Consider the following 56,471-nt stretch of genomic DNA (forward strand, 5'->3'; position numbering starts at 1 on the left):
TGCCGTAGTGGGTGACCAGCTCCAGTCGGCGACGCAGATCGCCCGCCACCGGGTCGCCGGGGTCGGCAATGCGCAGCACCTCGGCCAGTTTCTCGCCGGCCGGCTTGAGTCCACGCGGGGAGATCAGGTCGTGCAGACCGGCATCGTGCAAAGCAGCGATCTGCGCACGGCGCATGCGTTCCACCCGGGCGCGCGCATCGGCAATGGTGGGCGCACGGTCGCGCACTTGCCCTGCCATCTGCAGCCAGTAGCGCGCACCGATGAAATCGTGCGCCTCGGCCGCCTGTTCGGCGCGCGCCAGCAAACCGCTTTCCACCGCCGCCAAGCCCTGGCGCGTGCGCAGGTTGTCGGGATCGAGTTGCGCGGCATCGCGAAAATTCACCAGTGCGCCATTGCCATCTTCGCCTAGCCGTCCGCTGCGCAGATCGTCCTCACCGGCACGGTTGAAGCTGAGCACGCGCTGCGCAGTTTCAACCTTGTGTTGCAGTGCACGCACCTTCGGGTCTTGCGGGGCGAGCGCCAACGCAACGATGGCAAGTTCACGCGCCTGCTCAAGCACATCGTCCTGGCTCTCGGTCTGTTCGATCAAGGCCTCGCCGCGTTCGATCAACCGGCCGCGCGCCTGCTCCAGTCCGCGGCGACTGCCCGCATCCTTGCCATCGGCACGCTGTTCGATCGCCAGATATAAGGGAATCGCATCGTCGGCATCGCGATACAGCCGGTCTTCCTGCAACGCCTGGTCCGCGCGCTTGCGCGCCTGCGCCAAGGGTTCATCGCCCAGGTCCACTGCCGGCGGTTGCCATTGCGCCACGCTCTCGGCGAATTCTTCGCCGCCGATCGACACATTCGGCTTGCTCGGCGCCGCCGCGACCGCCGGTTGCGGCGTGGCAGAAGGCGCTGGCGCCGGTGCACGCGAACAGGCGCACATGCTTAGCGCGACCAATGCCCACGCTGCCATCCGGTTACCGCAATCGCCCACCACCTGCTCCTCTCCAGATGCTCTGCCGCACGACAGGCGATCGCGACGTTAGGCTATTCTGCGCGTTCTGCGCAAACTCTCGCTGTTGACGGAAATCACGTGCCCCATTGGACCACTCACCCCTCCGAGCTGACCGAACGCATAAAAGCATCGCGTCCGTCCCGCATTGGCCTGGATACCGAGTTCATTCGCGAACGCACCTACTGGCCGAAGTTGGCGCTGGTGCAGATGGCCATCGGCGAGGAGATCCTGCTGATCGACCCGCTGATTCCAGGCATGAACGAGGCGCTCAAGGAGTGGTTGACCGCCACGGATATCGTCAAGGTAATGCACAGCGCCAGCGAGGATCTGGTCACCTTCAAATGTGCATGCGAGGTGTTGCCGCGGCCGTTGTTCGATACCCAGATCGCTGCGGCGCTGGCCGGTATCGGCGGTGGCATGGGCTATCAAAAGCTGGTGCAGGAAGTCACCGGCACCTTGCTGACCAAGGGTGAGACGCGCTCTGACTGGATGCGCCGCCCATTGTCGCCTGCGCAGTTGGAATACGCGGCCGACGACGTGCGCTATCTGTTTGCCATCCACGACGAACTCACCCGCCGCCTGACCGAGCAGAACCGCTTGAGCTGGTTGGCCGAAGATGCCGAGCGCCTGCTCGCCACGGTCGAGCACGACGATGGCGAGCGCTGGCCGCATGTGAGCCTGCGCACCGCGCAATTTTTGGAGCCGGCCGCGCAACGCCGGCTGCTGCGCTTGCTGCGTTGGCGCGATCTGCAGGCGCGGCAAAGCGACCGCCCGCGCAGCTGGATCCTGGACAACGAATTGGCCAGCCAGTTGGCACGCTTCCCACCCGCCGATCTGGACGCCCTGTTGCGACAGTTCGACAAGTTTCCCAAGGCACCGCGCAAGCTCGCTTCCGCGGTGTGGGAGGTGCTCAATACGCCGCTGCCCGACGAAGACGGCGCACCGTTGGCGCAGGCTGCCACTGACGGCACCAAGGCAGTGCTCAAGCGTCTGCAGGATACGGTCGCGCAACGCAGCCGCGAGCTCGGTTTGCCGGACGGTCTGCTGGCCTCGCGCCGGCATCTGGAAACCTTGATCGAACAACGCAGCTGGCCGGCCGCGCTCGGCCAATGGCGTCGCGAGGTGCTGGAAGCGCAGGTGATGCCGTTGCTGGATGACGCTGCGGCGTACTGATTGCACTGGCTACGATGCCAAAGCCCGCGGCGATGCGGGCTTTTCGCTTGTTGGCCTGCCGCCTATAGACCGCCGCACTTCAGGCATGACCTTGCCCAGCTCCGATTCGCGGATCTTGTCCAAGCTGGGCTTGCGGCGGTATCCGCTCGGGCTCATCGCAGATGGCGACTCTACTTGCCTAGGCGCTCGCGCACGGTCGGGATGACCGGCACCGCCTTCTGCACAGCAGCGCTGAGTGCAGCGACACTGATGCCAAGGGTTTTGGTCCAGTCCTGCAGCTTGTTAGTTTGGTTGACGTCGATACGGCCGCGGTCGGGCGAGCCGACGTTGTTTTTGTGATCGCGCATTACATGCTCCCGTATCGTAAAGGTTGAGTTTGCTGACTCGACCGCTAAGCTGGGCAACGCCCGCAACGACAATGCACAAGCAACCGAGCAGGTCCCGTGAAAGGCATGTTCACGCCCTGTGCTGGCATCCGTCCGCAACAGCCGCCCCTCGGGCCGCATGCCATAATGACGAGCGCCCCTAGGGCAGCGTCTCCACTTCCTTTATTCCGAGGCCATACCTTTGTGAGCAATACCTCTTCGAAACTGGATTCCATCGCACAAGCCAAAGCCAAGCTGCTGGAAGAACTGCACAAGCTGGAGGAACAGGAGAAAAACGAGCGAGCTAGCGAGGCATCCTCTGCGCATGCCACCATCGTCTCGCTGCTCGAGCAATTCGCTGGCCACTTCAATACCAAGCAGCGCAACGACATTGCCGCCTACCTGGGCACCGCCAATGTACGTAAAGAAGCTGCCAAGAGCGGCCGTAGCGAAGTGAAGCCGAAGTATGAATTGCCGCATACCGGCGAAACCTGGTCCGGTCGTGGCCGCACCCCGAAGGCCTTCGCTGCCTGGGAAGGCACTGTATCGTACAGGGAATGGAAGGCCAAGAACCCGGATCTGAAGTTCCCGCTGATCCGCGAGTGATTGCATACAGATCGCGCCAGTGCGGCGCGATCTGCCGCCGCCGGCCCGCCTTGGCGAACTGCGCGGCATGTGTTTAGAATCCAAGCACGTGGGGCGGTAGCTCAGCTGGGAGAGCGTCGCGTTCGCATCGCGAAGGTCGAGGGTTCGATCCCCTTCCGCTCCACCATCTTTCCGTCCTAGACGGTGCAAACGAGGCCAGAAAGTCCTGCGACATAAGGCTTTCCGGCCTTTTTTGTTTCCGAGGCAGTCTAGCCGAGACCGCGCAAATCCGGCGGTAGCTGACGGTAATTTTGGCGGTAGCGAGGGCATCCCCTACTGATACGCCCAGGGTTCCGTAGACATCTCAAGGCCATGGAAAATGGCAGATTCGGAGGTGTCCATGAGCAGCAAGCGGTATACGGATGAGTTCAAGTTCGAAGCGGTCCGACAAGTGACCGATCGTGGGTTCAAGGTGGCAGAAGTCGCCGAGCGACTGGGTGTGACCACGCACAGCCTCTACGCCCGGCTGCGCAAGTTCGGCAAGCCTTGCGTGGTGCAGCGCGCCGAGGTGGACCAGAGCGCCGAGGTTCGGCGGCTGAAGACCGAATTGCGCCGAGTCACCGAGGAGCGCGACATCCTAAAAAAGGCCGCCGCGTACTTTGCCAAGGGGTGAAGGCAAAGTACGCGTTCATGCAAGACCATCGCAGGGAGTTCAGGCTGTGCGCGATGTGCCGGGTGTTGCGGGTGAACCGGGCGGGTTATTACGCGTGGTTACGCTCGCCCGACAGTGAGCGCGCAAAGGAAGACCAACGCCTGCTGGGAGTGATCAAGCACCACTGGCTGGCCAGCGGCAGTGTGTATGGGCATCGCAAGATTGCCAAGGATCTGCGCGATCTGGGGGAGCGTTGCAGTCGCCATCGGGTGCATCGGCTGATGCGCGCCGAGGGGCTGCGTGCTCAGGTGGGCTATGGCCGCAAACCGCGCTTCCATGGAGGAATGCAGTGCAAGGCGGCGGCCAACCTGCTTGATCGGCAGTTCGAGGTGACTGAGCCGGACACGGCCTGGGCGAGCGATTTCACCTTCATCCGCACGCAGGAAGGCTGGATGTATCTGGCTGTGGTGATCGATCTGTTTTCCAGGCAAGTCGTCGGCTGGGCAATGCGCGATCGGGCCGATACCGAGTTGGTCGTGCAGGCCTTGTTGTCTGCGGTCTGGCGGCGCAAACCCAGCGCTGGTTGCCTGGTTCACTCGGACCAAGGGTCGGTCTATACCAGCGATGACTGGCAGAGTTTCCTGGCGTCCCATGGCTTGGTGTGCAGCATGAGTCGGCGTGGCAACTGCCACGACAACGCACCCGTGGAGAGCTTCTTCGGCCTGCTCAAACGCGAGCGGATCAGGCGGCGGATCTATTCCACCAAAGATGCCGCACGCACCGAGGTGTTCGACTACATCGAAATGTTCTACAACCCAAAACGCCGTCATGGTTCAACTGGCGACCTGTCGCCTGTAGAGTTCGAGCGGCGCTACGCGCAACGAGGGTCCTGAGTGTCTACGGAACCTTGAGCGTATCATGGTAACAGCACTCCCTACGCCGAAAATACCTATTGCATTACAGTCACTTGCAGGTATTAATCGGGAGCCTTACGCCCATCGAATCGATCATGCGAGCCTCGGAAACGTCATGTTCCCGGGGCTCGTCGGTTTTGGGGCTGCGCACCGGCCCTTCGCGTCGCGCCTGCAAGGCAATACGACCATGGCGTCGGTATCACACTGCGCACACTAACGTCTGCCCAACCACACACCGGATGCAAGCCATGAACAACAAAGAGAGCCAACCCGACCCCGTCGCCGACGACGCGCATGGCGTGACCGAGAGTCAGCAGGGCCGCAAGCAGGACGATGCCGCCAAACAGCGCCCGGGTCAGGAAGACTTGAAGGTGCATGACGAGCACAGCCGTCGCCCCGAGGGGAATGCTGTTCAGGGGAAATGACCTGCCGCAGACCTGGCGCGTTGAGGCTGATTTGCAGGCGCATGTGGATCGTGGCCCGTGTCGGTGTGATTCAATTGGCGCTGCACATGCGAGGACGCAGCTGCATTGCCGGGACTGGAATCACCCACGCGCCTCCGCAGCGACTGCTGTGGCAAGATTCAAGCAGGCGGGCCGCTGGGTTGGCTAACGCTTCTCTCTGCTGGCACGCTGTCCATGACAATCCGCAGGCACATCACGGCCACCTCGCTACGCTTGGCGCATGTCGTCCACACCACTTCCACGCACCTTCTACACACACGATTCGCGCCAGGTTGCGCCGCAATTGCTCAACAAGGTGCTGGTCAGCGCGGACGGACGACGCGGTCGCATCACCGAAGTCGAAGCCTATTGCGGCGGCGAAGACCCGGCTGCGCATTCGTTCCGTGGCATGACCGCCCGCACGCAAGTGATGTTCGGTGCGCCCGGACATCTGTACGTGTATTTCATCTACGGCATGCACTGGGCGATCAACGCGGTGTGCGGCGGCGCACCCGGACATGCGGTGCTGATCCGCGCGCTCGAACCACTTGCCGGCATCGACACCATGCAGGCCGCACGCGGCGCTGCGCCAATCGAGACGTTGACCACCGGCCCAGGTCGCCTGGCCCAGGCGTTCGGCGTCACCTCAGCGGACAACGGCTTGGATCTGACCAACGCCAACGCACGCGCGTGGATCGAAGACGATGGCATGCCGCCGCCGTCGATACCATCGGCGACCCCGCGCATCGGTATCCGCAAGGCAGTCGATGCGCCGTGGCGCTGGGTCGTACCCGATAGCCGCTATTTGTCGCGTCCGCTTCCCCGTGCGACCGGCACACGCCCGATGCCGCCGGACCGCTGAGCTAGCCATTGCTGCATGGGCGTCTGCTCGGCTGCGCCCGGCCCACGCTGCAGCAAGCGCAGCGCCTGATCGGCCTGCTCGATAGTAAGTTCTTGCAGCGGCTGGAAGCGATCTGCCGCCCACACCGCCATCGGCATGCCATCGAGATAAGCGACGCGATTTCCCGGCACGCGCGCGATGCGTTCGCCCGGCAGCAGGCTGCCCAATAGATTGCTTGGGTCGCTCGCACTCACGCATACCCACTGCTGCGGCAATGCCTGTGCGCGCACGCGGCGCAGTGCGGCAATCGCGTCCGGCAACGCGAACTGCTCACCAGACAGGCCGGCGATAAAACGCCCGCCACGAATGTCGCCGCGTGCTTCCAGACGTTGATACATACGCAGCAATTCGCGCCACGGCGGCAACCACGCAGCCTCACGTGCCAGCAGCCGCCAACACACCACGCCATAACGGCGCAGCAAGGTCCGAGCGAGGTGCTCGAGCGTGTCCTGATGGCGTTCGCTGGCTTTGGCCGATGGCGATTCCGGAAGCGCGCGTACCGGCGCCCAGCGTCCGGCATCGCGAATGCACAGCGCACTCGCGCGGCGACGGTGCCGCGACAAGGCCGACGGGCGCTTGGAGGCAGGCACCAGCAGCGCGCGTAGCCCAGCGTAACTGTCGCAATGCGCGAGGCCGCGCATCACCAGCTCGCCCAACGCATCTTCCAACTCAATGCTCATCAAGCGGGCCGCATCGGCAATTTCGTCGAAGAACAGCGCGCCTTGCTGCTGCAACACCTCCAGCACGCGCTGCGCGCGCGCGCCCAACGGTTCGTCATTGGCATGACGTGTCAGGCTACTCCACCGCTGCGCTTCGCGACGCGGCAGCAGCACGATCGGGGTGGCACGCAGCGCGGCACCACTGCAACCACCGCCGGGCCGCAAGCGTGCCCACACTGTGCGCCCGGCGGTGCACAGCTCGTCCAACCACGCTGGTTGATAGTCGCGCACGCGCACGGGCAGCAGTTGATCCGCCCAATCGCGGGACAGATGACGTTGATAGTCGCGCACGCGCACGGGCAGCAGCTCGCTTTCCCACAGGACAGCAGGTGCCTCGAAGCCTTCCAACTGCCCGACCACACCGGCCAATGCATTCGGTCCTGCCACCCGGCTACTGCTGTCGACGTGCTGCCATTCGAAGAGGAAACGCGCGTAATCGCGTTGCGACACTGGTTCGATCTCACGGCGCAATCGCCCCAGGGTGTAACGATGGATGCGCGCCAGCAGATGGCGCTCGCACCATTCTTCCGACTGCATCTGTGCGCTGAATTGCCCAGCCATGACATAGCCCTCGCGCTGCAATGCATCCAGTGCGAGCACGATCACGTCTTCCGGCAACTGCAACGCCTTGGACAACGCGGGCACCTGTGCCGGGCCGACGGCAGCTAGCCGCCCGCGCAGCACTTCGCGTACGGCCCACTCGCGCTCCCATTCGGCAACGTGGCAATCTTCCGGCGCCTGTACCGGCGGTTGCGCAGACGCGTCAGGATACAGCGGCAGGAACCAGGCGATGCGCTCGGCACTGATCCACAGCGCGGGCTCGCCGTTCAAGGCAAGACAACTGGCGCGGCCATCGGCAGCGAGTGCATCCAACCATGTTTGCCATTGCGCATCGGCCGCTTCATCGACAGGAAGCACGCCGAGTCCGACCAGCGCCTCGTGCATTTCTTCAACATCGCGCGGTTGTAGCCAAGCTTCCTGGCGAACCGCATCGATGGCTTGCGGATCCAACCGCCCTAGATCGTCGCTGGTCTGTGGCGTGTAGCGGCGGCTTTGCACGGCCTGGGTGCGGCGCTCTTCCAGCGGTGCGTCATCCAGAAACGCGTACGGACGCGCGTTCAAGGCTTCGGCTGCAAGCGGCGACGGCGCGGCTAGATCGCGCACAAGCAACTTGATCGCACCGGATTCCAACCCGCGCAACACCTGCAACCAACCTTCGCTGTCCATGGCCTGATGCAGGCAGTCTTCCAACGTCTGCGTCACCAACGGATGGTCCGGCACCTCACGCTCGCCGACCAGATTCTCGGCGCAGGCGACCTGATCAGAGAACACTGCGGCCAGCAGATCTTCCGACTTCATCCGCTGCAACTGCGGCGCCACTTTGTTGCCGCCGGTAAAGCGCGGCAGTGCCATCGCATTGGTCGCGTTCCAACGCCAACGTAAGCCGAACAACGGCGCATCCAGCACCGCCTGGATCAGCACATGTTCGGCCGATGACGAATGCAGATAGCGAGCCACCTCTTCCAACGCAAAACTGCGACTGGTGGACAGCGACAAAACGATCGCATCCTCGGTCGCCGCGGCCTGCAATTCGAAATTGAAGGTGCGGCAAAAACGCTTGCGCAACGCCAGGCCCCACGCACGATTGATGCGGCTACCGTATGGCGAGTGGATCACCAATTGGGTGCCACCGCTGGCATCGAAGAAGCGCTCCATCACCAGGCATTGCTGTGTCGGCATCGCGCCCAGCGCCGCGCATGCATGCGCCAGATAGTCCACCAATTGCTGCGCGGCTTCTGCGGACAGACTCAATTCGCTCTGCAGCCAATTGCAGGCTGCCTGATGCGACGCGCCATCGAGCCGCGCCGCGATCTCACCACGCAGACGCGACACCGCTGCCGACAACTCATCGCTACGACCCGGCGCTTCGCCCAGCCAGAACGGAATATTCGGCGGTGCGCCCTGAGCATCTTCCACGCGCACGCGCCCCGCATCCACACGCAGGATGCGGTAACTGGCGTTGCCTAGCTGGAACACATCGCCGGTGAGACTTTCGACAGCAAAATCCTCGTTCACCGTACCGATCTTTTCCGCCTGCGGCTCCAACACCACGCTGTAGTCGGCGGTCTCGGGAATGGGCCACCGGAGGTCAGCGCAGTCATGCGCGCGCCACGACGTGCATGCAAGCGCCGGTGCACCGCATCGCGATGCAGATAGCCTGCGCGCGGCCCCAGCCGTGTACTGAAACCCTCGCACAACATGCGCACCACACTGTCGAACGTAACGCGGCTCAACTGCGCGAATGGCCATGCGCGACGCACCAGCGCAAACAATGCATCTTCATCCCAGTCTTCGCATGCAGCCTCGGCTACGATCTGCTGCGCAAGTACGTCGATCGGCGCCAGCAGAATGCGCAAGGCATCCAACTCGCCACGGCGCACGCTGTCCAGCAGCGCGGCGCATTCGACCAACTCGTCGCGCGTCTGCGCAAACAGCCTTGCCTGCGGCGTGCCACCGACCGCATGTCAGGAGCGCCCGGCGCGCTGCAGGAACGTTGCGATCGACCGCGGCGAACCGAGCTGACACACCAGATCGACATCGCCGATATCCAGGCCAAGTTCCAGCGATGCGGTCGCCACCAGCACGGTCAGCTCGCCGGCTTTGAGCCTTTGTTCGGCTAGCAAACGCGTCTCGCGCGACAAGCTTCCGTGATGCGCCGCGACCCACTGCTTGCCGAGCAAATCGCCCAGATGCCGCGCAGCGCGCTCGGCCATGCGCCGCGTGTTGACGAACACCAGCGTAGTGCGTTGTTGCTGCGCAAGCTTGGCCACATCCGCATACACCTGCAGCCATTGATCGTTGGACATCACCACACTCAACGGCGTCGGCGGCAATGCCAGTGCCAGATCGCGCACTCGGGTGTAGCCGATATCGACGATTTCGCACTCCGGTGGCTGGCCGTCTTCGCCTGCGCCAACCAGAAACTGCGCCACTGTCTCGATGGGCTTCTGCGTTGCCGATAATCCAACCCGCGTGATCGACCGCTCGGCCAGCCGCTGCAATCGCTCCAATGTCAGGCTCAGATGGCTGCCGCGTTTGTCCGCCGCCACCGCGTGGATCTCATCGACGATGACGGTGCGCACATGCCGCAGCGCGTTGCGGCCGGAGGCCGAGCCCAACAGCACATACAACGACTCCGGTGTAGTCACCAGAATATGCGGCGGCGTGCGCCGCGCTTGTGCCCGCTCACGTTGTGGCGTGTCGCCGGTGCGCACCGCCGTGCGTACTGCAACATCCGGCAACCCGCTTGCAGCCAGCGCCGCACGGATGCCCTGCAACGGTGCATCCAGATTGAGGTGGATGTCGTTGGACAGCGCCTTCAACGGCGACACGTAAATAACGCGGGTTTCGTCGGGCAACCCACCATCGTTGGAAAGACCATCGCGGATCAACGCATCGATAGCGGCGAAAAACGCGGTCAACGTCTTACCCGAGCCGGTCGGCGCGGCCACCAAGGTATGCCGCCCGGCCTGGATCGCCGGCCACGCAGCGATCTGCGCCGGCGTGGGCGCAGCAAAAGTCTGTGCGAACCACGCGGCAACCACAGGATGGAACTGTTGCAGGACAGGATGCATTGGCCATGCCCGACACCGAGCCCTCATCTTGGCCGCACGGCATTCGGATTCAACTCGACGAGACTGCAATGGATGGGGTTGCGCAGTGGCCGATACAAGCCGGACGCCGCGATGGCAGTGAATGATTTACCGCGTTGACGCCAGCATCTGCCGCTGAAAGGGCGAGGCTCTCGCAACACTGCGGCCCCGGCACGGCGATTGTCGATCAGCCGCATGCCATGGCACATTGATGGCATGCCCAGCCTTATTCTCTTCATGATTGCCGGCGCCGCGCTGTACGCGTTCTGGAATTCCTCGCGTGCCGCTGCCGAACGTGCCGGTATCCTCGGTCGCAATGCCTGCCGCGCTGCCGATGTGCAGTGGCTGGACCAGAGCGTACATTCCACCAACATCCGCATCTGCCGCAAACCCAACGGCTGGCTGGGCCTGGAGCGTACATTTCGCTTCGAGTATTCGTACGATGGCGTCGACCGCCACAGCGGCCGCTTGGTGCTGCGCAGCGATCAGTTGATCGCCTTCACCGGCCCGCAAGTGGCAACGGTGACGCCGCTGAATCAGGATCATGAGCGTTTGAACTGACCGGGGTCTGGCTGCTGGCCGGGCGCGCTACCAAAGTGTTCGTGCGCAACGGTGCTGGACTGAAAATCCCGGTCATCAAGACGCGCCGACACGCTCCATGCAGCGACAGCCGCCTCGCTGATCCGATACCCGATCACGCGCGGTGGTGGCGTGCAACCGCCTCACACCTGGACCTCAAAAATCAGACGCGCGAACACGCGTCCAGAGCTGATGGCTATTTGACCACGCGCAGATGCGGACGCTTGCCGCCACTGGGTGGCTCATCCGACGTAGGCGTGCCCGGTGGCGGCGCGCTGGGATCCGGCGGTTCTGTGCTGGTGCCGGGAATATCGTCCGGCAATGCCATACCATGCCCGGTCTCGCGCGCGTACACCGCAAGTACGGCGGCTATCGGCACCATCACCGGATGGCTGACGCCGCCAAAGCGTGCGGTGAAGCTGACGCTCTCGTTGTCGACCTGGAGCCCGACCACGGCGCGCTCGGCGATATTCAACACGACGCGACCGTCCTTGACCGCGCTGGCAGGCACCTGCACGCCAGGCAGGCCTGCATCCACCAGAACATGCGGCGTCATGCCGTTGTCGTTGATCCACTGGACCAAGGCCCGCAGCAAGTACGGGCGATGGCTTGTCATGCGGGGGAAATCTTCGCTCATCGCCTCATTTTACCCGCACACGACCCACAGCGGAGGCCGGACGATCGTAAGTCGGTCTGTTGGCATACAGCCGCCGCATCAGCACGGCAGATCGCGCAGTTTCTTTTCCTGATCGGTCAGGCTGCGGATGAAGCCGGGGTTGCGGAAGATCCGGTTGCCGTAGTCCTCGATCGCCTTGCCATCCTTGGGCAAGCTGATCTGCAACGCGTCCAGTCGCCAGATGATCGGCGCCATCGCGCAATCGGCCAGACTCATTTCCGGGTTGAGGAAGAATTTGCTTGCCTTGAACAGCGGCACCGATGCGGTGAGCAGTTCTTTCAGGCGTTTGCGGCCGGCCTCGGCCTGGGTCTTGTTGCCGAGCTGGACCGCCTGCGCCTGCGGCACCCAATCGTGCTCGATGCGCAGCATCGCCAGACGCAGGCGCGCGCGCGATAGTGGATCGACCGGCATCAGCGGCGGATGCGGATAGCGCTCGTCCAGATATTCGCTGACCACTGATGCGGCGTACAGCACCAAGTCGCGTTCGACCAGCGTCGGCACCGAATGATAGGGATTGAGATCGATCAGATCTTCGGGAGGATTTTGCGGGTCGACCGGCACCAGGTCGTAGGTAACCCCTTTTGCCGCCAGCACCAATCGAACCCGGTGGCACAACACGTCGTCGTTGGACGAAAACAAAGTCAAGGTATTGCGCATACGCACACTCGTCGCCATTCAAGGCCCTCCGACGACCGGAATCCGCCGGCCGCATCGGCGCAGCCGGCCCAACGCCGACCGTCACCACGGTCCTTCGAGTGTGCAATCACGTCACGCAAAAGCCAAGAGTGATGGGGCATATTAACGATTGCAGATGCAGCAGATGATGGGCTCGCAGAACGATCAATGCACGTCCTTCCAGTATTCCTTCTTGAGCAGGTAGGCGATGAAGGTGAGCAGGGCAAGGAACAGGATCACCCACACGCCAATGCTCTGTCGCTTCAAGGCAGCCGGTTCGCCCGCGTACTCGAGGAAGTTGGCGATATCGCGAACGGTCTGATCGAATTCTACCTGCGTTTGTCGACCCGGCTGACCGAGCTTCAGCGCCTCTACCGGCTTGTCTCCGGTGTCCTTGTCGGGCGGCCCGAATTGCGCCTGCTGCAGGCCTTGCAGTTCCCACAACGGGTTAGGCATGGATGCATTCGGGAAAAGCTTGTTGTTCCAGCCCAGCGGGCGGGTCTGATCCAGATAGAACGACTTGAGGTAGGTATAGACCCAGTCGGTGCCGCGCACGCGCGCGATCAAGGTGAGATCCGGCGGCGCCTTGCCGAACCACTTGGTGGCCGCATCGTGCGGCATTGTGCCTTCGATATGCTCGCCGACCTTGGCACCGGTGAAGTTGAGGTTGGTCATGACCTCTTGTTCGCTCAATCCCAGATCGCTGGCCATGCGCGAATAGCGCAGGTATTTCAGCGAATGACAGCCGGAGCAGTAGTTCATGAACAACTGTGCGCCACGTTGCAGCGATGCGCGGTCGCTCAGGTCGTTGCCGGCATGCTGCACTGCTCCGCCTTCGGCCGCCATTGCTCCAACTGCAAGCGTCAAACCGCAAAGCAGCGCCACCGCGCGCGACTTCCATGACATCACGATGTGGTTAGTCATGGATGGACACCCGTTCCGGTACCGGTTTGCTCTTATCCAGCCGTGTCCACACCGGCATGGTGATGAAGAAGGCGAAATACAGGAAGGTCAGCACACGCCCGATATACGTTTCGTGCGCGTCGGTACCGGGGCCTGAACCAATCACGCCCAGCCACACGAAGCACACCACCAGCACGCCCAGTGCGACCTTGGAGATCCAACCGCGGTAGCGGACCGAGCGCACTTTTGCTCGATCCAGCCACGGCACCAGGAACAGGATCGCGATCGCCGAGAACATCACCAGCACGCCACCGAGCTTGTTGGGCACCACCCGCAACATCGCGTAATAAGGCGTGTAGTACCACACCGGTTTGATATGCTCCGGCGTCACCAGCCGATTGGCCTCGGTGAAATTGTCATGCTCCAGGAACAGGCCGCCGAAGGCGGGCGCGAAGAAGATGATGAAGGCTGCGATCAGCAGCAAAAATCCGACACCGACCAGATCCTTGACTGTGTAATACGGATGGAACGGAATGCCGTCGGCCGGCTTGTGTGCATCCCAGCGATTGCCCTTGGGGCCCTTCTTGATGTCCACGCCATCGGGATTGTTGGAGCCCACTTCATGCAGCGCACCGATGTGCAACACGATCAGCAACAGCAGCACCAGCGGCAATGCGATTACGTGCAACGCGAAGAAACGGTTGAGCGTGGCATCGCCGGGCAGGTAGTCGCCCATGATCCATTCAGTCAGCCCATTGCCGATCACCGGAATGGCGCCGAACAAGGAGATGATCACCTTCGCGCCCCAGAACGACATCTGCCCCCACGGCAACACGTAGCCCATGAAGGCTTCGGCCATCAGCACCAGGTAAATCAGCATGCCGAGAATCCACACCAGCTCGCGCGGCTTTTGGTAACTGCCATACATCAGCCCGCGGAACATATGCAGATACACCACGATGAAGAACAGCGAGGCGCCGGTGCTGTGCATGTAGCGGATCAGCCAGCCCCACTCCACGTCCCGCATGATGTATTCGATCGAGGCGAATGCATCGACGGCGCTGGTCTTGTAGTGCATCGTCAGGAAGATGCCAGTGACGATCTGGTTGACCAGCACCACGATGGCCAACGACCCGAAGTAGTACCAGAGATTGAAGTTCTTCGGCGCGTAGTACTCGCTGAAGTGCTTGCGGTACATGGGCATCAGACCGGGCGCGCGTTCGTTGACCCAACCGAACACACCGTTGGCAGTACGGACCAGGATATTGCTCATCAGGCAGCCCCCATGCTTTTGGCCGACTTACCGGTACCGTCGGGATCGACGCCGATCACCAGGGTGTTGTCGTCTACGTAGTGATGTGGGGGCACCAGCAGGTTGATCGGTGCCGGCACACCATCGAAGACGCGGCCGGACATGTCGAAGCGCGACTTGTGGCAGGGGCAGAAGTAGCCGCCTTTCCACTGCGGGTCATAGGGCTCGGGGCGAATCTCGGCGACCATCTCCGGCGAGCAGCCCAGGTGCGTACACAGCCCGACCAGCACCGATATGTCGGACTTGATCGAACGGTATTCGGGGTTCTTCAATACATAGTCCGGCTGCTGGTCCTTGTTCTCGGACTTGGGATCCTTGAGCCGGTCATCCAACGATGGCAGTGCGTCGAGCATCGCCTTGGAGCGCTTGACGATCCAGATCGGCTGACCGCGCCACTCCAGGACCAAGCGTTGCCCTTCCTGCAAGGCGCTGATGTCGGCGGTCACCGGTGCGCCGGCCAATTTGGCACGTGCACTGGGATTCCACGACTTCACGAACGGAACTGCGACGAATCCTGCTCCGACCGCACCGACCACGGCCGTTGTCGCGGTTAAAAACCGACGACGCCCGATATCAGCAGGTGCGTTAACCCCATCGTTGGCCATCCGGCTCTCCGATCTTGATTAGGTAGCGTGAGGCTGCCAACGGCTGGCGGGGGGTCCAACCGCGATGAATCGCACGCAGTGTAGCGGAACGCTTAATGCACAGACAATGCAATGTACGCAGTCCGCCCTATGCGATGCAAACAGGCAATGCATGCGGTCGTTGAGCAGATGGAGTGAGCGGCTGTGCGGCCCCGTCGGCAGCTGTGACGCGGTGCACGCAGCCTGCCTGCCGACGCGACGGACCCGGCACGGGATCAATCCGCAATGATGCACTTGCAGCACAGAAGAACTGCAGCGCGCGACCGATTCGCTGCCGGCACTCCTCGACGACTGTCCAAGCAACTATCGCAATACATTCGGCGCACAGTGCAGACGCACAACTTCAGTTGGCTGCGGTCGCCTGACCGCGATAACGGACGGCCAGCAAGCCGACGCGTTGCACATAGCGCTGGGTTTCGCTATAAGGCGGAACCCCGCCGTAGCGATCCACAGCGCCCTCACCTGCGTTGTAGCCGGCAGCGGCCAGGGTGAGATCGCCGTTGAAGCGCTTCAGCAACCACGCAACATAGTGCACGCCGCCACGAATATTTTGCGTTGCATCATAGGCATCGCTGACACCGAAGCGGCGAGCGGTGCCTGGCATCAACTGCATCAAGCCTTGCGCACCGGCACGACTGAGCGCCAGCGGGTTGTAGGCCGACTCGGCGTGGATGATCGCGCGCACGATCGCTTCTTCGACACCGAATTCGCGCGCCGCCGCCGCGATTTCCTGCTGGTAGGCATCGGTGTTGAGCCGGATCGCAGCGAAGTTGAGGCCCGGCTTGGCACTACAGGCGTAGCAGGTTTCGATAAAGCTGTAGTGGATGGTGCGCAGGCCTTCGATGCTGGCCACCTCGCGCGGGCGGGCGCTGGTGTAGTGGCGCACGCCGTTCTTCAGATAAGCGTAGACCTGCCCGCTGACCACCCGGCGAGGATTGACCGGCACTGCGGCAGGCGGCGGGGCGACCGATGCGGCCGACACCGGCAGCGCGCGCGGCACGACTGCCGAAGCGACCTCGGCAGCGCGACGTGGTCGCTGGCTGACCGGCTGACTGATGATCGTGGTCGGCGCACCGCTGTCGATGTTGGCCATGCTGCGCGCTGGACTGGCAGATAGACCTGCTGTCGAAGGCGTCGATGCAGACGACGGCATGCGACGGACCGAACGCTCCGGGGTGTAGCTGCTGATGACGCTACATGCCGCACCGCTCTGACGCTTGCTCGAGTAGCTGGTGATGCCGTCGCCGCTGACGCACTTGTACAGCGTGCCGGCGCTGACCGGGGCGACCGACAGCGTAACGAGCAAGAGCCCCAGCAATCTTGACATCCCCTTCATGTGGCGGAGTGTCCCAGCTTGCCCTGGGCTTGCCAAGTGTCGGGCGCCATTATCCGGATAGCCGGTCAAATTGCGCTCGCAATCTGTCCAGGGCCTGGGCCACCCGTGCCTACATCGTACGCATGGCCGACCGGCCGGTGTTTGGTCGTGCCGACGCGACGATGCCCAGGCCTGAGCATTCGGACGGACCCGGCGCAAGCAGGTAAACTGCGCAGCTGTTTTCTACCCGCCTGGAATAAGCGCCATGCCCGGGACATCCGTTTCCGATCTGTCCACGGCCTCCGCCGCGGACGCATCTGCCCTGTTGCCGCTGCCAGCGGCCCGCCCGAGGGCGCCTGCCGTGGTGCGCGGCAAGCTCTACATCAAGACCCACGGTTGCCAGATGAACGAGTACGACTCAGCCAAGATGGCCGACGTGCTTGCCGCTTCCGAAGGGCTGGAGCTGACCGACAACCCCGAAGAAGCCGACGTGGTGCTGGTCAACACCTGCTCGATCCGCGAGAAGGCGCAAGAAAAGGTGTTCAGCCAATTGGGCCGCTGGCGCTTGCTCAAGCAGAGCAGGCTCAACGCCGGCGGCACGCCGGTGATCATCGGCGTAGGCGGCTGCGTGGCCTCGCAGGAGGGCGAAGCCATCGTCAAACGCGCGCCATACGTTGACCTGGTGTTCGGCCCGCAGACGCTGCATCGGCTGCCGGAATTGATCCGCGCGCGGCGCGAATCGGGCAAGTCGCAGGTAGATATCAGCTTCCCGGAAATCGAAAAGTTCGACCGCCTGCCCGAGCCACGTGCCGATGGCCCGTCGGCCTTCGTGTCGATCATGGAAGGCTGCTCCAAGTACTGCTCGTTCTGCGTAGTGCCCTACACCCGCGGCGAAGAAGTGAGCCGGCCGTTCGAAGACGTGCTGGTGGAAGTGGCACAACTCGCCGCGCAAGGCGTGCGTGAGATCAACCTGCTCGGCCAGAACGTCAACGCCTATCGCGGTGCTTATGGCGCCGATGCCGGTGAAGCAGCGCAATACGCGGATCTGGGCTTGTTGATTCGCACCATCGCGCAGATCGACGGCATCGGCCGCATCCGCTTCACTACCTCGCATCCGCTGGAATTTTCCGATTCGCTGGTGGATGCGTATCGCGATGTGCCGCAGCTGGCCAATTACCTGCATCTGCCGGTGCAGGCAGGCAGCGACCGCATTCTGTCGGCGATGAAGCGTGGCTACACCGCGCTGGAATTCAAATCCAAGATCCGCAAGTTGCGCGCGGTGCGCCCGGATATTTCGATCAGCTCGGACTTCATCGTCGGCTTCCCTGGTGAAACCGAAACGGATTTCGAAAAGACCATGAAGTTGATCGAAGACGTGGGCTTCGATCAAAGCTTTTCGTTCGTGTATTCGCGCCGCCCCGGTACCCCGGCATCGGATCTGCAGGACGATACGCCCGAATCCGTCAAGCAGGCGCGCCTTGCCCGCTTGCAGGCGCAGATCAGCGCGCATGCAGCGCGCATTTCGCAGTCCATGGTGGGCAGCGTGCAGCGCGTCTTGGTGGAAGGTCCATCACGGCGTGATCCGAACGAATTGACCGGCAAGAGCGAGAACATGCGCCCGGTGAATTTCCCCGGCAATCCGCGCTTGATCGGACAGTTCGTCGATGTGCTGATTATCGAAGCGATGCGCAATTCGTTGCGTGGTCGTATCCAGCTGGACGAGCGCGCGAGCTGAAACGGCATAGGCGCCATCGTGTTCGGCGTTGCGCACGTTCTCGGCGGTGCCGGCCAGCAGATGCAGGCGACTGCGACGTTCGGTCATGCTGACCACCACCGCCTTGCCATGCGAAGCGCGAAGGGTGTCCAGTTCCCAATCGCCGATCCGGCTGCGCTGCTCCACCACGCTCGGGCGCTATGTCCAGCTGCGCCGATGGGTCAACTGCCCGCGGCCATCGCCCCCGCCGCCGACGCTTGCGGCGGTGTTTGCGTAGATGCGTGAACAACCGACCACCGCGTTTCTGGTCGGCGTAGATGTGCCGATAGATCCATTCGTGACTGGCAAGGCCGGTGCGACCGGCAATCTGTTCCGGGCCGAAGTCCTCACCCAGCAAGAGCTCGATCCGGGCGATGCGCACACGCCGGCTGGCCTGCGTGCGCCGATGCTCGCTGAGGCGCTGCGCATGATCGGGCAGATACTGCCGAACGTGCCGGTGACGGCGAAGTTCGCGGCTGATCGTGCTGGGCGCGCGCTCCAACGCATCGGCGATGGCCCGCATCGACATCCCGGTTTCATATAACGCATGCAAACGGTATCGTTCTGACAGGTCCAGGCGGCTGGATGGCATGGGCAACTCCACTTGGCGGTGAAGTCGTTAGGTCAGGTCGCCTGGACCACTTCACAACCGTTGGTGTTGCGAATCAGAGTTGAAGCCGCCGGGTCTTCCGCTGCCGGCGGAGTTCAAGTCGCTTTTCAGCTCGGGCAATGCGCTCTTGTTGACGCTTGATGTAGGCATCACCCTTTCGCACGCGGACCATCATGCCTGCCGGGAACACAACGCAAAAATAGATCACCAGACCAACGCACCACAGTCCTGGTGTGAGTAGCTTCATGCCACCGTCCATGAAGGCCAGCGGCAGCAGCATCAGCCCAATAGCCAATGCGCCGAAACAGTAAATGCCTTGGAGCAAAAGAAAATGCGTGATGTGGGCAGGGTCAGCCCTGAGCAACTCAATCTTTCTCAGTTCAGCTCGGTTGATCATCAAGCCAATTTTTTCATCCCAAAAGCTAAGCTTATCGAACGCCCACTTCGCAACAATGAGAACAACCGCTGCAACCAGACTACCGACCACTGAACCGCCCCGGGAAGTTGGGAGGCTGTTTGGTTTGAGTCACGCCGCTTTGGCGTAACCGGCCTGTTGTCGATTGATACGCCCAGGGTTCCGTAGACACTCAAGACCCTCGTTGCGCGTAGCGCCGCTCGAACTCTGCAGGCGACAGGTCGCCAGTTGAACCATGACGGCGTTTTGGGTTGTAGAACATTTCGATGTAGTCGAACACCTCGGTGCGTGCGGCCTCTTTGGTGGAATAGATCCGCCGCCTGATCCGCTCGCGTTTGAGCAGGCCGAAGAAGCTCTCCACGGGTGCGTTGTCGTGGCAGTTGCCACGCCGACTCATGCTGCACACCAAGCCATGGGACGCCAGGAAACTCTGCCAGTCATCGCTAGTGTAGACAGACCCTTGGTCCGAATGAACCAGGCAACCAGCGCTGGGTTTGCGCCGCCAGACCGCAGAAAACAAGGCCTGCACGACCAACTCGGTATCGGCCCGATCGCGCATCGCCCAGCCGACGACCTGCCTGGAAAACAGATCGATCACCACAGCCAGGTACATCCAGCCTTCCTGCGTGCGGATGAAGGTGAAATCGCTCGCCCAGGCCGTGTCCGGCTTCGTCACGTCGAACTGTCGGTCCAGCAGGTTGGCCGCCGCCTTGCACTGCATTCCTCCATGGAAGCGCGGTTTGCGACCATAGCCCACCTGGGCACGCAGTCCCTCGGTGCGCATCAGCCGATGCACCCGATGGCGACTGCAACGTTCCCCCAGATCGCGCAGATCCTGGGCGATCTTGCGATGCCCATAGACGCTGCCGCTGGCCAGCCAGTGGTGCTTGATCAGTCCCAGCAAGCGCTCATCTTCCTTGGCGCGCTCACTGTCGGGCGAGCGTAACCAGGCGTCATAATCCGCCCGGTTGACGCGCAACACCCGACACATCGCGCACAGCCTGAATTCGCTGCGATGGGCCTGCATGAACGCGTACTTTGCCTTTACCCCTTGGCAAAGTACGCGGCGGCCTTTTTTAGGATGTCGCGCTCCTCGGTAACCCGACGCAACTCTGCCTTCAGCCGCCGAACCTCGGCGCTCTGGTCCACCTCGGCGCACTGCATCACGCCAGGCTTGCCGAACTTGCGCAGCCAGGCGTAGAGGCTGTGCGTGGTGACACCCAGTCGCTCCGCGACTTCTGCCGCCTTGAAACCACGATTGGTCACTTGCCGGACCGCCTCGATCTTGAACTCATCCGTATACCGCTTACTGCTCATGGACACCTCCGAATCTCCCATTCTCCATGGCCTTGAGATGTCTAGGAAACCCTGGGCGTATCAGTTCAGAGTTTCCCTAATAGCCACTGCGTGCGATGCATCGTCAAAATTCACTCAACGCATACCGGTGTTATTACCAGCATCCTCAGAGCGCAGCGGAATCAAACGAATTTCCACACGACGATTCTGCGCGCGGCCGGCATCGGTATTATTGTCGGCGATCGGGTAACGCTTGCCGGCGCCCATCGTTTCCATACGCTCGCGCTGCACGCCTTGTGCGGTCAGGTACTGCGCCACTGCGCCTGCGCGTTCTTCGGACAGGCGCTGATTGACCGCATCGCTACCGACGCTATCGGTGTGACCGACCACTTCCACCATGGTCTGGTTGTACTCGCGCAGCGTCGAGGCAACGCCGTTAAGCGCGGTGTAGAACTGCGGCTTCAACGCGGATTTTCCGAAGTCGAAGGTGATGCCGTCCGGCAGGTTCAAGGTGATGTTGTCGCCTTGGCGCTGCACTTGGATACCTGTGTTGGCAGTGCGCTGACGCAGTGCGCGTTCCTGACGATCCTGGTACTGGCCGATCGCCGCACCGCTCAGTGCGCCGATACCGGCACCGACCATGGCGTGCTGACGACGCTCGGTGGCGCTGTCGCCGCTGAGCAGGCCGGCAGCCACCCCGATCGCGGTACCGATCAACGCATTGCGCCCGGTGCGGTTCTGCTGTTGCGTCTGATCGCCGTATTGGTCGCGCTGCACATACGAGCCGCCGGTAGCGCAGGCGGCCAGCGCGATGGCGCTGGCCAGGGCAACGGCGAGACTCTTGATGGCTACTGGGGACATGGTGTTCTCCTATGGCCGGACCATCCGGCACTCAGTCGTGACCGCGAGGATAAACAGGCCAATGCGATTGGGGCATGATGAAAGCAGAAGCACAGCGCACGCAGATAGCGCGCCATTCAGGAAAACGTTTTCAGTTTGAAACCGCAAAAACGTCACGTGGACGAACCTCGGATGCGTGCGCGCAATACGTAAGTCAGCCCAGTGCATGCCTCATACGCGACGATTCCGAGCAACCAACCTACGCGCCTCACCCAACGCGCACGCCCACGCCGTCACCCGCGTCTATTCGGGTCTACCCGCGGATCTTCGCATACGCCGCCAACGCAGCATCGCGGCCCTCCGATAAACCGATGATCGGCGTGCGCGGGTACTCCGGCGCACAGCGTGCCAGCGACAACGGATGCAACCACGGTGCAAAGCGTTCCTTCACTGCGAGCTTGCCGAGCTCCGGCACCCAGCGAGTGATGTAAGCCGCCTGCGGATCGAATTTCTCCGCTTGCGTCACCGGATTGAATACGCGGAAATACGGCGCTGCATCGGCGCCGGTACCGGCCACCCACTGCCAACCCAGCGTGTTGTTGGCCAGATCCGCATCTACCAGCGTGTCCCAGAACCAGAGCGCACCTTCGATCCAATGGATGCGCAAATGCTTGCACAACAAACTCGCAACGATCATGCGCACGCGGTTGTGCATCCAGCCGGTGTGCCAGAGCTGACGCATGCCCGCATCGACGATCGGAATGCCGGTGCGGCCACGCTGCCAGGCCTGCAACGCGGCCGGATCCACGGTGGCCCAATCGAATCCTTCGAAGCGCGGGTTGAGATTCTGGGTGGTGGTGTCGGGAAAGTGATGCAGCAGGTGATAGGCAAAATCGCGCCAGCCCAATTGACGGATGTAGCCATCGATCTGTGCGCTAGTGCGCGTGTTGCGATTGGCTTCCAGCGTGCTGGCGATCCGCCACGGCGCAATCTCGCCGAAGTGCAGATGCGGCGACAGCTGCGAGGTGCCGACACGATCGGGCCGATCGCGGTTTTCGCGATAGCCGGACAGCGCGCCGTCGATGAAGATCTCCAGTAGTTCGTGGGCTCCAGCCTCACCGGGCTGCCAAAGTTCCCAGAAGCCCTGGTCCCAATGCAGCCTGGATATCAATCCCAACGTATCCAATGCATCGGTTGTCAGCTGCGCAGGCACCGGCGGCAGACTGCGCGGCGCAGGCAGTGCGACGGGCAATTGCAGCTGCGTCAGTGCATTGCGCCAAAACGGGGTGAACACCTTGTACGGGCCGCCCTGCTGAGTCGACAACTGCCACGGTTCGAACAACAAGGCCGAATTGCAGCTCTGCACTTCGATGCCGCGCTCGCGCAACGTGCGTTTGATCTGCGCATCGCGCGGCTGGGTGGCAGGTTCGTATTTGCGATTCCAATACACAGCCACCGCACCGGTCTGCGCGATCACCTCATCCAGCACCTGCGCGCTATTGCCGGCGCGAATGACCAAGCCGCTGCCAAGCGTTCGCAGTGCCGCATCCAGCGCCGCCAGCGAGCGATGCCGCCAGGCCCGAGAGGCGGCACCCGGCGTCCACTCGCCTTCTTCGTGTGGCGCATCGATGTACAACGGAATCGGGTGGTGCCCGGCATCCAGTGCGGCACGCAGGGCCGGGTTGTCTTCCAGACGCAGATCGCGACGAAACCAGACGATGGCGTGTGACATACGAATTCGGCAGCAGTAGTGAGGCGCGCAGCATAAGCCAGCAGGCGCAACGATGCCGCGATGCCCGGCGAACGGATGCTCGCCCAGCTAGCCCACAACGCTTACTCGAAACTGCCCACCGAGTCGTGCGCCAGATTGTCGAAACGGGTGTATTCGCCGAAGAATTTGAGCTTGCACGAGCCGGTTGGACCACCGCGGTGCTTGCCGATGATGATCTCGGCCAGGCCCTTGTCCGGCGAATTTTCCTTGTTGTAGTAATCGTCGCGGTAGATGAAGACGATCATGTCGGCGTCCTGCTCGATCGCGCCGGATTCGCGCAAATCGGCCATCACCGGGCGTTTGTCGGTACGGGTTTCCAACGAGCGATTGAGCTGCGACAACGCGATGACCGGCACGTTCAACTCCTTGGCCAGGCCCTTGAGCGAACGCGAGATTTCCGAAATTTCGGTCGCGCGGTTTTCGCTGTTGCCCGGCACCGACATCAACTGCAGGTAGTCGATGACGATCAGGCCAAGATCGTGTTCGCGCTTGAGTCGGCGGCACTTGGAACGCAGCACTTCCGGCGACACGCCAGGCGTGTCGTCGATAAAGATCTTGGTTTCCTTCAGCATCTTGATCGCGCCCGTCACGCGCGCCCAATCTTCGTCTTCCAGGGCACCGGTACGCAAACGTTGCGCATTGATGCGGCCATTGGATGAAATCAGACGCATCGCCAGCTGCGATGCCGACATTTCCATCGAAAACACCGCCACGCCCTTCTTGGATTTGATCGCGACGTATTCGGCGATATTAAGCGCAAGGGTGGTTTTGCCCATCGCCGGACGCGCGGCAAGGATGATCAGATCGGTCGGCTGCAGGCCGGCGGTCATCGCATCGAAATCGGTGTAGCCGGTCGGCAGACCAGTGATGTTGCCGCCGTTTTCGAAACGGTTGCGCAGCTCTTCGAAAGCGTCCTTCAATGCGCTTGGCATCGCCACGAAATCGGTACGCCCGCGCGCGCCGGCTTCGGCGATCTTGAACACCGCTTTTTCCGCCGACGACAACAGCTCCACGCTCTCGCGGCCTTCCGGTTGAAAGCCGTCGTTGACGATGGTGGTGCCGACTTCGATCAACTGCCGCAACACTGCCTTGTCGCGCACGATTTCCGCATACGCAACGATGTTGGCCGCCGACGGCGTGGTGCTGGCCAGCTCGATCAGATACGCGCCATCGCCCACCTGCTCCAGCTTGCCCTGCGACTCGAACCACTCGCCCAGGGTCACCGCATCGAAGGGGCGATCCTTTTCGGCCAGTTCGCGGATGGCGCGGTAGATCAACCGGTGATCGCGCCGGTAGAAGTCGTTCTCGGTGAGCTGGTCGTTGATCCGGTCGAATGCATCCGGCGCCAACATCAGACCACCCAGCACCGCTTGCTCGGCCTCGACCGAATGCGGTGGCACCCGCAACTGGTCAAGACGCGGCTCGGGACGATCATAATCGTCGTCGCGGTCGCGATTGCGCTTGGAACGGAAACCAGGGCGAGCGGACATGGACAAACAGACCTAACACTGGCGGACGAGGGCAGCAAGCATAGTCATCGGCGGCTGCGTCGACCATGCACAACTCTGTGGATAACTGGTGCATAGCCAGTGCATCACCTTTCTACGCGCGGGCTGTCGCACAGACCCAGACCTTTGCCATGCATGGTTTTGCGCCACACAGCCAAGCCCGCCCGGCACCTGCATCCAGGCAGTCCAGGGCTGTGATCAACTCAGCGCTTGAGGTGCTCGATCAGGCCAAGGAAGCTGTCGACAAAGCTCTGCAGGAACGCGCGGCTGGCGGCGTCGACGATCTGATCGTCGGCACCGAACAGACCTTCTTTGTACTGCAGGAAGACTTCCGGCTGACCAAGCACATGCATGTTCAGGTACGACAGCACATTACGCAGATGCTGCTGCGCAGTGGCGGTGCCGATCGCGCCCACCGAGATGCCGACCACGGCCGCCGGCTTGCCGGAAAACGCACTATCCCCGTACGGTCGCGCGCCGGTATCGATCGCGTTCTTGAGCACGCCGGGAATCGAGCGGTTGTATTCGGGGGTTACGAACAACACCGCATCGGCGGCGCGCACTTGCTGCTTCAGGCGCGTGCCCTGGGCCGGGAAATCCACATCGTGGTCCTGGTTGTACAGCGGGATGTCGCCGATCTGCGGGTACTCGAACAAGGCCTTGTCGCCAGCCAGATGTTCCAATGCGCGCGCCAGCTGACGGTTGTACGACTCTGCGCGCAAGCTGCCGACCAGCACGGCGATGGTGATCTTGCTCATGGGAACACTCCATTGAGGAAACCAGCGTCCGATTCTAGTCAGCTCGGCGCTCACAGCCAGTGAAGCGTTGCGTGGCGCCTCAGCGGCTGATCGCGGCGCGTTGCGCGCGCCAGTGCACCTGCCAGGCCTGGAACATCAGCACCGTCCACAGATGCGTATGCCATTTGCGCTCGCCGCCGTTGAAGTCGCGCCATAGCCGGGCCACGGTATCGGCAGCGAACACACCGTCGCGCTCCAACGTGCCGTGCGCCAACAGATCGTCCGCCCAGCCGTTCAAATCGCCGCGCAGCCACGCACTGACAGGCGCGCCAAAGCCGCGCTTGCCGCGGTAAACCATGGGGTTCGGCAGATAGCGGCACAGCACGCGTTTGAGCAGGTACTTGCTGACCCCGTCGCGATACTTCAGCGACAACGGCAGCGACCAGGCGAATTCGGCCACGCGCCAGTCCAGCAACGGTGCGCGCGCTTCCAGCCCCACCGCCATGGTGGTGCGATCCACCTTGCACAGCAGATCGTCGGGCAGATAGGCGGCGAAATCGGCCAGCATCATCGCATCGGCCGGTGTGCCGGAGCCGTGCAGGGGGTCGGCAAGGCTATAGAAACTGTCGGGTTCGGTCGCGCCCAGTACCACTGCGGCAGGGTCACGCCAGCGCGAAATGCGATTGCGATAGATGTCGCCAATGCCGCGTGCGCCGGCCTCGGCCACCAATGCGGCCAGGCCGCCGGTCCGCGAAGATTCGCCACTGCTGCGCGTTGCCAACGCCATCAGCCGTCGCAGCGGCCCCGGCACCAGCCCACGCATGCGCCAGTTGCGCAGCGCACGCTGGTAGCGGCCATAGCCGAAGAACAACTCGTCGCCGCCATCGCCGGACAGCGCCACCGTTACTCTGCGGCGTGCCAAGCGTGCGACCAACGCGGTCGGCACTTGCGAGGCATCGGCGAAGGGTTCGTCAAACATGTCCGGCAAGCTCGGCACCACCGCCAATGCGTCGGCACCGCTGACGTAGAGCTCGGTGTGATCGGTGTGCAGATGCGTGGCCACTTCGCGCGCCAGCGGCGCTTCGTCGTGATGCGAGCCTTCAAATCCGATACTGAAGGTGTGCACCGGCTGCGCGCTTTGTGCTTGCATCATTGCGGTGACGATCGAAGAATCGGTGCCGCCTGACAGAAACACGCCCACCGGCACGTCGGCCACCATGCGCAGCGCCACCGCATCGCGTAGCACGCTATCGAGTTGCTCTTCAGCCTGCACATCGCTGCCGGTGAACGGCGCTGACAACGCACGCTGCATCGCTTCGCGTGCGTTCCAGAACGGCTGCTGCGCCTGATCCGGCCGATGCGCTGCCGCCCCAGCCACCACCGTTTGCGCATCCAGCCGCAGCACGCGCCCAGGCATCAACTTGAAGGTGCGTTCGTGGATGCAAGCCGGGGCCGGGATGTAGCCCAGCCGCAGCAGCAAGGTCAGCGCATCGCGATCGACGCCGTTATCGAAATCCGGGTGTTGCCACAACGCCTTGAGCTCGGAACCGAACACCAGCGTGTCGCCGGCCCACCCGTAATACAGCGGCTTCTTGCCAACGCGGTCGCGCGCCAACGCTAGGCAGTTATCACGCTCATCCCACAGCGCCAGCGCAAACATGCCGTTGCAGCGGGTCAACGTATTGTCCAAGCCCCACTCCACCACTGCGGCCAGCAGCACTTCGGTATCGGAGTGACCACGGAAGCGATGCCCGAGTGCGGACAAGGCCGCACGCAGCTGTGCGAAGTTGTAAACCTCGCCGTTGTAGGCCAGCACGTAGCGACCGTCGGCCGAGCGCATCGGCTGATGGCCGAGCGGCGACAGATCCAGAATGCTCAGCCGTTGATGCGCCAGCGCCACGCCGGCCTGCGCATCGCACCAGCTGCCCGCATCGTCGGGGCCGCGATGGCGCAAGGCCGCGCCCATCGGCCGCACCAGCGCGTCGAGCTGTTCGCCATGCAAGCGCGGCGAAGCCAGCAGCATTCCTGCCAAACCACACATCGTCAGTGCTCCTGCACGCTGCTCATGCCGTCACTGCAGTGGGTGCCGGCATCGCGACGTAGCGCTGCAGCGCCTGCACGCGTTGCAACCATGCGCCGATCGCTGGCCAGCGCTCCAGATCGAAGCCGCCGTCTTCGGCGCAATGGGTGTACGCAAACAGCGCGATGTCGGCGATGCCGTAGTCGCTGCCGGTGAACCAGGCATGCTGCCGCAGATGCTGCTCCATCACCGCCAGTGCCTGCTCGCCGCGCGCACGCAACTGCGGCAACTCGGCGCGGCGCGCGGCATCGCGCAGCGTCCACAGGCTGATGAAACGCGCCACCGCCACATACGGCTCATGGCTGTACTGCTCGAAGAACATCCAGCTCAGCGTTTGCGCGCGCTGCCATGCATCGGCGGGCAGATATGGCGTGCCTTCCGCCAGCCAGAACAGGATTGCGTTGGATTCGGTCAGCACGCGGCCATCGTCGCGCTCCACCATCGGCACCTTGCCGTTTGGATTCTTGGCCAGGTACTCGCACGTGCGGGTCTGCCCTGCAACGCTATCTACCTCGACCCAGTGATAGCGGCTGCCCAGCTGCTCCAGCATCAGGCGCACCTTGTAGCAGTTGCCCGAGCTGGACATGCCATGGACGGTCAACGGGGGACGCATGATCGACATCAAGCTGGCTCCGCGGCAGCGACGAGGGGCTGGCAGTGTCACAGCCCTGCGTCACTTTGCAAAGCCCGGCAAGATGCATCGGCAGCCGATACCGCAGTTGCGCGCGCTACGGTCGTCAGGCGGCGGCCCTGCCGCGCTGACCTCGCCTCGGGACATCGCCACCACCGCCACCGGCATGCCCAACTTCGCGATCAGCACAGCCAGTGCCGACACCGTCAACGCCCAGGCACCGAACGCACGTATGCGCCGAGAGCCCGTGCGCCGCCCACTGTCTGGACCGCACAGACCGACCACCACCGCCCACCCAGCATCAGCAGCAGCGCGCACATCGCCAGCCGTGCCAACCCAGCCGGATCGCTTGCGCCGGTATGCAGCCGCTGCATGTCGACCGCAGCACGCGTTACCCCATCGGCGAGGATACGGGCAGTGAATCGCTACGTCCTTCGGCAAGACGTCCATCCACTCGCTAAGAGCGGCTAACAAAACGACTGCGCTCACCGCCAAGCGGGCGCGGCCGGTGCTCGGAATCGGTATGTACCACGCGCACACTCCGGTTCCTCCGCGCCGTCCGCACCCGCCTGACGACTGCTCGCTACGTTTTGTTAGCTGCTCTAAGCTGGAACAATGGGAAGCCGGAGCTCGTCGCCCTCGTCGGCCGGCCACTCCAACCGATACGCCTCATGCGTTCGCACATTCAGCGCATCGGCATCATCGATCGTCGGCGCACTCACCTGCGTCAGCGCGGTGTAGTACTGCTGCATGTACTCCAGATAGTGCTCGCCCACTATCTGCGCGCCATCGTCTTCGACGCTGCCAGGCCCGCGGTCGCAGCGTGCCTGGCGATGGATCGCGTCCCAAGTAAAGCTCGCCACACACTGCGGTTTGCGCAGCGAAATCGTCAACGCTTCGTTCAACTCGACCTGCGGCAGCGTCGGCACCGGCGACAGCACCGCGACTAAGGCGTCCTGTCCGGCCAGCACCGGCGAACTGCGCACGTCAGCCCGTATGCCACCGCACCCAATCCCACATCGGCAGGCTGGCACCCAACAGCCCCAGTTTCGGCACTCATTCGCGGGGGAAGCGCCCGGCATCGAAAGCATCGCCGAGCGCCGGCGACACCCGCGGGTCGGTAAAGCGTGCCACTGCGTCCTGCACCGCCTGCTGCTGGTCGGTCGGCAGCGCGCGTACATCGAAAAAATCATCAGGACGCACCGGCATGTTTGCTTCCACTACAGGAGGAAGCGGCGATTATCTGTCGGTTGCCGGCCCAACATCGCGTGCCCTCGCCTGCACGCGATGATCCAAACGAAAAGAGCCGGCAGTGCCGGCTCTCTCGTTGCTCGCGCGCTATTACTGCGCAGATTACTGACGGGTGCTCAAGCCATCCTGACGGACGTTGAATTCACTTGCCGTCGATGCGGTCTGGGTCACCAGCTGACCATCGACCACCGGCAAACGATCGCTGGCCGGCTTGTCGTTCATGCGCACGGTCTTTTCGAAACCATCGTAACGGTAGGTCACCTCATAGGCCACCACGTTGTCGGCATCGCCCAACGAAATGCGCTCGCCCGGCTTGTTGTCCATGCGCATGGTGCCGGTGGTGCCATCGGCATTGCGGTAGGTGACGTCATAACCCACTACACGCGAGGACTGCGAATTAGCGTTTTCGGTATGGCACTGGCGCTCGGTACGATCGACAACGCGGCCGCCGACATGCTCGCGGTCCACGCGGTTGCCAACCATACCGCCACCAACCGCACCAGCCACCGTAGCCAGCTTGCGGCCATTGCCACCACCGACCTGGTTACCCAGCAGACCGCCGATCACGGCGCCAACCACCGTGCCGCCGACGTTGCCGTCGCGCTCGGGCAGACGCTCCTGCACCACCACGTCGCGGCAGACTTGGCGCGGCGAGGAGCTGGTGGTGGTTTCGCGGATGGCAGCGCTGTTGACAACCTGCGCGTACTGCGGCTTACGCTCATTAATCGGCGCGACCTTGATCACATCAGCGTATTCCAGACCGCGCGGCGCCGGCTGCCCATTAGCCACAAAATCGCCGGACAAAGGACGATTATTCATGAAAGCGGCAGTGGCCACGCCTCCGGCCAGCAAGGCACCTGCGGCGACCAGTATAATTGTCGTATTGCTCTTCATAACCAGCTCCGGGCGGACGCACCGCTGTTATTGACGGTCGTGATTCCAGCACGGGGACCCTGAATGAAAACGCCCTCGCTCATGAACGCGGAGGTTAAGTTCAGCTAGCGGTTATTTCATGGATCCCTAACAGCGGGAGCATTTGCATGCGAAATCCCGTCACCTCACGCGCGCTGGATTGGGCCAGCAGGCTGCGCTACCCCACCTTGTTCAAGCTGGCCGCCGCGCTGTTTCTGGTCGACCTGGTGATCCCGGACCCGCTCCCTTTCCTGGATGAACTGTTGTTCGGCCTGAGCACGCTGCTGCTGGCCAACTGGAAGACGCGCAAGGCGCCGCTATCCGCGCCGGTCCGCCGCGACTGATGCAGTTGATCGATAGCCACTGCCATCTGGATGCCGGCGCGTTCGACCACGACCGCGCAACCGTCATCGCACGCGCGCAGGCCGCCAACGTCATGCAGCAGGTGGTGCCGGCGATCACCGCCGCCAGCTGGCCTGGCCTGCGCGCTGTCTGCAAGCAGGCGCCGGGGCTGTACCCGGCCTACGGGCTGCATCCGATCTTTCTCGATCGGCACCGCCCAGAGCACCTGGACCTGCTGGCCGAGTGGATCGAACGCGAGCGCCCCTGCGCGATCGGCGAGTGCGGGCTGGATTTCTCCCTGGACGGGCTGTATGCGCAGACGCAACGCGACTATTTCGATGGCCAATTGCAACTGGCCAAACGCTTCGACCTGCCGCTGATCGTGCATGCGCGCCGCGCCACCGAAGAGGTCATTGCACGCATCAAGGCGGTCGGCGGCCTGCGCGGTGTGGTGCACAGCTTTGCCGGCAGCCCCGAGCAGGCACAGCAATTATGGAAGCTGGATTTCATGATCGGCCTGGGCGGCCCGGTCACCTACCCGCGCGCCAGTCGCCTGCGCGGGCTGGCAGCGAACATGCCGCTGCAGCATCTATTGCTGGAAACCGACGCGCCGGACCAGCCGGACGCCAGCATCCGCGGCCAACGTAACGAGCCGGCGTATTTACGCACGGTGCTGGAATGTATCGCGCAGCTACGCGGCGAAAACGCCGACCGTATCGCGGCGCAGACAACGGCCAATGCGCGGAGAATGTTTGGATTGCCGAACTGATCGGACACGCGCTGCTGCACGACGTGGCAACGCGCGCCTGATATCACGGCGCCGCCGCAACCTCGGCAGCTGGCATCGCTGCAGCGGCTTTTGGTTTGAGCAGCATCTCCAACGCCTTGCCCACCGCGACAAATGCAAATGTGCCGGTAATATGCGTGGCTGAGCCCAGCCCTGCCCCGCAATCCAGCTTGAGCGTGGCATCGGCATCGAGCTGAGGGCGAATCCCGCACACGCTGCCATCGGACTGCGGGTATTTGACGTTTTCCAGCGAGTACACCGCCGGCACACCGAAATAGCGCTGCGGATTCTTCGGAAAATTGAAATCGCTGCGCAGCTTTTTGCGAATCAGCGCCAGCATTGCATCGTGTTCGGTCCGCGAGACATCGCGCACGCGCACCAACGTGGGATCGGTGCGTCCACCAGCAGCGCCCACGGTCAGTAGCGGCAGCTTGCGCCGCCGGCACCAAGCGATGATTTCGACCTTGACCCGGAAGCTGTCGCAGGCATCGATCACCAGATCGAAGCCGTCGCCGAGCAGACTTTCGATATTGCCGGCAGTGAGAAAAGATTCCACCGCATCGGCCTCGATGTCCGGATTGATCGCCACACAGCGCTCAGCCATCGCGCGCGCCTTGTTGCGCCCATACTGGCCCGCCAAGGCCGGTAGTTGCCGATTGGTATTAGACACACACAAATCGTCCGCATCGATCAGGCGGATGTGCCCGACGCCGGTGCGCGCCAATGCCTCGACCACCCACGAGCCCACGCCGCCCATCCCGACCACCGCCACGCGACAGGCGGACAACCGCTCCACCGTGCCGACTCCATACAGCCGGTCGATACCGGCAAAGCGTTCACGCCATTGTGCTTTCATCGGCTTATTTTACGCGCGCCACCAACACTTGGCGCGACAACCCTGCATCCCAGGAACCACCCATGTCGTCCACGCCTCCGGACCAATCACGTGCGGCCCGCTACGCCTTCATGCTGGTGCTGGGTGTTTTGATCGGCCTGGTCACCACCGTGATGGTGGCGCGGGTGCTGCAAGCCAGGCGTAACCCGGTGCCGGATAGCCTGATGCAGGTAATGGCTCACCAACTGCGTGCGCTGCAGCCTGGTGCAGGTGCAGTCTGCACGGCCTCCCAGCAGCAGGCGCGGCTGCAGTCGCTGCGTCTGCTTGCCGATGAAGTGGAACCGGCCTTTCCCGCGATCGGCGAAGACCGTCGCTTCGGCGAACACGCGCAGGCATTGCGTGCGGTACTGGATGGGACACAGCGCAGGCCGCTAGCGGACTGCAAGGCGATCGCCGCAGTCAGAACACAGGTGTCCGAAGCCTGCGAGGCCTGTCACCGCGACTTTCGATGAGGCCTGATGGCGACGGCGCTCGGGTTTCGTTAAGCCTGGAGTGGTCCAGTTGGTAGACCGTTCACCTGAACCATCACAGGATAACGTCGCCGCGGCCCTGACCGCTTTTGCCCCCCCCGGAGAGACCTCATGAAGACCCGACTGCTCGTCATTGGCCTGGCTGCAACCGCGACCCTGGTTGGCTGCGCCACCTCTCAGCCCCAGTACGGCAGTTATCGCGGCGACCGCGGTTATGACCAAGGCTACTCGCAGCAGCAGGCGCACTGTGCGGATTGCGGCATCGTGACCCGGATCGACGAGGTTGGCCCGACCCGCACCGCGCCCACCGGCACCGGCGCAGTGCTCGGCGGCATCGTCGGCGCAGTGGCCGGTCGCCAGATCTCCAAGGAAACCGGCGGCAGCAAGGGCAACAAGAACGTGTCGGCCGTGGCCGGTGCCGCCGCAGGCGCGCTGGCCGGTAACGCGATCCAGAACAACGTCACCAGCGACAGCTTCGATGTACAGGTGCGTATGGACGATGGCCGCGTCATCGTGGTGAACCAGCGCGACCTGGCCGGCGTGCGCGAAAACGCCTATGTGCGCGTGGTCAATGGCAAGGTGGTGCTACGCTGATCTGCGAACGCAAAGCGGCTGGCAGAACAACTGCCAGGTTCGGTTCGTCGCTCTTGGTTGAGATCGCGGAATGAATAACAAAAAGGCCCGGTGGCGGGCCTTTTTGCTGTCTGCCTGCTGCGATGTGCGCCGTGCGGCGACTCAGACCAACTGCACCGCATCGGCCTGCGGGCCCTTCTGACCTTGCACCAGGGTGAAGCTGACCTTCTGACCTTCCTTGAGGCTCTTGAAGCCCTGGATCTGGATCGCGCGGAAATGGACGAATACGTCCCGGCCATTTTCGCAACTGATGAATCCAAAGCCTTTGGCATCGTTGAACCACTTCACGACACCATTTTCGCGTTCAGTGTTGGACATCCTGACTGACTCCCTACGACACTGTGATGGACTGGCGGTGGTGGCTGTGATTGAAAGGAGGAAGCGAGGTACAAGGATGTAGCGGATCAGACGATCTGCCGCATCATCAGGCCACGATTCGCGATGACCTTTGCAAACAGCAGCATCTTCAACTTAACCCGCACAAAACGAACTTTCAAGCACCTCTTGCACATTTCTGTCACACCTTGAACAGAGCATTTTCTAAACCATCATGGACACGACCGTTGTCTATTACATTCTGGCCGGAGCGCTGGTGCTTATTGGTTTTGCCGGCGTCATCCTGCCGGCGCTGCCGGGTCTGCCGCTGGTGTTCGCAGGCTTGCTGGTCGCCGCATGGGCAACCGGCTTTACCCACGTCAGCTGGATCACGCTGGTGATTCTTGCGCTGATCACCGCGCTGTCGTTCGTCATTGACTTTTTCGCTACGCTCTACGGGGCGCAGCGCGTAGGTGCCAGCAAGCTGGCGTTGTGGGGCTCGGTGATCGGCGCCATTGTCGGCATCTTCTTCATGCCGATCGGGCTATTTGTCGGCCCGTTCGCTGGTGCCTGGATTGGCGAGTACTACCAGACCCGCAGGACCGGGCAAGCCACCAAGGTCGGCGTCGGCACCTGGTTGGGCATCATGCTCGGCACGGCGACCAAACTGGCGCTGGGCCTGTGCATGCTCGGCGTTTTTGCGATTAGCTGGTTTTTCTAGGGATTTTTGGCAAATGCGGATGACGGCACTCATAGCCGTCGCTTCATCACTGCACTTATCCGTGCACGGTAGAGGCTGCATGAGCGGCCTCAGCCTCAATCACCTATCCAACGACCGCGAAGATCCATTGTCGCGTTCATGGAACCGAGTGATCCTCAATATCGTATCGGGCTGGATCGCGAGAACCGGGCCCTGACGCTGCGCCTGTGGTTCGGCATCAAGGAGGACCGCGCCGACGACAACAATCCTGATATCGAGAACAATCCTGATATCGAGAATTAGAGCGGCTAACAAAACGTAGCGAGCAGTCGTCAGGTGGGTGCGGACGGCGCGCAGGAACCGCAGTGTACACGTAGTAAATGCCGATTCCGAGCACCGGCCGCGCCCGCCTGGCGGTAAGAGCAGTCGTTTTGTTAGCCGCTCTTACATGGGCTGCGGCGATGCCAGCTTGGTCTACAACCACGATTTCGCGCTGATCGCATGCCACTCGCTACGTGGCGGCGATCGCTCGCACAGCTTGCTGCAGTTGGGATTACGGCTTCCTGATCACCAATTTTTTGCGCGGCCACGTGCAGGACTGACTGGCTGTCGCCAGACTGGCGCTCACGATGTTTTTCCAGCACATTCCAAATGCTGGTTTGCCACACCGCTCGGTAGAGTTAATAAAAATAGAAAAATCCGGCATATTCGCATGCCGGATTTTTCTATTTCTGGCACTCCAAGCGAAAAAATACGACCACCCGACTACGAAATTCTTTCGTACTCAGTGGCACACAGTCAACGCAACAATGATCACCTGATTGGCAGAGCGTCCGGCACTGCCAACGGCGCTGAAAGCGCGAAGTTCAAACCGACCACGAATTACCGGCATTGCGCACGATGAACATCTCGCCCAGTCCGCGACCGAACAGCAGCTCCGGCGGTAGGCGCAAATCCGAGCACGACACCAGGATCACGAACGGGGTCTGGCCCAGGGCAAGTTCCAGCCGGCGCTTGCTGTCGGAAATCACCTTTTTAGGACGGTTTTCGACGAATGCGGCGTTACCGTCACGCAGCACCTGCAACGCCTGCTAGGCGCTCAGATCGGTTTTCTTCGACCGAGCCGCGCGCAAGGCGAAAGGCAGAGACGCGGCGGCGGCGACCGGCACGCAACAGGCGCATTGCAGCAATTTTCGACGGGATGCAGGATGCGACATGGACGAGCCCGCGCTCTCTTTTGGCTCCGCGATTTAAATACGTTTATAAATAATAAATACTCGAAAATATACTATAAACACGGGATTTCTCCGCCGTGCCAAGGGCTTCAGGTCCAGTCCGTCAAACCCTCGCGGCGGTAGGTTTCCTGGGCAGTCGCTTCGTGCTGTTGCAGATGACCTGCATGCGAGCGTGCCACATCGACAACAAGGAAGCCGGAGCATGCTCCGGCTTTCTGGATGCGACAGCGCGTTGAATCAGGCCTCGACGACGACTGGAATCTTGCCAATGCGCGACTGCCATTGCCGCGGGCCAGTCTTGTGAACCGATTCGCCAGTGGAATCCACCGCCACGGTGACCGGCATGTCCTTCACCTCGAATTCGTAGATCGCTTCCATGCCGAGATCTTCGAATGCCAACACGCGCGCGGCCTTGATCGCCTTCGACACCAAATACGCCGAACCGCCGACCGCCACCAGGTAGACGGCCTTGTTGTCGCGGATGGCCTCGATCGCCGCATCGCCGCGCTCGGACTTGCCGACCATGCCTAGCAGACCGGTTTGCTCGAGCATCTGGCGGGTAAACTTGTCCATGCGGGTGGCGGTGGTCGGGCCCGCCGGGCCCACCACTTCGTCGCGCACCGGGTCTACTGGGCCGACGTAGTAAATGAAGCGGTTGGTGAAATCGACCGGCAGTTTTTCGCCACGATTGAGCATGTCGATCATGCGCTTGTGCGCAGCATCGCGACCGGTCAGCAGCCTGCCGTTGAGTAGAACCACTTCGCCCGGCTTGAAACTGACGACTTCTTCCCGGGTGATGGTGTCCAGATCGACCCGGCGCGCGTTGGTGGGGTTGTAGGTGAGCTTGGGCCAGTCTTCCAGGGAGGGCGGATCCAACATCACCGGGCCGCTGCCATCCAGGGTGAAATGGGCGTGGCGGGTGGCGGCACAGTTGGGAATCAGCGCCACCGGCAGATTGGCGGCATGGGTCGGGTAATCCTTGACCTTGATGTCCAGCACCGTGGTCAGGCCGCCCAGACCCTGCGCACCGATGCCGAGCGCGTTGACCTTTTCGTACAACTCAAGACGCAGTTCTTCGGCGCGATTGGAGGCGCCGCGCGCCTGCAGATCGACAATGTCGATTGGCTCCATCAACGCTTCCTTGGCCAGCAGCATCGCCTTCTCGGCGGTGCCGCCGATGCCGATGCCGAGCATGCCCGGCGGGCACCAGCCAGCGCCCATGGTCGGCACCGTCTTGAGCACCCAATCGACGATGGAGTCGGACGGATTGAGCATGGCGAACTTGCTCTTGGCCTCAGAACCGCCGCCCTTGGCCGCGACGATCACCTCGACATGGTGCCCGGGCACGATCTTGACGTTAACCACCGCCGGGGTGTTGTCCTTGGTGTTTTGGCGCTTGCCGGCGGGGTCGGCCAGCACGCTGGCGCGCAACTTGTTATCCAGGTGGTTGTAGGCGCGGCGCACGCCCTCGTTGACCATGTCGTCCACGCTCATTGTGGCGTCGTCCCAACGCACTTGCATACCGATTTCCAGGAATACGGTGACGATGCCGGTGTCCTGGCAGATCGGGCGATGGCCTTCGGCGCACATGCGCGAATTGATCAGGATCTGCGCAATGGCGTCCTTGGCGGCCGGCGATTGTTCGCGCTCGTAGGCCGCCGACAGGTTCTTGATGTAATCGACCGGGTGGTAGTAGCTGATGTACTGCAGCGCGTCGGCGACGGACTGGATGAGGTCTTCCTGCTTGATCGAGGTCACGGCTGGCTCTACGGCTGGCGGGGCAATCGGGCATTTTAAGCCAAACTCCGGGCGCGTCCCGGCGCCGCGTCGATGGAAGCGATTGACCGACGCGCGCGTTGCGCTTCGCCCGGCGGACCTTCGCCACTAAGAGCGGCTAACAAACCGTAGCGAGCAGTCGTCAGGTGGGTGAGGACGGCGCGCAGCAACCGCAGTGTAGGGGTGGTACATGCCGATTCCGAGCACCGGCCGCGCCCGCCTGGCGGTGAGCGCAGTCGTTTTGTTAGCCGCTCTAAGCCGTATGCCTTTGGCAACCGTAGATTGTGGCCAAGCCTCAACACTCCGCGCCCACGCCGCGCACGGCACACTATCGCGATGTCAGCTTCCCGTTCCGGCGCCACTGCGCCCGTCGCCGCCCGTACCGGCCCTACCCTGCGCGAGCGCCTGGATGCGCTGCGCAATCTGCCCCCGTTCCTGCGCCAGATCTGGCAGACCAGCCGTTGGCTGAGCCTGAGCAGCATCGGCCTGCGCGTGCTGCGCGCGTTGATGCCGTTGGCCTCGCTGTATATCGGCAAATTGATCATCGACGAGGCGATCCACCTGGTCGGCCAACCGCAGGCGTTCGACTCGCTGACCCAGGCACTGAGCAGCGGCCGCTTGAACCTGCTGCTGGAATTGCTGGCGATGGAACTGGTCCTTGCGATCGGTTCGGACCTGCTCGGCCGGTTGATCGGCTATGCCGATGCGCTGCTGTCGGAGTTGTTCAACAATGTCGCCAGCGTGCGGCTGATGGAACACGCTGCGCAGCTGGATCTGGAGGACTTCGAAGACCCCGACCGGCAGGACAAGCTGGATCGCGCGCGCCGCCAGACCATGAATCGCATGAATCTGATGAGCCAGTTGTTCGGGCAAGTGCAGGACGCCATCACCGTGGTCGGTCTGGCGGTGGGCTTGGTTGTCTATGCGCCGTGGTTGATCGCACTGCTGGCGATCGCCTTGATTCCTGCCTTTATCGGTGAAGCGCACTTCAATGCGCTGGGCTATTCGCTCAACTTTCAATGGACGCCGGAGCGGCGCCAGCTCGACTATCTGCGCCAGGTCGGCGCCAGCGTCGAGACCGCAAAAGAAGTCAAAATTCTCAACCTGCACCGCTTTCTGATCGCGCGGTATCGTAGGTTGGCCGACAAATTTTTCCTGGCCAATCGCGCACTGGCACGCAAGCGTGCGCTGTGGGGCGCGCTGCTGGCAGCGCTAGGCACGTTGGGTTACTACATGGCTTATGGCTACATCGCCTGGCGTACCGTGCGCGGCGATTTCAGCATCGGCGATCTGACTTTTCTGGCCGGCAGTTTCCTGCGCTTGCGGCAGTTGCTGGAGGGTCTGCTGATCGGGTTTTCGCAAGTCGCCGGCCAGGCCTTGTATCTGGACGATCTGTATTCGTTCTTCAACATCGCCCCGGAGATACGCTCGCGTCCGAACGCGCTGCCGGTACCGCGGCCGATTCGCCAGGGCTTCGTATTCGAAGACGTGGGCTTCCGCTATCCGGACGCCGAACAGTGGGCGGTGCGGCATCTGGATTTTGAATTGCGTGCCGGCGAAGTGGTGGCATTAGTCGGCGAAAACGGTGCCGGCAAGACCACCCTGGTCAAGCTGCTGGCGCGACTGTACGACCCAGATGAAGGCCGCATACTGCTCGATGGCCACGATTTGCGCGATTACGATCTTGACGATTTGCGCGCCAATCTCGGCGTGATTTTTCAGGACTTCGTGCGCTACCACCTCAGCGTGGGGGAGAACATCGGCGTCGGCCAGGTCGATGCGATGAACGACGCGTTACGCGTCCGCGCCGCTGCGCAACGCGCGATGGCGGGCGCGCTGATCGACAGCTTGCCCGATGGCTACGACCAACTGGTCGGCCGTCGCTTCAAGAACAGTGTGGATCTGTCCAGCGGGCAATGGCAGAAGATCGCCATTGCGCGTGCCTACATGCGCGATGCGCAGCTGATGATCCTGGACGAACCCACCGCCGCGCTGGATGCGCGCAGCGAGTTCGAGGTGTTCCAGCGCTTCAAGGAATTGTCGGACGACCGCACCGCGGTGCTGATCTCGCACCGCTTCTCCAGCGTACGCATGGCCGACCGCATTCTGGTGCTTGCCGCCGGACGTATCGAAGCCAACGGCACGCATTTCGAACTGATGGCGCAGGGCGGGCATTATGCCGAGTTGTTCGAGCTGCAGGCGGCTGGGTATCGGTGAGGCCCGAAATCGGGAATCGGTAGAGGCGGTTTCCGGTAGGCTGACGAGTATCGGGGTTGCTCGATCACAAAGCAGCTGCACATAATTCTCGATTCTTGACTGCCAATTCATCGACCAAATGAGAGCCCCTCTCATTTGGTCGGCTTGAGGTAGAATTGCCCGCGTACTCTTGCCACGACACTACACGGTATGTCTTCCGCTTTCGGCGCCGAAACGGTGCTTGAGGTCCGTCACTGGACCGATGCCTACTTCAGCTTCACCACCACCCGCGATGCCGGTTTCCGTTTCGAGAACGGTCAGTTCGTGATGATCGGCCTGCAAACCGAGACGCGCCCGTTGCTGCGCGCGTATTCGATTGCCAGCGCCAACTGGGAAGAACACCTGGAATTCTTCAGCATCAAGGTGCCCGGCGGCCCGCTCACTTCGCGGCTGCAGCACATCAAACCCGGCGACAAGGTCCTGGTCGGCAAAAAGCCCACCGGCACGCTGCTGATCAGCGATCTGCATCCGGGCCGCAACGTGTATCTCCTGGGCACCGGCACCGGCCTGGCGCCGTGGTTGTCGGTGATCAAGGACCCGGAAACCTACGAGCGTTTCGACAAGGTGATCCTTACCCAGGGCGTGCGCTTCGTGCAGGATCTGGCTTATCGCGACTACTTCGAGCGCGAGCTGCCGCAGCACGAATTTCTCGGCGACATCCTGCGCGACAAGTTACTGTATTACCCGGCAGTGACGCGCGAAGCGTTCGCAAATAAGGGCCGCTTGACCGAGCTGATGGCCGATGGCCGCATGCAGCAGAGCCTCGGTTTGCCGCCGCTGGATCCGGTCAACGACCGCTTTATGATCTGCGGCAGCCCGCAGATGCTGACCGACCTGCGCACCCTGCTGGATGCACGCGGCTTTCAGACCTCGCCACGTATCGGCACCCCTGGGCATTACGTGTTCGAACGCGCGTTCGTCGAGAAGTGATGTAACGCGGCAAGACAAGCAGACACCGCAGTATCGTCGGAGCGCGCTGGCGCGCGATGAAGTCTTCCCGCCAGGGCCTCATCGCGCACAAGTGCGCTTCTTACGGTGTGCCACGCGCTGCCACTGCGCCCAACGCACTCTCGATATCCGCAGCCAGCGCCTCCGGCCTGGTGGTCGGCGCATACCGCTCCAGCACGCTGCCGTCGCGGCCGATCAGGAACTTGGTGAAATTCCACTTGATCGCTTCGGAACCCAGCACGCCGGACTGTTCGTGCTTGAGCCACTGCCACAACGGATGCGCGCCGCTGCCATTGACCTCGATCTTGGCCGCCAGCGGAAAATCCACCGCATAATCGAGCGAACAGAACTGACGAATCTGCGCGGCATCGCCCGGCTCCTGATGACCGAACTGGTCGCACGGAAACCCGATCACCACCAAGCCACGCTCGCGATAGCGCTGCCACAACGCCTGCAAGCCAGCGTATTGCGGGGTGAAACCGCATTTGGACGCGACATTGACCACCAGCACCACCTTGCCGACCTCATCGCGCATCGACCGCGTGCGACCTTCCAGATCGATGAATTCAAACGTGGACAGCTCGCTCATGCCAGTCTCGCGTACTTGGGAAAGCAGCAGACTAGCGCAGCCGGCCATCTCGCTCTACTGCGACCTTCGTGCGCTGTCCACGCACGTTTTACGGCTGGACGTCGCTGACACCGCGCAGTCGGTAGTAGTAGGCAGGTGCAAGCGGCGCGCAGCAATTCCAGCGCCATAGCCATGCATCGGCAGTGCGGGCAACGGCCGGGCCGGCCAAATGGCTGCGTTGTCATCGTTCAACCATGCCTTTTGTCACACGCCCGTCCTGCCCGGCCAGGTTAGCCTCGACAGCTAGCGCGTTGGAGCAACTCTCTTGACCACCCGTCTCGCTTTTGCCCTGGCCACTTCACTGGGACTTGCCATGCCGTCCTACAGCATCGCCGCACCCGCCGCCACGCAGGCTGACACGCAAGCCAATCCGTTCCTTGCCGACAGCACGCTACCGCTGCACTACCCGCAATTTGACAAGATCAAGGAAAGCGATTTCGCATCCGCCTTCGATGCCGGCATGACCGAGCAGATGACGGAAATAGAGAAGATCGCCAACCAGAAAGCCAAACCGACCTTCGACAACACCATCACTGCGCTGGAAAAAAGTGGCGCCACGCTCGACCGCACTACCACGGTGTTCTTCAATCTGGTCGGTGCCGACACCAACGACGCGCGCAAGAAACTTCAGGCCGACTACTCGGCCGGATTCGCCGCGCACCGCCATTCGATTTCGCTCAACGGCAAGCTGTTGATGACGTCAAGCAACTCGATGGCTTGTCCGACGAGCAGATCGCATCCGCCGCCGAAGCTGCCAAGTCGCGCAAACTCGATGGCGAGTATGTGATCGCGCTGCTCAACACCACCGGCCAGCCGCCGCTGACCCAAATGAAGAATCGCGAGCTGCGCAAGAAGATCTACGACGCCTCGGTGTCGCGCGGCAGCCAGTACGACAACACCGCACTGGTGTCGCGCATCATGACGCTGCGCGCGGACAAAGCCAAGCTGCTCGGCTTCCCGACTCACGCCGCTTATTGGCTGAGTAACCAGACCGCCAAGACCACTGAAGCGGTCAACGCGATGCTGAGTAAACTGCCCCCGACCACTGTGGCCAACGCCAAGCGCGAAGCTGCCGATCTGCAGGCGATGATCGACAAGGAACAAAAAAACGCACGCAAGCCGACCTTTAAGCTCAAGGCCTGGGACTGGACTTAGAGCGGCTAACAAAACGTAGCGAGCAGTCGTCAGGTGAGTGCGGACAGCGCGGAGGAACCGAAATGTACGTGTGGCACATGCCAATTCCGGGCACCGGCCGCGCCCGCCTGGCGACTGCTCGCTACGTTTTGTTAGCCGCTCTTAGCGCTCGAGCGCGTCCACACCCTCGAGCAATTTCTTCAGCAGCTTTTCCAGACGCACCTGCTCGGCCTCGCTCAACACGGCAGTTTCAGCGTGCAACAGCGCGCAGGCATCCGGTAGCAGACTTTCGATCAATGCCAATCCCGCCGGCAACAAGGTCAGTACGATTTTGCGACGATCGTCTGGACTGTTGCCACGTGTAATCAAGCCTTTCTCGCACAGCTGATCAGTCAGCCGGGTGATGTTGGCCGGCTTTTCGCTGGCAGCTTCGGACACCTCGGTCGGCGTGATCGACTGGTCGGGCGTGCCGTACAACATCATCAGAATTTCGTATTCCGGCGGGCTGATGCCGTATGGCTTGAGCCGCATGCAACCCTGCGTGTGCAGTCGCTTGTAGAGATGCTTGATCAGCCTCACCAGGACAGCCGGCTCCCGCGGGAAGGCCGGATAACGCAGGCAGGTGTGGTTCACGCGACTTGCGGTAGGCTCGAAACTGCTCATATCATCCATTTGATTACATTACTGAATGGCCGAGCCATTCAATCACATCGCCTGCGAGGCGACATCTCAGCGTGCGAAGAGATGTACATATTCCGGCGCGACCCACGGCAATATTGTCGAGGCTGCAACATCGGCCGGTTGCGTGCCATCCGAATACGGGCCGACCTGATACGGCAGAGACACGAACCGAAGCGCGGTGATCTGCCCAGCCCGGTTTAGCACCGGCGCAAACTGGGCGAAATTATCGACTTGTGCCGCAGTGTCTTCGGCCATCATGCGATCGGCCGAGGCGACCTGCTCAGCCTGATCTTCGAACGGAACGCGATCGGCTTCCACGCGCTGGGTTGCGGCAGCATTGAGTTTCGCGGCGACCTCGCGGCCGATCTTCTCCCGGCCTGCCGGGTTCGGAATCAAGGCCTGCGCGGTCAATTGCTTGCGTTCCCTGACCAGCCACACCAAGCGCGCCACCAATGGCTCGCCATGCGCGCCGCCGGTATAGCGGCTGCCGTCGGCGGAAACGACAATGAGCTCGGCGGTCTGCAATACGGTCTCGAACGCCAGCGACAACTCATAGGGCACGGCCGGCTTGTCGTTACCAAGGCCGGACACGGCTGCCATCAGTTCGGCACGTGCATCCTGCGCGTAACCACGAATCAACGCGGTCAGTTCAGGATACGCACCCAACCCGCGTGGGTAGCTGATACCCACTATATAGGCCGGGGCATGTTCAAGCACGTCTTCCAGCGGGCCGCTTTGCACGGCAACAGGCTCTGCAGGCAGCATTACCGTAGCAGCTGCATCGGCTGCGGGCTCGGTCGATTCCGCCGTTGTGGGTTCGCGCTGCGTACACCCTGTCAGCAAGGCCAGCACCAGCACCCCCCGCACTTCATTCACTCCAATCGACCGCCCCATTACCACCTGCTCCCCTGATGAATACCTATTGCGAAAAACCCGGTTGCTGGTCAGGCCAGCAAATCCTGAAACTGCGGATGCCGGCGGACATACGCCTCGGCGTAACTGCACGCGGGAACGACTTTCAAATCGGCTTCGCGTGCGTAATTCAAAGCGGCCTCAACCAGCACTGCGGCGATACCGCGCCCACCGATTGCATCAGGCACATGCGTGTGCGCGATGGTCATGCGCTCGCCCTCGCGACGGTACGCCAGTTCTGCGTGTTGTCCATCGGTGTCTACGGTGAACTGTTGCTGGTTCGGATCGTGTTCTGCGTGCACTGTCGCTGCTTCCATCGTGGTCTGCGTCAGGCAAATGAGTATGCGATCAGTGTGGCCAGCGCAATGCCGCGCATGCGTGAAAGTGAATCCCAGTCTGACCTGCAGTGCAGCTTGTCGGACGTGCACTCAAGTTCCCCTGCGGTGCGCCGATAGCCGATTCGAAGACGTGTGCTATGACCGGTCTGCGGAAGCTGCCGACGTCTTCGCCTTAACTACGAGGAGTCACCGCATGAACAACGATTCGGCAGGACACAGCGCAGACAGCGATAGCTCGTTGCTTGAGGGTCTGTTCCAGTTTGCCATCAGCGGCGACACCCACAGCCCGGACTTCGTGCAGCTCAACGATACGGTGTACGCGCGCCTGCAGCAGACTTACGGCACGGTGTCTGGTAGCACGCTCAGCGCCAACCAAGAACGCAACGCGGCCTGAGCCGGCGTCGCGTCCATCATCAGGACCACTCCCGCGTTTTGCGATGGTCTTGGCTCGGTTACCGAGGGCAGCCCGTTCTACATCGATATTATCGACGCGGTCCGTGCCCGCTTGGCGACCGCGCCGTAGGCTCGCTGGACGCGCTCAGCCGAAACGTGGACTGGACAACTGCTCCAGAAACACCTGCCACACGCGCGGCTCCATGATCAGCATGAACATCACACCGAACGCGGCGCCGGCCAGATGCGCGCTGTGGTTGAGGCGATCGCCGCCGCGGCGGTCCATCCATAGACTGTAGCCGACGTAGAACACCGCGTAGATGATCGCCGGCGCTGGAATGAACAGCACCAGGATGATCGTCCACGGCTGCAGCAGGATGAAAGCGAACAACACCGCCGATACCGCACCGGATGCGCCCAGGCTCAGGTAATTGGGGTTCTTCTGATTCTTCAGATAGCTGGGCAGGATCGACACCACCAGCGCGCCCAGATAGAACAACGGATAGGTCAGCGCACTGCCGGTCAGCCGCGTCATCACGTCTTCGATATACCGGCCGAAGAAAAACAGCGTGATCATATTGAAAACCAGATGGCCCAGATCGGTATGGACGAAGCCGTAAGTCACCAGACGGCCGTATTGTTTTTGCTTGTCCAGCGCGGGCGGCCACAGCACCAACCGGTCGGCCAGCTTGCGGTTGTTGAACGCCATCCACGAGACGATGCCGGTGATGGCGATCAGGATCAGGGTAATCATGCGGACCTCAGGCAAAACGGTAATTGTCGACCATGCGATAACGGCGTGCATACAGCCCGAAGGCCAGTGCTGCCATAAACGCGAAGGCCGCGAAGAAAAACATCAAAAAGCCTGCTTCGCCGAGCCCAGTATCGGCGATCTGCGCGGTCACGGTCTCGTTGCGCACTGCCACGTTTGACAACAGCACCCACAGATTGCCGACCGTGGTGGTGAGATACCAGAAACTCATCACCACGCTCTTCATCGAGGGCGGTGCCTGGCTATAGGCGAATTCGATGCCGGTGGCCGACACCAGCACTTCTCCGACGGTCAGCAGCGTATACGGCAGAATCTGCCAGGCGATATGCATCGGCTCGCCGCTGTCCATGCCGAGCTGGATGGCACCGACGGCGATCCAGGCCAGACCACTGAAGGCAATGCCGATGGTCATGCGCCGCAGCGGCGTCGGCTCCCAACCGCTACGGCGCAGCAGCGGGTACAGCACCAGGTTGTTGAATAGGATCAGCAGCATCACCAGCAGCGGATTGAGCGCCTGCATCTGCGATGCTGTGAACCAGGCCGGCATTGTCATCTCGCGCCCTTGCAGCACCCAGGTCGATGCCTTCTGATCGAATAGCGAGAAGAACGGTGTCAACAGCGCGAACATCACCAACACCCGCAGCAAGGCACGCACCCCTTCGACCGCGACATCCGGGTGAGCGCCGCGCGCGCGTTCCAGCTGCCACCAGGTGCCACCACCGATGCCGGCCAACAAGAGCACCAGCGCCATGCACAGGCAGATAACGATGCCCAGCTGACCGACCAGAGCGAAGCAGCCCAGCGCCAGCAGTATCGACACGACTGCGAACATAAAGCCGGGACGGCCCTGCCCAGGCGCGTGCGCAAGCAACGCGGTGCGCACCACCGCGCCGAAGCCATGCGGATCTTTCGGCAGCAACGGCACCAGCACGTAGCGCCTGCGGCCCAGCCAGAACACCAGGGTGGCAACGAACATCAGGATGCCGGGAATGCCGAATGCCCAGGACGGGCACAGATTTTTCAGCGCCAGCGGAATCAGTAGCGAAGCGAACAACGAGCCGAAATTGATGATCCAGTAGAAGGCATCGAACACAACCTTGGCCAGGTGCTTGCTGGACTGGTCGAACTGGTCGCCCATGAACGAGGCCACCAGCGGCTTGATGCCGCCCGCGCCCAGCGCGATCAACCCAAGCCCAACGAAAAATCCGTTGCGGCTGCCTTCGAACATCGCCAGGCATGCATGGCCCGCGCAATAAATCAGACTGAACCAAAACATGGTGTGGTATTTGCCGAAGAAGCGATAGGCCAGCCAGCCGCCGAGCAGCGGGAAGAAATACACCCCGATCATGAAACTATGCAGGATGTGCTTGGCTTCGATCTCACGGCCGGGTCCGCTGATTTCCTGCAGCAACAGCGAGGCAATCAGGAACTGCACCAGGATATTGCGCATCCCGTAGAAGCTGAAACGCTCGCAAGCTTCATTGCCGATAATGAAGGAAATCTGGCGCGGCAGGCGCGCACCGGTAATGGCGCCCGGCAAGGTGAGGGTGGTCAAAGGCGGTCCGGTCGAGCTGAAAAACAAGCCCTATCGTACCGCCGCGCGAGTGATGGCCGCCATTGCCCGGCGTGCGGACTACTGCACACACCCGCGATAGCGCGCGTACGGCGCAACCGGGCGGCGCGCTGGATGCGGGCAGCGCGGCGCGGCGCAAGCTGCCGGTGGTGCTTGCAAGACGGTATCCATGCCGGCGAGATCGATGGCAAAGACGCTGGTTTTCTGTCCCTGCGCAAGATGCTGGACGGCAAGACCGGTAAAGGCGTGCTCGACAAACTGGTGTTAGGTGTTCGTGCCGGTGTTCAACGTCGATGGCCACGAGCGCTTCGGTACCTGGAACCACCCCAATCAGCGTGACCCCGAACAAATGGGCTGGCGCACTACTGCACAGACCCTCAATCTCAACCGCGACTACCTCAAAGCCGATGCGCCGGAAATGCAGGCGGTGCTGCGGCTGGTGCAGCAGTGGGATCGGCTGATGTACGTGGACCTGCATGTCACCGATGGAGCCAAGTTCGAGCACGACGTCTCGGTGAAGGTCGAGCCGGTGCATGCCGGTGCATGCCGGCGATGCCATGCTGCAGCGCGACGGCACACGCTGGCGCGATGCGGTGATTGGCGACCTTGCAAGACAAGGCTCGCTGCCGCTGCCGTATTACCCCTCGTTCGTGCACGAAGACGACCCGACATCGGGCTTCGCCGATACTGTATCGCCGCCGCGCTATTCGCATGGCTATTTCCTGCTGCGTAACCGCTTCGGCATGCTGGTGGAAACCCACTCGTGGAAGACCTACCCGGTGCGCGTGCGGGCGACCTGCAACGCAATCGTATCGGTGCCGCAGCAGGCCGCGCGCAACGGTGCGCAATGGCGTGCCGATACACTGGCCGCCGATCAGCGTGCGACCAAGCTGGCTGGCGAACCTCAGCCATTGCGATTCGCTGCTGACCCGGCCACGCGCACCGTCGCCTTCCGTGGCTATGCGTACGCGCGCGCACCCTCTCCGATTTCCGGTACGTTGATGACGCGCTACGACGAAACCAAGCCGCAACTGTGGAAGGTGCCGTTACGCGATCGGCTCAAACCCGACGTGGTAGTGGATGCGCCACGTGGCGGCTCTCTGGTGCCTGCTGCACAGGCTGCGCTGGTGGCAGAGAAACTACGCCTGCACGGCATCGCCTTCGACACCATTGCCACTGCCGGCGAGTACCCGGTGCAGAGCTTCCGCGCAGACAAGGCGACATTTGCGCCGCGCTCCAAACCAGTTGTACCCGGTGTTGCGCACTGCGCAGACGCAGTTCTGACGCCGCGCCCACTGCCGGCAACCATCTGAATCTGATCCTGCGCCCAAAGGCGCCATTCATACTCGGCACTGCGGGCCCTCCCTTGATTGCAACCGCACCACAAGGATCTATCGCGTGTCATACCTCGATATGAAAACGTTTACGCACCCAGCTCCACGCTGTCTAGTGATCACGATCGCACTCGGCATGAACTCGACATGACCAATCCCGGCGGCAATGCAGTGGCCGGCCTCGCTGCGACCACTTGGCCCGGCCTGACGATCATCCATCCGTGCTCGCCGTTGCATGCGCTGCGCGCGGCATTGCCGAACGTGCAGATCGATGAAGTGGATTGGGAAGGACCGCAATGCTGCCGCACGCGCGGTCAGGGCTATTGTCTGAGATGCGTTGACAGCTTCGTGCGCAACTTGCACAATCGGTCCTCTGAGTCGCCCAGGTGGCGGAATTGGTAGACGCACTAGCTTCAGGTGCTAGCGGGGGCAACTTCGTGGAGGTTCGAGTCCTCTCCTGGGCACCACGACTCAACAGTAGATCGCAAAAAACCCTGCTCAGGCAGGGTTTTTTGCGTTTGCAAGGTCGGTATGCGGAGTTAGCTGGCCGCTCGCACGCCAAGTGACCGCATTGCGATGACGCAAGCAGGTCTCAAACAGCGGACCCGCCTGCGCACCGGGTTGCTACGTGCCTGCCAAAGCCAGCTCTCGATAGTCGGTCAGATAATGCTCTGGATCGATATATTCCGAGAAACGCGCATCAACAGCGAAGGCGCCTCGGATTCGGCGCGTCTGGCAGGTACAGCTCGCCGCCGCCTTCGTTGATTATCGACAGCACGTACGGACGCTCCTTCAGCTGGATGGTGTAACGCGGGTCCTTGTGCGTGGCGTTAGAGTGGCTAAGAAAACTAATGCCCACCAGCAGCCGCAGCGCCACCGGCACCTACGCCGAACGGCGGTTTGGCCAGCCACAGGAAAAAGACGATCGCCAGGAAGGTCCAGCCGAGCAGATAAAAGATGTCGTTGAAACCCATCTGCGAGGCTTGGTGATTGATCATGTTGTTGAGCGATGCCGCGCCGCGTTGCAGGTCGCCCTGACCCATTGCGGTGACCTGTTCCCGCATGCCCGGCGCGTACACCGAAATGTGCTCGGTGACGTGCGCGTGGTGGATCTGAGTGCGACGTGCCCACAGATACGTGGTGAGCGATGCGGCGAAGCTGCCCCCCAAGGTGCGCAGGAACGTGGCGAGACCGGAGCCTGAGGCGATTTCGCGCCCATCCAGATCCGACAGCAGAATCTGCAACACTGGCATGAAGAACAGCGCCACGCCAACCCCCATTACCAATTGCACGGTGGCCACGTGGTTGAAGTCCACCTGCAGGTTGAAGTTGGAGCGCAAGAAGCTGGTGAACGACAAGAAGATAAAAGCAACAGTGGCGAGCATGCGCAGATCGAAACGCAACGCGTACTTGCCCACAAACGGCGTCATCAACACCGGCAGAATACCGATCGGCGCGGTGGCAAGGCCAGCCCAGATGGCGGTGTAACCCATGTCGCGTTGCAGCCATTGCGGGATCAGCAGACTTACACTGAAGAACGCTGCGTACGCCACTACCATCGCCAAGGTACCGGCGCGGAAATTGCGATGCCGGAATAGCTTGAGATCGACGATGGGGTCCTTGTCGGTGAGTTCCCAGATCACGAACACCACCAGTGCGATTGCCGCGACACAGGCCAGCACCACGATCTTGTCGGAGGAGAACCAGTCCTCGTCGTTACCCAGATCAAGTACCAACTGCAACGCGCCCACGCCGACCACCAGCAGGATCAGGCCGATGTAATCCATGCGCGGCTTTTCCAGCTGCTCGGGACGATGACGCAACTGCGCGCCGACAATACTGCTGGCAATGATGCCCAGAGGCACGTTGATCAAAAAGATCCATTCCCAGCTGTAGTTGTCGGTGATCCAGCCGCCGAGAATCGGGCCGGCGATCGGCGCCACCACGGTGATCATGGCCAACAACGCAAGTGCTTGCCCGCGTTTTTCGCGCGGATAGATCGACACCAGCAGACTCTGGGTGATCGGGTACATCGGCCCGGCAACGAAACCTTGCAGCGCGCGTGCGACCACCAGCATGCCCATGCTCTGCGCGAGCCCGCACAACAGCGATGCGATGGTGAACGCCAGTGTGGACCACACGAACAGCTTGGTTTCGCCGAAGCGACGGCTTAACCAGCCGGTCAGCGGCAACGCAATCGCGGTGCTGACCGCGAACGAGGTGATGACCCAGGTAGCCTGCTGCGCACTGGCACCGAGATTACCGGCGATCGTCGGCAGCGAAACGTTGGCGATAGTGGTGTCCAGCACCTGCATGAACGAGGCCATTGCCAGGCCCATGGTGCACAGCGCCACACTTGCCGGGCGAAAGCCGGCGGCGGGCGCCGGTGCCGAAGGGCCGCCGGGCGCGGTGGGAGCTTGCGAAGACATGGTGGCTTAGCTCGCCTTGGAAGCAGCCTGCGGCGGCAGGTTGTCCTGAATGATGCGCTGGATATCCGCGTCGGCGGCCTGCAACTGCTGCGCATACACGTCGGTGGAGAACACCGCGCCGTTGGCGAGTTTGGTTGGCAATACGCTGCCCTGCTGGTCACGCAAATTGACGTCAACCTTCATCGACAGACCAATGCGTAGCGGATTGCTCGCCAGCTGCCTGGAGTCCACCGCGATGCGCACCGGCACGCGTTGCACGATCTTGATCCAGTTGCCGCTGGCGTTTTGCGCCGGCAACAGCGAGAACGCGCTGCCGGTGCCCAGGCCTAAGCTCTCGACGCGGCCGGCGTAGTCGACGCCACCGCCGTATAGATCCGAATGCAGCTCCACTCGCTGGCCAAGACGCATATGCTTGAGCTGGGTTTCCTTGAAGTTGGCTTCCACCCACACTTGCTCCAGCGGCACCACCGCCATCAGCACGCTGCCCGGCTGTACGCGCTGGCCGACCTGCGCCGAGCGACGTGCGACGTAGCCGGACACCGGCGCAACCACACCGGTACGCATATGGTTGAGATAGGCCTGACGCAACTGCGCGGCGGCGGTCTGCACGTCCGGCTGGTTGGCCACGGCGCTGTCGTCGACCAATACACGATTACGCTCGAAGCTCTCGCGCGAGCCACTGACTGCGGCTTCGGCTGCGGCCAATTCTTCGCGGGCATGCGCCAGTTCTTCGTTGGAAATTGCGCCGCTGGCAGTCAGGCCCTTACGACGTGCGAAGTCGGCACGCGCACTGCGCAGCGTGACCTCACGCGCCGACAATTCGGCCTGTGCGCCTTCGACGCTGCGGTACAGACCACGCACCTGACGCACGGTCTTGGCGAGGTTGGCTTCGGCCTGCTGCAACGCGACCACGGTGTCGGCCGGGTCGAGCTGCACCAGCACCTGGCCACGCTCTACGCGCATGCCGTCTTCGGCGCCGATACTGACCACGGTACCGCCCACCATCGGGGTGATCTGCACCTGGTTGCCCTGCACATACGCATCGTCGGTGTCCTCATGCCAGCGGCCGACCAGGAAGTACCACACCACGATGGCGATGATCGCCATGATCACCGCAATGGCCACGATGCGCAGCAACGCACGGCGCTTGCTCGGCATCGCCGGTGCAGGGTGGGGAGATATAGAAGTCGTCTGGTTCATCGTGGATGTCTCAGAAATTCGGTTGTACGGAAACGGGCACGGTGTGTGCGGTATCGCGCGCAGGCTCCGGCGTGAATCCGCCGCCCAGGGCACGCTGCAACCTCACCGCAGCCACAAGTTGTTGCGATTGCAGGCTGGCCATGCGCTGGCGTGCGAGCAGCAATTGCTCCTGCACGCTGAGCACGTCCAGATAGCTGCCGATGCCGGCGCGGTAGCGCTGTTGTGCGATATCGACGGCAGCGCTCACGGTCTGCACGGCGTCGTTCTGCGCACGCGCACGTTGCTGCAGCGAGCGCACCGCATTGACCTGGTCGGCCACTTCGCGCAGCGCGTCGAGCACCTTCTGGTTATAGTCGGCCACCGCCAGGTCGTACTGCGCATCGCTGCCGGCCAGGTTGGCGCGCAGCTTGCCGCCGTCGAAGATCGGCAGGCTCAAGGCCGGAGCGACCAGACCGAGCACCGACCCGCTTTCCAGCAGCTTGCCGACGTCGGGATTGATCACCCCGCCTAGCGCAGCAAGGTTGAGGCTGGGATAAAAGCGGGTCTTGGCGACTGCAACGTCCTTATCGGCCGCCTCCACGCGCCAGCGCGCGGCCACCACATCGGGACGACGGCCCAGCAGATCGGCCGGCAGGTTGCTCGGCAATTGCGTGGCGATTGCCGCAGCCAACACCGGGCGTGCGATGTCCAACCCGCGGTCCGGGCTCTGCCCGACCAATGCAGCCAGCAAGGTGCGGGCCTCATCGATCTGCTGCTGCGCGGACTGCACCTGCTGCTGCGCAGCCGGCACGCGTGCCTGCGCCTGACGCACCTGCAACTCGCTGTCGATACCGGCACCGCGGCGTTGCCGGGTCAGCTCCAGCGTCTGCTGCGCGCGGGTCGCCTCATCGTTGGCCACATCGTGCAGGCTCCAGGCGTAGGCGAGCTGCGCATAGCCTTCGGCAATCGCCGCCGATAGGTTCAGGCGCGCCGCCTGCGCATCCACTTCGGCCGCATGCGCCTGATCGACAGCCGCTTCCCACGCGGTGCGCTTGCCGCCCCACAGATCGACGCCGTAACGGAAATCCAGCACTACCTGCATGCTGCCGCCGTAACTGCCGCCGAGCTCTTCGCCAACCATCGATTCGGGCAGTTGCAGGCCGGTGTAGCCGCCGGATAGCGACAGGCTCGGGCCGCGATCGGCCTGCGTCTTACCGGTGCGTGCTTGGGCCTGACGCAGGCGAGCGTCGGCCGCAGCGAGGCTGGGGCTGTGCTGCAGGCCTTCGGCGATCAACGCGTTCAATTGCGGGTCGCCCAGCGCGCGCCACCAATCGCTGGCCGGCCACGCGGCCGTACTCAGGTTGGCTTGTGCCAGGGTGCGCTCGGCATGCAGCGCGCCAGATTCCAGCACCGCGCCTTGCGGAGCCAGACCACGGCTACTGGCGCAGGCGGCCAGCGCCAGCGCCAGTACGGTCAAGACGAGCGGGCGCGCCAGACGCATCGAACGCGGGCGCAGCGTCTGGATCCGGGAACTAGCAGTGTTCATGCGTTGAGTGCGTCGCGGACACGGATAAGAAGAGAGATGAGTTGTTCGCGCTCGGGGGCGGCCAGATCACCCAGGCCGTGTTCGATCGCACGCTCGCCGCGCAGCTTCAGCCGCTCCCACAACGCCACGCCTTGTTCGGTCATGACGATCTGCAGCGCGCGTCGGTCCTGGGCATGCGGTGCGCGGCGCACCGCGCCAAGCGCTTCCAACTTGTCGAGCAGTCGGGTGACCGCGCTCGGTGTCTGGTCCAGCGCCAACGCCAATTCGTTGGCCGTGCAAGGCGAGCGCACCGCCAGGATCTTTAGACCGACGTAGTGGCTGAAGCCGACGTCGGGCAATTCGCCCTTCATCTCGGCGTCGAGCTGGCGCACCAGCGCGTCGCGCACCTGTCGCAACAGCAAGCCGAACGACGGTGCGGTGGTGGAGAGGTCGTTCATGGACGACCATTTTGTTCCTAAAAATATATTTGTCAAAGCAAATATCTTATCCAGTATTAAAACGCCGGTAAGGATCGTGAAGATATAAGCCGCCTGCGCTGGCTCGGTAATACAATTGCGCCAATAACTGTGTGAAGCTGCCGGGCCGATGCGCGGCTTGGGCGTGGTGGTCCGGTCGGATGCCTGCGCAGCACTGCCCATGCAAGGCGGCATGATTCGCCTGACCTGGCTTGCCCGCGAGGTGATCCTGCGTGCCGCCAGCTGGCCGCAGGATCAGCCCCGGCGCTTTCGTCCGCCTGTTCCACCGCCATTTAGGCGCCCCGACCACGCGTTATCTGGCCGGCGCGCGCGCGGGTGGCTTGGCATCCCCCGCCGCATCCGGATAATCGGCGCTCTTCGAGTCCGCGCTGCGGCGCGGGTTTCTCTTTCGTAGGACCTGCCTTTACATGACCGATCTGACCCGCCCCACCTTCCACGGCTTCGAACAGTTGCCGCTGCGCGAGTACGCCGAACGCGCCTATCTCGACTATTCGATGTACGTGGTGCTCGACCGCGCCCTGCCGTTCCTGGGTGACGGCCTGAAGCCGGTGCAGCGGCGCATCGTCTTCGCGATGAGCGAGCTGGGCCTGAATGCCGCCGCCAAACCGAAGAAATCCGCGCGCACCGTTGGCGATGTGATCGGTAAGTACCACCCGCATGGCGACAGCGCCTGCTACGAGGCGCTCGTGCTGATGGCGCAGCCGTTTTCGTACCGTTACCCGCTGATCGAAGGCCAGGGCAACTTCGGCTCCACCGACGACCCCAAGTCGTTCGCTGCGATGCGCTATACCGAATCCAAGCTCACTCCGATCGCCGAAGTGCTACTGGGCGAAATCATCCAAGGCACCACCGATTGGGCACCCAACTTCGACGGCACCCTGGAAGAGCCGACCTGGCTGCCGGCACGCCTGCCGCACCTGTTGCTCAACGGCACCACCGGCATTGCCGTGGGCATGGCCACCGACGTGCCGCCGCACAACCTCAACGAGATCGTCAGCGCACTATTGCGATTGCTCGATTACCCCGAAGCCACGGTCGCCGAGCTGTGCGAACACGTGCTCGGCCCGGACTACCCGACTACCGCCGAGATCATCACCCCGGTCGCCGACCTGCGTGCGATCTACGAGACCGGGCATGGCAGCGTGCGCGCACGTGCGACCTACAAGAAAGAACATGCCAACATCGTCATCGACGCGCTGCCGTATCAGGTATCGCCGTCCAAGGTGATCGAGCAGATCGCCCAGCAAATGCGCGCCAAGAAGCTGCCGTGGCTGGAAGACATCCGCGACGAATCCGACCACACAAGCCCGGTGCGCGTGGTGCTGGTGCCGCGTTCCAACCGCGTCGATGCCGAACAGCTGATGGGCCACCTGTTCGTCACCACCGATCTTGAGCGCAGCTACCGCATCAACCTCAATGTAATCGGCCTGGATGGCCGCCCGCAGGTCAAGAATCTGCGCCAGCTGCTGAGCGAATGGCTGACGTTCCGCAGCGATACCGTGACCCGTCGCCTGAACCATCGCCTTCAAAAAGTCGAGCGTCGCCTGCACCTTTTGGAAGGCTTGTTGATCGCCTTCCTCAACCTGGATGAAGTGATCCGCATCGTCCGCAGCGAGGACGAACCCAAGCCGGTGCTGATCGCCCGCTTCGCGCTCAGCGAAGAACAGGCTGAATACATTCTGGAAACCAAGCTGCGCCAGCTGGCGCGCCTGGAAGAGATGAAGATCCGCGGCGAGCAGGAAGCCCTCGCCAAGGAACGCGCACAACTCCTGGCCATTCTCGAAAGCAAGACCAAGCTGAAGAAACTGATCAAGGACGAACTCACCGCCGACGCCAAGAAGTTCGGCGACGCGCGTCGCTCGCCGTTGGTGCAGCGTGGCGCGGCGCAGGCGATCGACGAGACCGAAATGGTCGCCAGCGAACCGATGACCGTGGTGCTGTCGGAAAAGGGCTGGGTACGCGCGGCCAAGGGCCACGAAGTCGATCCGGCAGGCATGTCCTACCGCGATGGCGACAGCCTTCTGGCCGCAGTGCGCAGCCGCAGCACGCACCAGGTGGCATTCCTGGATTCGGAAGGCCGCGCCTATTCCACCGCAGTGCACACCCTGCCCTCGGCACGTGGCAATGGCGAACCGTTGACCGGGCGTTTTTCGCCGGCCTCGGGCGCCGCGTTCCAGGTCATGGCCAGCGCCGACAACACCAGCCGCTTCGTGCTGGCATCCTCGCACGGCTACGGTTTCGTCACCCGTTTCGAAAACCTCACCGGTCGCAACAAGGCCGGCAAGGCGATGCTCAATTTGACCACCGGCGCGCATGTGCTCACGCCGGCACACGTGACCAACCCGCAGACAGACCGCATCGTCGCCGTCACCAGCGCCGGCAATCTGCTGGCAGTGCCGGCCAGCG

46 protein-coding genes, 2 tRNA genes, 5 other RNA genes and 12 pseudogenes (2 of these 65 only partly in view) are annotated in these 56,471 nt (G+C 62.4%); 26 read left to right on the forward strand and 39 right to left on the reverse strand.

Annotated features, from left to right (window positions below):
* Positions 1–928, reverse strand: the 5' portion of a protein-coding gene (locus tag J5I97_RS11100) for a formylglycine-generating enzyme family protein (RefSeq protein WP_371885847.1). Its footprint begins 884 nt before the window's first position; the window shows 928 of its 1,812 coding nt (coding positions 1–928); the start codon lies at positions 926–928; its stop codon lies beyond the left edge, outside the window.
* Between the two features lie 150 nt (positions 929–1,078).
* On the opposite strand from J5I97_RS11100, the gene rnd reads away from it, so the two are divergent.
* Positions 1,079–2,173 (forward strand): ribonuclease D, encoded by a 1,095-nt coding sequence (gene rnd / locus J5I97_RS11105; protein WP_208586553.1) that lies wholly within the window; start codon positions 1,079–1,081, stop codon positions 2,171–2,173.
* 170 nt (positions 2,174–2,343) lie between these two features.
* On the opposite strand, the gene J5I97_RS11110 is transcribed toward rnd, so the two are convergent.
* The gene (locus J5I97_RS11110; protein WP_208586555.1) at positions 2,344–2,520 is read right to left on the reverse strand and encodes a DUF3606 domain-containing protein; all 177 of its coding nucleotides are present in this window, start codon (positions 2,518–2,520) and stop codon (positions 2,344–2,346) included.
* A 222-nt stretch (positions 2,521–2,742) separates the two neighbouring features.
* Here J5I97_RS11110 and J5I97_RS11115 point away from each other — a divergent pair, with 222 nt between their 5' ends.
* The 5 genes from J5I97_RS11115 to J5I97_RS11135 all read left to right on the forward strand — a co-directional run bounded on the left by J5I97_RS11115 (position 2,743) and on the right by J5I97_RS11135 (position 5,994).
* The gene (locus tag J5I97_RS11115) at positions 2,743–3,144 is read left to right on the forward strand and encodes an H-NS family nucleoid-associated regulatory protein (RefSeq protein ID WP_208586557.1); all 402 of its coding nucleotides are present in this window, start codon (positions 2,743–2,745) and stop codon (positions 3,142–3,144) included.
* Between the two features lie 90 nt (positions 3,145–3,234).
* Positions 3,235–3,310 (forward strand) — tRNA-Ala (locus J5I97_RS11120).
* Between the two features lie 213 nt (positions 3,311–3,523).
* A protein-coding gene (locus J5I97_RS11125) for an IS3 family transposase (RefSeq protein ID WP_208586558.1) occupies positions 3,524–4,668 on the forward strand; the annotation gives its coding sequence in 2 pieces (ribosomal slippage) (positions 3,524–3,761 and positions 3,761–4,668; 1,146 coding nt in all).
* A gap of 269 nt (positions 4,669–4,937) precedes the next feature.
* Positions 4,938–5,114: a hypothetical protein gene (locus tag J5I97_RS11130; RefSeq protein ID WP_208586559.1), complete on the forward strand. Its 177-nt coding sequence runs from the start codon at positions 4,938–4,940 to the stop codon at positions 5,112–5,114.
* A gap of 259 nt (positions 5,115–5,373) precedes the next feature.
* A complete protein-coding gene (locus J5I97_RS11135) occupies positions 5,374–5,994 on the forward strand; it encodes a DNA-3-methyladenine glycosylase (protein WP_208586560.1) in 621 nt (206 codons plus the stop codon).
* Here J5I97_RS11135 and J5I97_RS11140 read toward each other — a convergent pair.
* Positions 5,934–10,387: pseudogene (locus tag J5I97_RS11140) on the reverse strand (DEAD/DEAH box helicase). The gene J5I97_RS11135 and the pseudogene J5I97_RS11140 sit on opposite strands and share 61 nt — an antisense overlap.
* Before the next feature lie 198 nt (positions 10,388–10,585).
* Here J5I97_RS11140 and J5I97_RS11145 point away from each other — a divergent pair.
* Positions 10,586–10,966 carry a DUF3301 domain-containing protein gene (locus tag J5I97_RS11145; protein WP_208586561.1) on the forward strand — a complete coding sequence of 127 codons (381 nt, stop codon included), beginning with the start codon at positions 10,586–10,588 and terminating at the stop codon, positions 10,964–10,966.
* A 214-nt stretch (positions 10,967–11,180) separates the two neighbouring features.
* On the opposite strand, the gene J5I97_RS11150 is transcribed toward J5I97_RS11145, so the two are convergent.
* From J5I97_RS11150 to J5I97_RS11175, 6 genes are all read right to left on the reverse strand, one after another.
* Entirely contained in the window at positions 11,181–11,621 is a 441-nt protein-coding gene (locus tag J5I97_RS11150; protein WP_208586562.1) for a ClpXP protease specificity-enhancing factor, read from the reverse strand.
* Between the two features lie 78 nt (positions 11,622–11,699).
* A complete protein-coding gene (locus J5I97_RS11155; protein ID WP_208586563.1) occupies positions 11,700–12,335 on the reverse strand; it encodes a glutathione S-transferase N-terminal domain-containing protein in 636 nt (211 codons plus the stop codon).
* Between the two features lie 165 nt (positions 12,336–12,500).
* Complete coding sequence (locus tag J5I97_RS11160) at positions 12,501–13,259, reverse strand: cytochrome c1 (RefSeq protein ID WP_208586564.1); 759 nt, start codon at positions 13,257–13,259, stop codon at positions 12,501–12,503.
* Positions 13,252–14,511 (reverse strand): cytochrome b, encoded by a 1,260-nt coding sequence (locus J5I97_RS11165; protein ID WP_208586566.1) that lies wholly within the window; start codon positions 14,509–14,511, stop codon positions 13,252–13,254. Before J5I97_RS11165 ends, J5I97_RS11160 begins: the two co-directional genes overlap by 8 nt.
* On the reverse strand, positions 14,511–15,155 hold the full coding sequence (petA, locus tag J5I97_RS11170; RefSeq protein WP_208586568.1) for a ubiquinol-cytochrome c reductase iron-sulfur subunit: 645 nt from the start codon (positions 15,153–15,155) through the stop codon (positions 14,511–14,513). Before petA ends, J5I97_RS11165 begins: the two co-directional genes overlap by 1 nt.
* A 382-nt stretch (positions 15,156–15,537) precedes the next feature.
* Positions 15,538–16,530, reverse strand: coding sequence for a lytic transglycosylase domain-containing protein (locus J5I97_RS11175; protein WP_208586570.1), 993 nt, complete (start codon positions 16,528–16,530; stop codon positions 15,538–15,540).
* Between the two features lie 244 nt (positions 16,531–16,774).
* On the opposite strand from J5I97_RS11175, the gene miaB reads away from it, so the two are divergent.
* Positions 16,775–18,244: a tRNA (N6-isopentenyl adenosine(37)-C2)-methylthiotransferase MiaB gene (miaB, locus tag J5I97_RS11180; protein ID WP_208586572.1), complete on the forward strand. Its 1,470-nt coding sequence runs from the start codon at positions 16,775–16,777 to the stop codon at positions 18,242–18,244.
* Positions 18,245–18,268: 24 nt separating this feature from the next.
* On the opposite strand, the pseudogene J5I97_RS11185 reads toward miaB, so the two are convergent.
* From J5I97_RS11185 to J5I97_RS11225, 9 genes and pseudogenes are all read right to left on the reverse strand, one after another.
* Positions 18,269–18,854: pseudogene (locus J5I97_RS11185) on the reverse strand (IS30 family transposase); the annotation flags it as partial.
* Between the two features lie 73 nt (positions 18,855–18,927).
* A complete protein-coding gene (locus J5I97_RS11190; RefSeq protein WP_208586574.1) occupies positions 18,928–19,359 on the reverse strand; it encodes a hypothetical protein in 432 nt (143 codons plus the stop codon).
* Positions 19,360–19,459: 100 nt separating this feature from the next.
* A protein-coding gene (locus J5I97_RS11195) for an IS3 family transposase (RefSeq protein ID WP_208586576.1) occupies positions 19,460–20,604 on the reverse strand; the annotation gives its coding sequence in 2 pieces (ribosomal slippage) (positions 19,460–20,367 and positions 20,367–20,604; 1,146 coding nt in all).
* A 114-nt stretch (positions 20,605–20,718) separates the two neighbouring features.
* The gene (locus J5I97_RS11200) at positions 20,719–21,444 is read right to left on the reverse strand and encodes an OmpA family protein (RefSeq protein WP_208586578.1); all 726 of its coding nucleotides are present in this window, start codon (positions 21,442–21,444) and stop codon (positions 20,719–20,721) included.
* Positions 21,445–21,736: 292 nt separating this feature from the next.
* On the reverse strand, positions 21,737–23,155 hold the full coding sequence (locus tag J5I97_RS11205) for a cryptochrome/photolyase family protein (protein ID WP_208586580.1): 1,419 nt from the start codon (positions 23,153–23,155) through the stop codon (positions 21,737–21,739).
* Positions 23,156–23,256: 101 nt separating this feature from the next.
* Positions 23,257–24,684 carry a replicative DNA helicase gene (locus J5I97_RS11210; protein WP_208586582.1) on the reverse strand — a complete coding sequence of 476 codons (1,428 nt, stop codon included), beginning with the start codon at positions 24,682–24,684 and terminating at the stop codon, positions 23,257–23,259.
* A 221-nt stretch (positions 24,685–24,905) separates the two neighbouring features.
* A complete protein-coding gene (locus J5I97_RS11215; RefSeq protein ID WP_208586583.1) occupies positions 24,906–25,460 on the reverse strand; it encodes an NADPH-dependent FMN reductase in 555 nt (184 codons plus the stop codon).
* A gap of 79 nt (positions 25,461–25,539) precedes the next feature.
* A complete protein-coding gene (asnB, locus tag J5I97_RS11220) occupies positions 25,540–27,480 on the reverse strand; it encodes an asparagine synthase (glutamine-hydrolyzing) (RefSeq protein ID WP_208586584.1) in 1,941 nt (646 codons plus the stop codon).
* Positions 27,481–27,502: 22 nt separating this feature from the next.
* On the reverse strand, positions 27,503–28,141 hold the full coding sequence (locus J5I97_RS11225; RefSeq protein WP_208586585.1) for a glutathione S-transferase family protein: 639 nt from the start codon (positions 28,139–28,141) through the stop codon (positions 27,503–27,505).
* A gap of 532 nt (positions 28,142–28,673) precedes the next feature.
* On the opposite strand from J5I97_RS11225, the gene J5I97_RS11230 reads away from it, so the two are divergent.
* Positions 28,674–28,749, forward strand: a non-coding RNA gene (locus J5I97_RS11230) — sX9 sRNA.
* Here J5I97_RS11230 and J5I97_RS11235 read toward each other — a convergent pair.
* From J5I97_RS11235 to J5I97_RS11245, 3 genes and pseudogenes are all read right to left on the reverse strand, one after another.
* Positions 28,750–29,136: pseudogene (locus J5I97_RS11235) on the reverse strand (transglutaminase); the annotation flags it as partial. It abuts the RNA gene before it with no gap.
* Positions 29,133–29,371 (reverse strand): annotated as a pseudogene (locus J5I97_RS11240) (acyl-CoA dehydrogenase family protein); the annotation flags it as partial. The pseudogenes J5I97_RS11235 and J5I97_RS11240, both read right to left, overlap by 4 nt.
* 132 nt (positions 29,372–29,503) lie before the next feature.
* Positions 29,504–30,295 (reverse strand): glycine zipper 2TM domain-containing protein, encoded by a 792-nt coding sequence (locus J5I97_RS11245; RefSeq protein ID WP_208586587.1) that lies wholly within the window; start codon positions 30,293–30,295, stop codon positions 29,504–29,506.
* Between the two features lie 146 nt (positions 30,296–30,441).
* On the opposite strand from J5I97_RS11245, the gene J5I97_RS11250 reads away from it, so the two are divergent.
* Both J5I97_RS11250 and J5I97_RS11255 read left to right on the forward strand, forming a co-directional pair.
* Positions 30,442–30,657 (forward strand): DUF6116 family protein, encoded by a 216-nt coding sequence (locus J5I97_RS11250; protein ID WP_208586588.1) that lies wholly within the window; start codon positions 30,442–30,444, stop codon positions 30,655–30,657.
* Positions 30,657–31,424, forward strand: coding sequence for a TatD family hydrolase (locus tag J5I97_RS11255; protein WP_208586590.1), 768 nt, complete (start codon positions 30,657–30,659; stop codon positions 31,422–31,424). The genes J5I97_RS11250 and J5I97_RS11255 overlap by 1 nt, the downstream gene beginning before the upstream one ends.
* 43 nt (positions 31,425–31,467) lie before the next feature.
* Here the strand turns inward: J5I97_RS11255 and J5I97_RS11260 are convergent, their stop codons facing one another.
* Complete coding sequence (locus J5I97_RS11260) at positions 31,468–32,298, reverse strand: tRNA threonylcarbamoyladenosine dehydratase (RefSeq protein WP_208586591.1); 831 nt, start codon at positions 32,296–32,298, stop codon at positions 31,468–31,470.
* A gap of 62 nt (positions 32,299–32,360) precedes the next feature.
* Between J5I97_RS11260 and J5I97_RS11265 the strand changes: the two genes are divergently transcribed.
* Positions 32,361–32,789: a hypothetical protein gene (locus J5I97_RS11265; RefSeq protein ID WP_208586592.1), complete on the forward strand. Its 429-nt coding sequence runs from the start codon at positions 32,361–32,363 to the stop codon at positions 32,787–32,789.
* A 129-nt stretch (positions 32,790–32,918) separates the two neighbouring features.
* Positions 32,919–33,401 carry a glycine zipper 2TM domain-containing protein gene (locus J5I97_RS11270; protein ID WP_208586593.1) on the forward strand — a complete coding sequence of 161 codons (483 nt, stop codon included), beginning with the start codon at positions 32,919–32,921 and terminating at the stop codon, positions 33,399–33,401.
* 141 nt (positions 33,402–33,542) lie between these two features.
* On the opposite strand, the gene J5I97_RS11275 is transcribed toward J5I97_RS11270, so the two are convergent.
* Positions 33,543–33,758, reverse strand: a complete 216-nt coding sequence (locus J5I97_RS11275; protein WP_208586594.1) for a cold-shock protein — start codon at positions 33,756–33,758, stop codon at positions 33,543–33,545.
* Between the two features lie 232 nt (positions 33,759–33,990).
* Between J5I97_RS11275 and J5I97_RS11280 the strand changes: the two genes are divergently transcribed.
* On the forward strand, positions 33,991–34,476 hold the full coding sequence (locus J5I97_RS11280) for a DUF456 domain-containing protein (RefSeq protein WP_208586595.1): 486 nt from the start codon (positions 33,991–33,993) through the stop codon (positions 34,474–34,476).
* A gap of 70 nt (positions 34,477–34,546) precedes the next feature.
* A pseudogene (locus J5I97_RS11285) lies at positions 34,547–34,737 on the forward strand (phospholipase A); the annotation flags it as partial.
* A gap of 24 nt (positions 34,738–34,761) precedes the next feature.
* Here the strand turns inward: J5I97_RS11285 and J5I97_RS11290 are convergent.
* Positions 34,762–34,837: non-coding RNA, sX9 sRNA (locus J5I97_RS11290), on the reverse strand.
* Positions 34,838–34,900: 63 nt separating this feature from the next.
* Between J5I97_RS11290 and J5I97_RS11295 the strand changes: the two are divergent.
* Positions 34,901–35,051 (forward strand): annotated as a pseudogene (locus tag J5I97_RS11295) (phospholipase A); the annotation flags it as partial.
* Positions 35,052–35,333: 282 nt separating this feature from the next.
* On the opposite strand, the pseudogene J5I97_RS11300 reads toward J5I97_RS11295, so the two are convergent.
* The 3 genes and pseudogenes from J5I97_RS11300 to J5I97_RS11310 form a co-directional block, all read right to left on the reverse strand.
* Positions 35,334–35,600, reverse strand: a pseudogene (locus J5I97_RS11300) (carbonic anhydrase); the annotation flags it as partial.
* Positions 35,601–35,927: 327 nt separating this feature from the next.
* Positions 35,928–37,448: a fumarate hydratase gene (locus J5I97_RS11305; protein ID WP_208586596.1), complete on the reverse strand. Its 1,521-nt coding sequence runs from the start codon at positions 37,446–37,448 to the stop codon at positions 35,928–35,930.
* A 134-nt stretch (positions 37,449–37,582) separates the two neighbouring features.
* A non-coding RNA gene (locus J5I97_RS11310) (sX9 sRNA) lies at positions 37,583–37,658 on the reverse strand.
* Between the two features lie 144 nt (positions 37,659–37,802).
* Between J5I97_RS11310 and J5I97_RS11315 the strand changes: the two genes are divergently transcribed.
* Entirely contained in the window at positions 37,803–39,683 is a 1,881-nt protein-coding gene (locus J5I97_RS11315; protein ID WP_208586598.1) for an ABC transporter ATP-binding protein, read from the forward strand.
* A gap of 189 nt (positions 39,684–39,872) precedes the next feature.
* A complete protein-coding gene (locus tag J5I97_RS11320) occupies positions 39,873–40,652 on the forward strand; it encodes a ferredoxin--NADP reductase (protein ID WP_208586600.1) in 780 nt (259 codons plus the stop codon).
* A 100-nt stretch (positions 40,653–40,752) separates the two neighbouring features.
* Here the strand turns inward: J5I97_RS11320 and J5I97_RS11325 are convergent, their stop codons facing one another.
* Positions 40,753–41,259: a glutathione peroxidase gene (locus J5I97_RS11325; protein ID WP_208586602.1), complete on the reverse strand. Its 507-nt coding sequence runs from the start codon at positions 41,257–41,259 to the stop codon at positions 40,753–40,755.
* A gap of 304 nt (positions 41,260–41,563) precedes the next feature.
* On the opposite strand from J5I97_RS11325, the pseudogene J5I97_RS11330 reads away from it, so the two are divergent.
* A pseudogene (locus tag J5I97_RS11330) lies at positions 41,564–42,447 on the forward strand (M3 family metallopeptidase); the annotation flags it as partial.
* A 9-nt stretch (positions 42,448–42,456) separates the two neighbouring features.
* On the opposite strand, the gene J5I97_RS11335 reads toward J5I97_RS11330, so the two are convergent.
* Positions 42,457–42,532, reverse strand: a non-coding RNA gene (locus tag J5I97_RS11335) — sX9 sRNA.
* On the opposite strand from J5I97_RS11335, the gene J5I97_RS11340 reads away from it, so the two are divergent.
* Positions 42,516–42,590, forward strand: a non-coding RNA gene (locus J5I97_RS11340) — sX9 sRNA. The genes J5I97_RS11335 and J5I97_RS11340 overlap by 17 nt on opposite strands.
* Positions 42,591–42,594: 4 nt before the next feature.
* Here J5I97_RS11340 and J5I97_RS11345 read toward each other — a convergent pair.
* From J5I97_RS11345 to J5I97_RS11355, 3 genes are all read right to left on the reverse strand, one after another.
* Entirely contained in the window at positions 42,595–43,095 is a 501-nt protein-coding gene (locus tag J5I97_RS11345; RefSeq protein ID WP_208586603.1) for a MarR family winged helix-turn-helix transcriptional regulator, read from the reverse strand.
* Between the two features lie 66 nt (positions 43,096–43,161).
* Complete coding sequence (locus J5I97_RS11350; protein WP_208586604.1) at positions 43,162–44,007, reverse strand: hypothetical protein; 846 nt, start codon at positions 44,005–44,007, stop codon at positions 43,162–43,164.
* A 50-nt stretch (positions 44,008–44,057) separates the two neighbouring features.
* Positions 44,058–44,342, reverse strand: a complete 285-nt coding sequence (locus J5I97_RS11355) for a GNAT family N-acetyltransferase (RefSeq protein WP_208586605.1) — start codon at positions 44,340–44,342, stop codon at positions 44,058–44,060.
* A 214-nt stretch (positions 44,343–44,556) separates the two neighbouring features.
* Between J5I97_RS11355 and J5I97_RS11360 the strand changes: the two genes are divergently transcribed.
* Complete coding sequence (locus J5I97_RS11360) at positions 44,557–44,757, forward strand: hypothetical protein (RefSeq protein ID WP_208586606.1); 201 nt, start codon at positions 44,557–44,559, stop codon at positions 44,755–44,757.
* A 144-nt stretch (positions 44,758–44,901) separates the two neighbouring features.
* Here the strand turns inward: J5I97_RS11360 and J5I97_RS11365 are convergent, their stop codons facing one another.
* Both J5I97_RS11365 and J5I97_RS11370 read right to left on the reverse strand, forming a co-directional pair.
* Positions 44,902–45,510, reverse strand: a complete 609-nt coding sequence (locus J5I97_RS11365) for a rhomboid family intramembrane serine protease (RefSeq protein ID WP_208586607.1) — start codon at positions 45,508–45,510, stop codon at positions 44,902–44,904.
* A gap of 7 nt (positions 45,511–45,517) precedes the next feature.
* Entirely contained in the window at positions 45,518–47,083 is a 1,566-nt protein-coding gene (locus J5I97_RS11370; RefSeq protein WP_208586608.1) for an oligopeptide:H+ symporter, read from the reverse strand.
* Between the two features lie 122 nt (positions 47,084–47,205).
* On the opposite strand from J5I97_RS11370, the pseudogene J5I97_RS11375 reads away from it, so the two are divergent.
* The 3 genes and pseudogenes from J5I97_RS11375 to J5I97_RS11380 form a co-directional block, all read left to right on the forward strand.
* Positions 47,206–48,339, forward strand: a pseudogene (locus J5I97_RS11375) (M14 family zinc carboxypeptidase); the annotation flags it as partial.
* Positions 48,340–48,576: 237 nt separating this feature from the next.
* Positions 48,577–48,757, forward strand: a pseudogene (locus tag J5I97_RS19985) (hypothetical protein); the annotation flags it as partial.
* Positions 48,758–48,815: 58 nt separating this feature from the next.
* A tRNA-Leu gene (locus tag J5I97_RS11380) sits at positions 48,816–48,902 on the forward strand.
* A gap of 157 nt (positions 48,903–49,059) precedes the next feature.
* Here the strand turns inward: J5I97_RS11380 and J5I97_RS19990 are convergent.
* From J5I97_RS19990 to J5I97_RS11400, 5 genes and pseudogenes are all read right to left on the reverse strand, one after another.
* Positions 49,060–49,279: pseudogene (locus J5I97_RS19990) on the reverse strand (hypothetical protein); the annotation flags it as partial.
* 4 nt (positions 49,280–49,283) lie between these two features.
* The gene (locus J5I97_RS11385) at positions 49,284–50,864 is read right to left on the reverse strand and encodes a DHA2 family efflux MFS transporter permease subunit (protein ID WP_208586609.1); all 1,581 of its coding nucleotides are present in this window, start codon (positions 50,862–50,864) and stop codon (positions 49,284–49,286) included.
* 6 nt (positions 50,865–50,870) lie between these two features.
* Entirely contained in the window at positions 50,871–52,064 is a 1,194-nt protein-coding gene (locus J5I97_RS11390; protein ID WP_208586610.1) for an efflux RND transporter periplasmic adaptor subunit, read from the reverse strand.
* Positions 52,065–52,074: 10 nt separating this feature from the next.
* The gene (locus J5I97_RS11395; protein ID WP_208586611.1) at positions 52,075–53,589 is read right to left on the reverse strand and encodes an AdeC/AdeK/OprM family multidrug efflux complex outer membrane factor; all 1,515 of its coding nucleotides are present in this window, start codon (positions 53,587–53,589) and stop codon (positions 52,075–52,077) included.
* A complete protein-coding gene (locus J5I97_RS11400; RefSeq protein WP_208586613.1) occupies positions 53,586–54,026 on the reverse strand; it encodes a MarR family winged helix-turn-helix transcriptional regulator in 441 nt (146 codons plus the stop codon). Before J5I97_RS11400 ends, J5I97_RS11395 begins: the two co-directional genes overlap by 4 nt.
* A 133-nt stretch (positions 54,027–54,159) precedes the next feature.
* Between J5I97_RS11400 and J5I97_RS20565 the strand changes: the two are divergent.
* Positions 54,160–54,306 (forward strand): annotated as a pseudogene (locus J5I97_RS20565) (AraC family transcriptional regulator); the annotation flags it as partial.
* Between the two features lie 166 nt (positions 54,307–54,472).
* On the forward strand, positions 54,473–56,471 hold the 5' portion of the coding sequence (parC, locus tag J5I97_RS11410) for a DNA topoisomerase IV subunit A (protein WP_208586615.1). The gene runs 245 nt beyond the window's last position; 1,999 of the gene's 2,244 nt are visible here — the first part of the coding sequence; its start codon is at positions 54,473–54,475; its stop codon lies beyond the right edge, outside the window.

This window comes from Xanthomonas fragariae, assembly GCF_017603965.1.
Classification (GTDB): Bacteria; Pseudomonadota; Gammaproteobacteria; order Xanthomonadales; family Xanthomonadaceae; genus Xanthomonas; species Xanthomonas fragariae_A.

Excerpts from the sequence above, each read along its gene's own strand:
- J5I97_RS11385 (WP_208586609.1), bottom strand. The coding sequence starts at position 50,864 with ATGTCTTCGCAAGCTCCCACCGCGCCCGGCGGCCCTTCGGCACCGGCG.
- J5I97_RS11395 (WP_208586611.1), bottom strand. The coding sequence starts at position 53,589 with ATGAACACTGCTAGTTCCCGGATCCAGACGCTGCGCCCGCGTTCGATG.
- J5I97_RS11345 (WP_208586603.1), bottom strand. The coding sequence starts at position 43,095 with ATGAGCAGTTTCGAGCCTACCGCAAGTCGCGTGAACCACACCTGCCTG.
- J5I97_RS11210 (WP_208586582.1), bottom strand. The coding sequence starts at position 24,684 with ATGTCCGCTCGCCCTGGTTTCCGTTCCAAGCGCAATCGCGACCGCGAC.
- J5I97_RS11200 (WP_208586578.1), bottom strand. The coding sequence starts at position 21,444 with ATGTCCCCAGTAGCCATCAAGAGTCTCGCCGTTGCCCTGGCCAGCGCC.
- J5I97_RS11130 (WP_208586559.1), top strand. The coding sequence starts at position 4,938 with ATGAACAACAAAGAGAGCCAACCCGACCCCGTCGCCGACGACGCGCAT.
- J5I97_RS11325 (WP_208586602.1), bottom strand. The coding sequence starts at position 41,259 with ATGAGCGAGCTGTCCACGTTTGAATTCATCGATCTGGAAGGTCGCACG.
- J5I97_RS11320 (WP_208586600.1), top strand. The coding sequence starts at position 39,873 with ATGTCTTCCGCTTTCGGCGCCGAAACGGTGCTTGAGGTCCGTCACTGG.
- J5I97_RS11175 (WP_208586570.1), bottom strand. The coding sequence starts at position 16,530 with ATGAAGGGGATGTCAAGATTGCTGGGGCTCTTGCTCGTTACGCTGTCG.
- miaB (WP_208586572.1), top strand. The coding sequence starts at position 16,775 with ATGCCCGGGACATCCGTTTCCGATCTGTCCACGGCCTCCGCCGCGGAC.
- J5I97_RS11215 (WP_208586583.1), bottom strand. The coding sequence starts at position 25,460 with ATGAGCAAGATCACCATCGCCGTGCTGGTCGGCAGCTTGCGCGCAGAG.
- J5I97_RS11205 (WP_208586580.1), bottom strand. The coding sequence starts at position 23,155 with ATGTCACACGCCATCGTCTGGTTTCGTCGCGATCTGCGTCTGGAAGAC.
- J5I97_RS11360 (WP_208586606.1), top strand. The coding sequence starts at position 44,557 with ATGAACAACGATTCGGCAGGACACAGCGCAGACAGCGATAGCTCGTTG.
- J5I97_RS11255 (WP_208586590.1), top strand. The coding sequence starts at position 30,657 with ATGCAGTTGATCGATAGCCACTGCCATCTGGATGCCGGCGCGTTCGAC.
- J5I97_RS11245 (WP_208586587.1), bottom strand. The coding sequence starts at position 30,295 with ATGAAGAGCAATACGACAATTATACTGGTCGCCGCAGGTGCCTTGCTG.
- J5I97_RS11365 (WP_208586607.1), bottom strand. The coding sequence starts at position 45,510 with ATGATTACCCTGATCCTGATCGCCATCACCGGCATCGTCTCGTGGATG.
- asnB (WP_208586584.1), bottom strand. The coding sequence starts at position 27,480 with ATGTGTGGTTTGGCAGGAATGCTGCTGGCTTCGCCGCGCTTGCATGGC.
- J5I97_RS11315 (WP_208586598.1), top strand. The coding sequence starts at position 37,803 with ATGTCAGCTTCCCGTTCCGGCGCCACTGCGCCCGTCGCCGCCCGTACC.
- J5I97_RS11160 (WP_208586564.1), bottom strand. The coding sequence starts at position 13,259 with ATGACTAACCACATCGTGATGTCATGGAAGTCGCGCGCGGTGGCGCTG.
- J5I97_RS11270 (WP_208586593.1), top strand. The coding sequence starts at position 32,919 with ATGAAGACCCGACTGCTCGTCATTGGCCTGGCTGCAACCGCGACCCTG.
- J5I97_RS11280 (WP_208586595.1), top strand. The coding sequence starts at position 33,991 with ATGGACACGACCGTTGTCTATTACATTCTGGCCGGAGCGCTGGTGCTT.
- J5I97_RS11135 (WP_208586560.1), top strand. The coding sequence starts at position 5,374 with ATGTCGTCCACACCACTTCCACGCACCTTCTACACACACGATTCGCGC.
- J5I97_RS11260 (WP_208586591.1), bottom strand. The coding sequence starts at position 32,298 with ATGAAAGCACAATGGCGTGAACGCTTTGCCGGTATCGACCGGCTGTAT.
- J5I97_RS11275 (WP_208586594.1), bottom strand. The coding sequence starts at position 33,758 with ATGTCCAACACTGAACGCGAAAATGGTGTCGTGAAGTGGTTCAACGAT.
- J5I97_RS11350 (WP_208586604.1), bottom strand. The coding sequence starts at position 44,007 with ATGGGGCGGTCGATTGGAGTGAATGAAGTGCGGGGGGTGCTGGTGCTG.
- J5I97_RS11265 (WP_208586592.1), top strand. The coding sequence starts at position 32,361 with ATGTCGTCCACGCCTCCGGACCAATCACGTGCGGCCCGCTACGCCTTC.
- J5I97_RS11155 (WP_208586563.1), bottom strand. The coding sequence starts at position 12,335 with ATGGCGACGAGTGTGCGTATGCGCAATACCTTGACTTTGTTTTCGTCC.
- J5I97_RS11110 (WP_208586555.1), bottom strand. The coding sequence starts at position 2,520 with ATGCGCGATCACAAAAACAACGTCGGCTCGCCCGACCGCGGCCGTATC.
- petA (WP_208586568.1), bottom strand. The coding sequence starts at position 15,155 with ATGGCCAACGATGGGGTTAACGCACCTGCTGATATCGGGCGTCGTCGG.
- J5I97_RS11165 (WP_208586566.1), bottom strand. The coding sequence starts at position 14,511 with ATGAGCAATATCCTGGTCCGTACTGCCAACGGTGTGTTCGGTTGGGTC.
- J5I97_RS11150 (WP_208586562.1), bottom strand. The coding sequence starts at position 11,621 with ATGAGCGAAGATTTCCCCCGCATGACAAGCCATCGCCCGTACTTGCTG.
- J5I97_RS11390 (WP_208586610.1), bottom strand. The coding sequence starts at position 52,064 with ATGAACCAGACGACTTCTATATCTCCCCACCCTGCACCGGCGATGCCG.
- J5I97_RS11355 (WP_208586605.1), bottom strand. The coding sequence starts at position 44,342 with ATGGAAGCAGCGACAGTGCACGCAGAACACGATCCGAACCAGCAACAG.
- J5I97_RS11400 (WP_208586613.1), bottom strand. The coding sequence starts at position 54,026 with ATGAACGACCTCTCCACCACCGCACCGTCGTTCGGCTTGCTGTTGCGA.
- J5I97_RS11250 (WP_208586588.1), top strand. The coding sequence starts at position 30,442 with ATGCGAAATCCCGTCACCTCACGCGCGCTGGATTGGGCCAGCAGGCTG.
- J5I97_RS11225 (WP_208586585.1), bottom strand. The coding sequence starts at position 28,141 with ATGTCGATCATGCGTCCCCCGTTGACCGTCCATGGCATGTCCAGCTCG.